This is a genomic window from Billgrantia kenyensis (assembly GCF_013697085.1).
Lineage (GTDB): Bacteria > Pseudomonadota > Gammaproteobacteria > Pseudomonadales > Halomonadaceae > Halomonas > Halomonas kenyensis.
Genome location: NZ_JACEFT010000001.1, coordinates 510,148 through 563,906 on the forward strand (window position 1 = coordinate 510,148; position 53,759 = coordinate 563,906).

General features: G+C 63.9%; 55 protein-coding genes and 1 pseudogene (1 of these 56 running past the window's edge). 31 read left to right on the plus strand and 25 right to left on the minus strand.

Annotated elements, in window-relative coordinates:
• The 3 genes from phhA to H1D44_RS02270 all read left to right on the plus strand — a co-directional run.
• On the plus strand, positions 1–332 hold the 3' portion of the coding sequence (gene phhA, locus H1D44_RS02260) for a phenylalanine 4-monooxygenase (RefSeq protein WP_181513209.1). 496 nt of this gene lie to the left of the window's left edge; only the last 332 of its 828 coding nucleotides appear in the window; its start codon lies off the left edge, out of view; it ends in the stop codon at positions 330–332.
• Positions 333–396: 64 nt separating this feature from the next.
• Positions 397–741 carry a 4a-hydroxytetrahydrobiopterin dehydratase gene (locus tag H1D44_RS02265; protein ID WP_181513210.1) on the plus strand — a complete coding sequence of 115 codons (345 nt, stop codon included), beginning with the start codon at positions 397–399 and terminating at the stop codon, positions 739–741.
• Between the two features lie 248 nt (positions 742–989).
• Positions 990–1,256, plus strand: a complete 267-nt coding sequence (locus H1D44_RS02270) for a ComEA family DNA-binding protein (RefSeq protein ID WP_181513211.1) — start codon at positions 990–992, stop codon at positions 1,254–1,256.
• Positions 1,257–1,335: 79 nt separating this feature from the next.
• Here H1D44_RS02270 and H1D44_RS02275 read toward each other — a convergent pair whose 3' ends face one another.
• Positions 1,336–2,097 carry an SDR family oxidoreductase gene (locus tag H1D44_RS02275; protein ID WP_181513212.1) on the minus strand — a complete coding sequence of 254 codons (762 nt, stop codon included), beginning with the start codon at positions 2,095–2,097 and terminating at the stop codon, positions 1,336–1,338.
• A gap of 238 nt (positions 2,098–2,335) precedes the next feature.
• Between H1D44_RS02275 and H1D44_RS02280 the strand changes: the two genes are divergently transcribed.
• The 5 genes from H1D44_RS02280 to H1D44_RS02300 all read left to right on the plus strand — a co-directional run bounded on the left by H1D44_RS02280 (position 2,336) and on the right by H1D44_RS02300 (position 7,040).
• On the plus strand, positions 2,336–2,842 hold the full coding sequence (locus H1D44_RS02280; RefSeq protein WP_181513213.1) for an FxsA family protein: 507 nt from the start codon (positions 2,336–2,338) through the stop codon (positions 2,840–2,842).
• Positions 2,843–3,066: 224 nt separating this feature from the next.
• Positions 3,067–3,360, plus strand: coding sequence for a co-chaperone GroES (locus H1D44_RS02285; protein ID WP_104204123.1), 294 nt, complete (start codon positions 3,067–3,069; stop codon positions 3,358–3,360).
• Positions 3,361–3,420: 60 nt separating this feature from the next.
• Positions 3,421–5,064 carry a chaperonin GroEL gene (groL, locus tag H1D44_RS02290; protein ID WP_181513214.1) on the plus strand — a complete coding sequence of 548 codons (1,644 nt, stop codon included), beginning with the start codon at positions 3,421–3,423 and terminating at the stop codon, positions 5,062–5,064.
• A 161-nt stretch (positions 5,065–5,225) separates the two neighbouring features.
• Positions 5,226–6,257 carry a sensor domain-containing diguanylate cyclase gene (locus tag H1D44_RS02295; RefSeq protein WP_181513215.1) on the plus strand — a complete coding sequence of 344 codons (1,032 nt, stop codon included), beginning with the start codon at positions 5,226–5,228 and terminating at the stop codon, positions 6,255–6,257.
• 48 nt (positions 6,258–6,305) lie between these two features.
• Positions 6,306–7,040: an RNA methyltransferase gene (locus H1D44_RS02300; RefSeq protein ID WP_181513216.1), complete on the plus strand. Its 735-nt coding sequence runs from the start codon at positions 6,306–6,308 to the stop codon at positions 7,038–7,040.
• Between the two features lie 237 nt (positions 7,041–7,277).
• Here the strand turns inward: H1D44_RS02300 and H1D44_RS02305 are convergent, their stop codons facing one another.
• The 9 genes from H1D44_RS02305 to H1D44_RS02345 all read right to left on the minus strand — a co-directional run bounded on the left by H1D44_RS02305 (position 7,278) and on the right by H1D44_RS02345 (position 14,474).
• Positions 7,278–8,306, minus strand: coding sequence for an Lnb N-terminal periplasmic domain-containing protein (locus tag H1D44_RS02305; RefSeq protein WP_181513217.1), 1,029 nt, complete (start codon positions 8,304–8,306; stop codon positions 7,278–7,280).
• Between the two features lie 92 nt (positions 8,307–8,398).
• Positions 8,399–9,367, minus strand: coding sequence for a branched-chain amino acid transaminase (locus H1D44_RS02310; protein ID WP_181513218.1), 969 nt, complete (start codon positions 9,365–9,367; stop codon positions 8,399–8,401).
• 27 nt (positions 9,368–9,394) lie between these two features.
• Positions 9,395–10,513 carry a class II histone deacetylase gene (locus H1D44_RS02315; RefSeq protein WP_181513219.1) on the minus strand — a complete coding sequence of 373 codons (1,119 nt, stop codon included), beginning with the start codon at positions 10,511–10,513 and terminating at the stop codon, positions 9,395–9,397.
• A complete protein-coding gene (gene lhpI, locus H1D44_RS02320; RefSeq protein WP_181513220.1) occupies positions 10,510–11,451 on the minus strand; it encodes a bifunctional Delta(1)-pyrroline-2-carboxylate/Delta(1)-piperideine-2-carboxylate reductase in 942 nt (313 codons plus the stop codon). The genes H1D44_RS02315 and lhpI overlap by 4 nt, the downstream gene beginning before the upstream one ends.
• Position 11,452: 1 nt before the next feature.
• Positions 11,453–11,809, minus strand: a complete 357-nt coding sequence (locus H1D44_RS02325; protein WP_181513221.1) for a RidA family protein — start codon at positions 11,807–11,809, stop codon at positions 11,453–11,455.
• A gap of 54 nt (positions 11,810–11,863) precedes the next feature.
• The gene (locus H1D44_RS02330) at positions 11,864–12,898 is read right to left on the minus strand and encodes a histone deacetylase family protein (RefSeq protein WP_181513222.1); all 1,035 of its coding nucleotides are present in this window, start codon (positions 12,896–12,898) and stop codon (positions 11,864–11,866) included.
• A gap of 74 nt (positions 12,899–12,972) precedes the next feature.
• Positions 12,973–13,824, minus strand: a complete 852-nt coding sequence (locus H1D44_RS02335) for a helix-turn-helix domain-containing protein (RefSeq protein ID WP_181513223.1) — start codon at positions 13,822–13,824, stop codon at positions 12,973–12,975.
• 77 nt (positions 13,825–13,901) lie between these two features.
• Positions 13,902–14,180 (minus strand): hypothetical protein, encoded by a 279-nt coding sequence (locus H1D44_RS02340; RefSeq protein ID WP_181513224.1) that lies wholly within the window; start codon positions 14,178–14,180, stop codon positions 13,902–13,904.
• A 114-nt stretch (positions 14,181–14,294) separates the two neighbouring features.
• Positions 14,295–14,474 (minus strand): hypothetical protein, encoded by a 180-nt coding sequence (locus H1D44_RS02345; RefSeq protein ID WP_181513225.1) that lies wholly within the window; start codon positions 14,472–14,474, stop codon positions 14,295–14,297.
• Between the two features lie 161 nt (positions 14,475–14,635).
• On the opposite strand from H1D44_RS02345, the gene H1D44_RS02350 reads away from it, so the two are divergent.
• Both H1D44_RS02350 and H1D44_RS21135 read left to right on the plus strand, forming a co-directional pair.
• Positions 14,636–15,844 (plus strand): MFS transporter, encoded by a 1,209-nt coding sequence (locus tag H1D44_RS02350; protein ID WP_181513226.1) that lies wholly within the window; start codon positions 14,636–14,638, stop codon positions 15,842–15,844.
• A complete protein-coding gene (locus tag H1D44_RS21135) occupies positions 15,841–15,966 on the plus strand; it encodes a hypothetical protein (protein WP_275299062.1) in 126 nt (41 codons plus the stop codon). Before H1D44_RS02350 ends, H1D44_RS21135 begins: the two co-directional genes overlap by 4 nt.
• A 41-nt stretch (positions 15,967–16,007) precedes the next feature.
• Here H1D44_RS21135 and H1D44_RS02355 read toward each other — a convergent pair whose 3' ends face one another.
• A complete protein-coding gene (locus H1D44_RS02355; RefSeq protein WP_181513227.1) occupies positions 16,008–16,955 on the minus strand; it encodes a LysR substrate-binding domain-containing protein in 948 nt (315 codons plus the stop codon).
• Positions 16,956–17,081: 126 nt separating this feature from the next.
• Between H1D44_RS02355 and H1D44_RS02360 the strand changes: the two genes are divergently transcribed.
• The 4 genes from H1D44_RS02360 (at position 17,082) to H1D44_RS02375 (ending at position 19,855) form a co-directional block, all read left to right on the plus strand.
• Positions 17,082–17,951, plus strand: a complete 870-nt coding sequence (locus H1D44_RS02360; protein ID WP_181513228.1) for a pirin family protein — start codon at positions 17,082–17,084, stop codon at positions 17,949–17,951.
• A 22-nt stretch (positions 17,952–17,973) separates the two neighbouring features.
• Complete coding sequence (locus H1D44_RS02365) at positions 17,974–18,132, plus strand: hypothetical protein (RefSeq protein ID WP_479688624.1); 159 nt, start codon at positions 17,974–17,976, stop codon at positions 18,130–18,132.
• 128 nt (positions 18,133–18,260) lie between these two features.
• Positions 18,261–19,202 carry a pirin family protein gene (locus H1D44_RS02370; RefSeq protein WP_181513229.1) on the plus strand — a complete coding sequence of 314 codons (942 nt, stop codon included), beginning with the start codon at positions 18,261–18,263 and terminating at the stop codon, positions 19,200–19,202.
• Between the two features lie 44 nt (positions 19,203–19,246).
• Positions 19,247–19,855: an NADPH-dependent FMN reductase gene (locus H1D44_RS02375; RefSeq protein ID WP_181513230.1), complete on the plus strand. Its 609-nt coding sequence runs from the start codon at positions 19,247–19,249 to the stop codon at positions 19,853–19,855.
• A gap of 205 nt (positions 19,856–20,060) precedes the next feature.
• On the opposite strand, the gene H1D44_RS02380 is transcribed toward H1D44_RS02375, so the two are convergent.
• Complete coding sequence (locus tag H1D44_RS02380; protein WP_181513231.1) at positions 20,061–20,249, minus strand: hypothetical protein; 189 nt, start codon at positions 20,247–20,249, stop codon at positions 20,061–20,063.
• A gap of 179 nt (positions 20,250–20,428) precedes the next feature.
• On the opposite strand from H1D44_RS02380, the gene H1D44_RS02385 reads away from it, so the two are divergent.
• Positions 20,429–21,493 (plus strand): patatin-like phospholipase family protein, encoded by a 1,065-nt coding sequence (locus H1D44_RS02385; RefSeq protein WP_181513232.1) that lies wholly within the window; start codon positions 20,429–20,431, stop codon positions 21,491–21,493.
• A gap of 2 nt (positions 21,494–21,495) precedes the next feature.
• Positions 21,496–22,941, plus strand: coding sequence for a GntP family permease (locus H1D44_RS02390; protein ID WP_181513233.1), 1,446 nt, complete (start codon positions 21,496–21,498; stop codon positions 22,939–22,941).
• 22 nt (positions 22,942–22,963) lie between these two features.
• Here H1D44_RS02390 and corA read toward each other — a convergent pair whose 3' ends face one another.
• Positions 22,964–24,049: a magnesium/cobalt transporter CorA gene (gene corA, locus H1D44_RS02395; protein WP_181513234.1), complete on the minus strand. Its 1,086-nt coding sequence runs from the start codon at positions 24,047–24,049 to the stop codon at positions 22,964–22,966.
• Between the two features lie 170 nt (positions 24,050–24,219).
• Between corA and H1D44_RS02400 the strand changes: the two genes are divergently transcribed.
• A complete protein-coding gene (locus tag H1D44_RS02400; protein WP_181513235.1) occupies positions 24,220–25,695 on the plus strand; it encodes a sodium/glutamate symporter in 1,476 nt (491 codons plus the stop codon).
• Here the strand turns inward: H1D44_RS02400 and H1D44_RS02405 are convergent.
• The 5 genes from H1D44_RS02405 to cysK all read right to left on the minus strand — a co-directional run bounded on the left by H1D44_RS02405 (position 25,682) and on the right by cysK (position 29,204).
• Positions 25,682–26,155 carry an RES family NAD+ phosphorylase gene (locus H1D44_RS02405; RefSeq protein WP_181513236.1) on the minus strand — a complete coding sequence of 158 codons (474 nt, stop codon included), beginning with the start codon at positions 26,153–26,155 and terminating at the stop codon, positions 25,682–25,684. The genes H1D44_RS02400 and H1D44_RS02405 overlap by 14 nt on opposite strands.
• Complete coding sequence (locus H1D44_RS02410) at positions 26,155–26,598, minus strand: antitoxin Xre/MbcA/ParS toxin-binding domain-containing protein (RefSeq protein WP_181513237.1); 444 nt, start codon at positions 26,596–26,598, stop codon at positions 26,155–26,157. Before H1D44_RS02410 ends, H1D44_RS02405 begins: the two co-directional genes overlap by 1 nt.
• Positions 26,599–26,714: 116 nt before the next feature.
• The gene (locus H1D44_RS02415) at positions 26,715–27,059 is read right to left on the minus strand and encodes a TfoX/Sxy family protein (protein ID WP_181513238.1); all 345 of its coding nucleotides are present in this window, start codon (positions 27,057–27,059) and stop codon (positions 26,715–26,717) included.
• A gap of 52 nt (positions 27,060–27,111) precedes the next feature.
• Positions 27,112–27,696 (minus strand): carboxymuconolactone decarboxylase family protein, encoded by a 585-nt coding sequence (locus H1D44_RS02420; RefSeq protein ID WP_181513239.1) that lies wholly within the window; start codon positions 27,694–27,696, stop codon positions 27,112–27,114.
• Between the two features lie 17 nt (positions 27,697–27,713).
• Positions 27,714–29,204, minus strand: a complete 1,491-nt coding sequence (gene cysK / locus H1D44_RS02425) for a cysteine synthase A (protein ID WP_181513240.1) — start codon at positions 29,202–29,204, stop codon at positions 27,714–27,716.
• A gap of 156 nt (positions 29,205–29,360) precedes the next feature.
• On the opposite strand from cysK, the gene H1D44_RS02430 reads away from it, so the two are divergent.
• From H1D44_RS02430 to H1D44_RS02455, 6 genes are all read left to right on the plus strand, one after another.
• Positions 29,361–31,616: an ATP-binding protein gene (locus H1D44_RS02430; protein ID WP_181513241.1), complete on the plus strand. Its 2,256-nt coding sequence runs from the start codon at positions 29,361–29,363 to the stop codon at positions 31,614–31,616.
• A 119-nt stretch (positions 31,617–31,735) separates the two neighbouring features.
• Positions 31,736–32,161, plus strand: coding sequence for a DUF4242 domain-containing protein (locus H1D44_RS02435; RefSeq protein WP_181513242.1), 426 nt, complete (start codon positions 31,736–31,738; stop codon positions 32,159–32,161).
• A 98-nt stretch (positions 32,162–32,259) separates the two neighbouring features.
• A complete protein-coding gene (locus H1D44_RS02440) occupies positions 32,260–32,820 on the plus strand; it encodes an OsmC family protein (RefSeq protein WP_181513243.1) in 561 nt (186 codons plus the stop codon).
• Positions 32,817–34,073, plus strand: a complete 1,257-nt coding sequence (locus H1D44_RS02445; protein WP_181513244.1) for a flavin-containing monooxygenase — start codon at positions 32,817–32,819, stop codon at positions 34,071–34,073. The genes H1D44_RS02440 and H1D44_RS02445 overlap by 4 nt, the downstream gene beginning before the upstream one ends.
• A gap of 166 nt (positions 34,074–34,239) precedes the next feature.
• Positions 34,240–34,908 carry a response regulator gene (locus H1D44_RS02450; RefSeq protein ID WP_181513245.1) on the plus strand — a complete coding sequence of 223 codons (669 nt, stop codon included), beginning with the start codon at positions 34,240–34,242 and terminating at the stop codon, positions 34,906–34,908.
• A 1-nt stretch (position 34,909) separates the two neighbouring features.
• Positions 34,910–36,280 carry a sensor histidine kinase gene (locus tag H1D44_RS02455; RefSeq protein WP_181513246.1) on the plus strand — a complete coding sequence of 457 codons (1,371 nt, stop codon included), beginning with the start codon at positions 34,910–34,912 and terminating at the stop codon, positions 36,278–36,280.
• On the opposite strand, the gene H1D44_RS02460 is transcribed toward H1D44_RS02455, so the two are convergent.
• The 5 genes from H1D44_RS02460 to H1D44_RS02480 form a co-directional block, all read right to left on the minus strand.
• Complete coding sequence (locus tag H1D44_RS02460) at positions 36,277–37,290, minus strand: AbrB family transcriptional regulator (protein ID WP_181513247.1); 1,014 nt, start codon at positions 37,288–37,290, stop codon at positions 36,277–36,279. The genes H1D44_RS02455 and H1D44_RS02460 overlap by 4 nt on opposite strands.
• A gap of 3 nt (positions 37,291–37,293) precedes the next feature.
• Complete coding sequence (locus tag H1D44_RS02465) at positions 37,294–38,802, minus strand: tripartite tricarboxylate transporter permease (protein ID WP_181513248.1); 1,509 nt, start codon at positions 38,800–38,802, stop codon at positions 37,294–37,296.
• A gap of 14 nt (positions 38,803–38,816) precedes the next feature.
• Positions 38,817–39,272: a tripartite tricarboxylate transporter TctB family protein gene (locus H1D44_RS02470; protein ID WP_181513249.1), complete on the minus strand. Its 456-nt coding sequence runs from the start codon at positions 39,270–39,272 to the stop codon at positions 38,817–38,819.
• Between the two features lie 58 nt (positions 39,273–39,330).
• Positions 39,331–40,338, minus strand: a complete 1,008-nt coding sequence (locus tag H1D44_RS02475) for a Bug family tripartite tricarboxylate transporter substrate binding protein (protein WP_181513250.1) — start codon at positions 40,336–40,338, stop codon at positions 39,331–39,333.
• Positions 40,339–40,506: 168 nt separating this feature from the next.
• Entirely contained in the window at positions 40,507–41,463 is a 957-nt protein-coding gene (locus H1D44_RS02480; protein ID WP_181513251.1) for a LysR family transcriptional regulator, read from the minus strand.
• A 143-nt stretch (positions 41,464–41,606) separates the two neighbouring features.
• Here H1D44_RS02480 and H1D44_RS02485 point away from each other — a divergent pair, with 143 nt between their 5' ends.
• From H1D44_RS02485 to H1D44_RS02520, 8 genes are all read left to right on the plus strand, one after another.
• Positions 41,607–42,545, plus strand: a complete 939-nt coding sequence (locus H1D44_RS02485; protein ID WP_181513252.1) for a sodium-dependent bicarbonate transport family permease — start codon at positions 41,607–41,609, stop codon at positions 42,543–42,545.
• A 252-nt stretch (positions 42,546–42,797) separates the two neighbouring features.
• On the plus strand, positions 42,798–43,967 hold the full coding sequence (locus H1D44_RS02490; protein ID WP_181513253.1) for an isovaleryl-CoA dehydrogenase: 1,170 nt from the start codon (positions 42,798–42,800) through the stop codon (positions 43,965–43,967).
• Between the two features lie 85 nt (positions 43,968–44,052).
• A complete protein-coding gene (locus H1D44_RS02495; RefSeq protein ID WP_181513254.1) occupies positions 44,053–45,660 on the plus strand; it encodes a carboxyl transferase domain-containing protein in 1,608 nt (535 codons plus the stop codon).
• Between the two features lie 195 nt (positions 45,661–45,855).
• A complete protein-coding gene (locus tag H1D44_RS02500) occupies positions 45,856–46,689 on the plus strand; it encodes an enoyl-CoA hydratase/isomerase family protein (protein WP_181513255.1) in 834 nt (277 codons plus the stop codon).
• A complete protein-coding gene (locus tag H1D44_RS02505) occupies positions 46,686–48,725 on the plus strand; it encodes an acetyl/propionyl/methylcrotonyl-CoA carboxylase subunit alpha (RefSeq protein WP_181513256.1) in 2,040 nt (679 codons plus the stop codon). The genes H1D44_RS02500 and H1D44_RS02505 overlap by 4 nt, the downstream gene beginning before the upstream one ends.
• Before the next feature lie 204 nt (positions 48,726–48,929).
• The gene (locus H1D44_RS02510; protein ID WP_181513257.1) at positions 48,930–49,829 is read left to right on the plus strand and encodes a hydroxymethylglutaryl-CoA lyase; all 900 of its coding nucleotides are present in this window, start codon (positions 48,930–48,932) and stop codon (positions 49,827–49,829) included.
• Positions 49,830–50,106: 277 nt separating this feature from the next.
• Positions 50,107–51,117 carry a GSU2403 family nucleotidyltransferase fold protein gene (locus tag H1D44_RS02515; RefSeq protein ID WP_181513258.1) on the plus strand — a complete coding sequence of 337 codons (1,011 nt, stop codon included), beginning with the start codon at positions 50,107–50,109 and terminating at the stop codon, positions 51,115–51,117.
• 158 nt (positions 51,118–51,275) lie between these two features.
• Positions 51,276–52,844: an AAA family ATPase gene (locus H1D44_RS02520; RefSeq protein ID WP_238984354.1), complete on the plus strand. Its 1,569-nt coding sequence runs from the start codon at positions 51,276–51,278 to the stop codon at positions 52,842–52,844.
• Positions 52,845–52,927: 83 nt separating this feature from the next.
• On the opposite strand, the pseudogene H1D44_RS02525 reads toward H1D44_RS02520, so the two are convergent.
• Positions 52,928–53,152, minus strand: a pseudogene (locus H1D44_RS02525) (transposase domain-containing protein); the annotation flags it as partial.
• 163 nt (positions 53,153–53,315) lie between these two features.
• On the minus strand, positions 53,316–53,759 hold a 444-nt coding region (locus H1D44_RS02530; RefSeq protein ID WP_181513260.1), incomplete at its 5' end, for an IS30 family transposase.

Sequence of the window (53,759 nt, forward strand, 5' to 3'; positions counted from 1 at the left end):
TCTACCTCGCACGCCTCTACTGGATGACGGTGGAGTTCGGGTTGGTGGACACCCCGGCAGGGCGACGCATCTACGGCGGCGGGATCATCTCCTCCCCCAAGGAGACCCTGCACGCGCTGTCGGACGTTCCCGAACACCTGCCGTTCGACCCCATCGAGGCCCTGCGCACACCCTACCGTATCGATATCCTGCAGCCGCTCTACTACGTGCTGGACGATCTCTCTACCCTGCACGAACTCTCGCAGCAGGACATCATGGGCATGGTGCACAAGGCCATGGAGCTGGGCCTGCATGAACCGCGCTTCGAGCCGGCCCCCAAGAAGACCGCCTAGGCGCAAGCCTTAAGCAACGACCGACACCCCGACCAACATCAATAACGCCTGACGAGGAGTGACCATGAGCCAACTTTCCGAACAGCAGTGCGAAGCGTGCAGCTGGGATGCCCCCCATGTCACCGACGACGAACTGGAGACCTACAAGCGCGATATTCCCGAATGGAGCGTGATGGAGCGCGACGGCGTCAAGCAGCTCGAGCGCGTCTTCAAGTTCCGCAACTTCAAGCAGGCGCTGGCCTTCACCAATCGGGTCGGCGAGATCGCCGAGGAAGTGGGCCACCACCCCGCCCTGCTCACGGAATGGGGCAAGGTCACCGTGACCTGGTGGTCGCATGAGATGAAGGGACTGCACAAGAACGACTTCATTCTCGCTGCACGTACCGACAAGGTTGCCGAAGAGGGCTGAGCCCGACCGCCTGACTCAGCCGTAGCAAGAGTTCGCCCGCTGCAGCATGGTTGCAGCGGGCGAAGTCCGTTTGGAGGCGCCGATAGGAAATCGCTGACTCGCCACTGGGCGATCGTCGCAACGATTTATCGGAAGCGTCTTACGTAGCAAAGGGTGAAATGCCCACTCCCTAACGCTTCGCTCTCGATTAGGTTGGAAGCCGACATCGTTACGTTGTCGCTTCATCAACCAAAAAGAAGGATCAGTAGATGAAAGGGATTATCCAAGGCATTCTGCTCGCCCTGCTTCTTGGCCTGTCCTCCGTGGCCCTGGCTCAGGAAGTTGCTCCCATCAACGTCAACACTGCCGACGCGGAACTGTTGGCCGAACTGCCGGGCGTCGGCCCGAGCCGTGCCCAGGCAATCATCGAGGAGCGTGAAGCCAACGGGAACTTCGAAAACGCCGAGGATCTGACCCGGGTAAGCGGAATCGGCCCGGCGACTGTCGAGGCGTTCCGCGACCAGGTGGATTTCTAGGCAAGGGTAGCTTGCCGGGAAAGGCGAGGCCGGCATCATGCCGGCCTCGCTGTCGTTCTGGGCAGGGGAGAATGCCGTATTACAGACGCAGGCCACCGTCGCACTCGATGACACGTCCGGTGAAGTAGTCGTTCTCCAAGATGAAGGCGACGCTCTGAGCGATGTGATCCGGATCGCCCAGGCGCCTTAGCGGTACGCCGGCGGTGAGCTTCTCGAGCATGTCCTCGCGCATCGAGGCGGTCATGTCGGTCTCGATGAAGCCGGGTGCCACCGCGCCCACACGAATCCCGTAGCGAGCCAGTTCCTTGGCCCAGGTCGTGGTCAACGCCACCGTGGCCGCCTTGGCCGCCGCATAGTTGCTCTGGCCCATGTTGCCGGCACGGGAGATGCTGGAAATGTTCACGATCACACCGTCGTGCCCAGCCTCGATCATCTGGCTGGCCGCTTCACGCCCGCAGAGAAACACGCCGGTCAGGTTGACGTCGATCACCGACTGCCACTGCTCAAGCGACATGGTCTTCTCGACCTTGCCGTCCCTGGCCTTGACCAACAGGGCATCACGCAGGATGCCGGCATTGTTGACCAGCCCGGAAACCGGGCCAAGCTGTGCCGCAATATCGCCGAAGGCGCGCTTGACCGATGCCTCGTCAGCCACATTGACCTGAAATGCCCCCGCCTCGATGCCTTCTGCATGCAGCGTGGAGACGGCCTTGTCCAGGGCTTCAGTGTCCATATCCAGCAGGGCCAGTGTTGCGCCCTGGCTACCCAGGCGACGAGCCATGGCCAAGCCAAGGCCACGCGCCCCGCCGGTAATGGCTATCACGCTCTTTTCCAGTTTCATTCGCTGTCCCTTGTTTCTGTCAGATGGATGCCTGCCGTATGCTGGCCAGACCATGCTCTCGGCCCGCCCTCACTACTCCTCTCATATTCGGCAGCAGAGAGGACGAACTTGAGCTGTTCAGCGCACTATTGTGCATTGCAGCATAGAAGAAGTGTTCCCGTTGGGGCAAGCCAGGGCGACGCTTGAAATCGTGTTATTCCGCCCTCATCAAGAGCTGAACGCCATACCCGGAGCCAACATGCCGTTACTGCTCTTCTTTACCTTCTTTACCCTACTCGATTTCGTCGTGCTGTTCTCCGTAGGTAGCCGTATCGGTCTTGTCCCCACCCTGGGCCTGGTACTCGCCACCGGTTTCGCCGGCCTCTACCTCATCCGTCAGCAGGGTGTGGCCACGCTTGCCCGTGCCCGCCAGCGCATGAGCCAGGGAGAGCTTCCTTCCAGCGAACTGCTTGCCGGCGCTGCCCTCATTTTCGGCGGCGCCCTGATGCTCGCCCCCGGCTTCCTTTCCGATGCGCTGGGCCTGCTGTGCGTCGTGCCTGGCGCACGACGCCAGCTTGCCCGGCTATTGGCACTGCTCAACCTGCGCGTGCTGGGAGCTGCCTACCGCCAGCAGCATGATCAGGCAAGCCGACCAGACGACTGGCATCAAACCGGCACCCAATCATCCGGAGATGAACAGCAGCGGCATGACAGCGGCCAACCGCTGGAGGGGGACTTCATCAGTCGGGATGAGCCACGCCGTTGAGGCCTTCTTCCCCCGCCGCTTCGATGTGAAATTTTTTTACTGCAAGGCCTTGAAAGGGGTTGGCACGACCCCATTTCTCGGTCAGCACCAGGCTACGGTGCCGAGCAGGGCTCGGTGCCTTTGACAAGGAAGGCGTCCTCGCCTCCCCTTCCAGGTTCTCTGGAAGTGAATGATGAACCGCCATGCCATGCATGGCACAACAGACCATCAGGAGAACGTGAGCAATGAACATCCGTCCCTTGCACGATCGCGTCGTCGTCCGTCGCGTTGAAGAAGAGCAGAAAACCGCTGGCGGCATCGTGCTTCCGGGCAACGCCCAGGAAAAGCCGACTCGTGGCGAAGTGCTCGCCGTCGGTAACGGCCGGATTCTCGACAACGGTGATGTTCGCCCCCTGGACGTCAAGGTCGGCGACACCGTGATCTTCAAGGAAGGCTTCGGTGTCGAGAAGCAGAAGATCGATGGCGAGGAAGTCCTGATCATGAGCGAGTCAGACATCCTCGCCGTGGTCGAAGGCTGAGCCGCTAGGCGCTACTCCGTTCCCATAAGACGTTCACGAACTCACAGGAAGTAACGAAAAATGGCAGCGAAACAAGTCAAATTCTCCGATGATGCCCGCAAGCGCATGGCCCGTGGCGTTGATGTCCTGGCCAACGCCGTGAAAGCCACCCTGGGTCCGAAAGGCCGCAACGTGGTACTGGAGAAGTCCTTCGGTGCACCCACCGTCACCAAGGACGGCGTCTCCGTGGCCAAGGAAATCGAGCTGAAAGACAAGTTCGAGAACATGGGCGCCCAGATGGTCAAGGAAGTCGCTTCCAAGACCTCCGACGTCGCCGGTGACGGCACCACCACCGCCACCGTGCTGGCCCAGTCCATCGTGACCGAAGGCATGAAGGGCGTAACCGCCGGCATGAACCCGATGGACCTGAAGCGCGGCATCGACCAGGCCGTCATCGCCGCGGTCAAGGAAATCGAAGCCCTGGCCGTGCCCTGCACCGACTCCAAGGCCATCGCCCAGGTCGGCACCATCTCCGCCAACGGCGACAAGCGCATCGGTGAAATCATCGCCGAAGCCATGGAGAAGGTCGGCAAGGAAGGCGTCATCACCGTCGACGAAGGTCGCGGCTTCGAGGACGAGTTGGAAGTCGTCGAAGGCATGCAGTTCGACCGCGGCTACCTGTCGCCCTACTTCGTGACCAACCAGGACACCATGGCGGTCGAGCTGGAAGACCCCTACCTGCTGCTGGTCGACAAGAAAATCTCCAACATCCGCGAACTGCTGCCGGTGCTGGAAGCCGTCGCCAAGTCCGGCAAGCCGCTGGCGATCATCGCCGAGGACATCGAAGGCGAGGCCCTGGCCACCCTGGTGGTCAACAACATGCGCGGTATCGTCAAGGTCGCGGCCGCCAAGGCGCCGGGCTTCGGCGACCGTCGCAAGGCCATGCTGCAGGACATCGCCATCCTGACCAACGGCACCGTGATCTCCGAGGAAGTGGGTCTGACCCTGGAGCAGGCCAACCTGGATCACCTGGGCAGCGCCAAGCGCATCACCATGTCCAAGGAGAACACTACCATCATCGACGGCGCTGGTAACGAGGGCGACATCGAAGCCCGCGTCAACCAGATTCGCGCGCAGATCGAAGAGACCTCCTCCGACTACGACCGCGAGAAGCTGCAGGAGCGCGTCGCCAAGCTGGCCGGCGGTGTTGCCGTCATCCGCGTCGGTGCTGCCACCGAAGTCGAGATGAAGGAGAAGAAGGCCCGCGTCGAAGACGCCCTGCACTCCACTCGCGCTGCGGTCGAGGAAGGCGTGGTGCCTGGCGGCGGTACCGCCCTGGTGCGCGTGCTGACCAAGATCCAGGAGCTCAAGGGCGAGAACGAGGACCAGACCCACGGTATCGCCATCGCGCTGCGCGCCATGGAGTCTCCGCTGCGTCAAATCGTCACCAACGCCGGCCAGGAAGCCTCCGTGATCCTCAACGAGGTGAAAGCGGGTGAAGGCAACTTCGGCTACAACGCCCAGACCGGCGAGTTTGGCGACCTGTTCGACATGGGCGTGCTGGACCCGGCCAAGGTGACCCGTACTGCGCTGCAGTCCGCCGGTTCCGTCGCTGGCCTCATGATCACCACCGAGTGCATGATCGCCGACGATCCGGAAGAGAAAGAAGCCGCTCCGGACATGGGCGGCATGGGTGGAATGGGTGGCATGGGCGGCATGATGTAAGCTGGCCACTCCCTAGCCCTTCGCAAGCCCCGCCATCGTGCGGGGCTTGTTGTTTTTGGGGGGTATCTCCGGGCTTTCACTCGATTTCAAAAACGTTACCATGGCAGAAACGGACGGCCACGCTGCCACCACGACCGAGCGCACGCGAGAACGAGACGAGCATGGTTGACGTACTGGACAAGTTGGCAGAGGCGGTCGCCGAAGAAGAGAGTCTTGAATCCCTGGTCAATTCTCTACTCGAGCTGCTGGAAGCCGTTACCGGGCTGGAGTCCACCTACCTCACCCACATCGACGCGCTACGTGGCGTGCAGCATGTCGTGTTTTCTCGCAACAGCAAGGATCTCGACATACCCGCCGGCTTGACCGTGCCCTGGGGAGACACACTCTGCAAACGCGCGCTGGACGAGAAGCGTCCCTTCACCGATGACGTCGAGGCCTGCTGGGGAGACTCCATCGCGGCCAAGGCTCTCGGTCTCAAGACCTACATCAGCGAACCGGTGCGCATCGGTCACGATGAACTTTATGGCACCCTGTGTGGCGCCAGCAAGAGCCAAAAAGCCGTCTCCCCCAAGTCTCGTCGTCTGCTGGTTATGTTCAGCCGCTTGATTGCAAGGCAGCTTGAAAGAGACAGGCTCCTCGAGAGACTCAAGCAGGAGCACATGACCTTCAAGGAGTACGCGCTCACCGATCCTCTGACAGGCATTCCCAACCGCCGCGCCATGGAAACCGAACTGCAGCGCGCATTGGCCAACGCCGAGCGCACGGGAAGCGTCATCCACCTCGCCTTCATCGACCTGGACGACTTCAAGCGGATCAACGATCAGCATGGACACGATGCCGGCGACAGGTTCCTCATCGAGATCGCCAAGACATTAAAGGCCGGCATTCGGGAAGGTGACGTCGTCGCTCGTATCGGTGGCGACGAGTTCGTCGTATTCGGCAATACCGGCACTGCGGACTCCGCTATGGCACGCGAGGTGATTGCACATCGGCTGACGGGCTTGACCCGCGGAACGTTCGACTTGGGCGTCATCCAGCTCGAATATGGCGGGGCCAGCGTTGGTGTTGCCACCTCGCTAATGGGGGAACGCGATATCGACGCCCTGATGGGCCGGGCAGACGAAGCCATGTATCTCGCCAAGCAGACCCGACGCACCACCAGCCCGGCGCCGTCTACTCGCCATTCCAATTGAGCCGCTTTGCGCTACCATCGTCTCTTTCCCCAGACAGCAAGCCGACCCATGCTCGCCAATATCCGTATCGTCCTTGTCCAGACCTATCATCCCGGCAATATCGGCGCCTCGGCCCGTGCCATGAAAACCATGGGCCTGAACGACCTGGTGCTGGTCAATCCGCGCTGCTTCCCCGATGCCGAAGCCGCGCGCCTGGCCGCAGGCGCGGAAGACGTGATCGACGCTGCCCGCGTCGTCGATTCACTGGAACTGGCCGTTGCCGATTGCGTTCAGGTAGTGGGCGCCAGCGCTCGGCTACGCAGCCTGCCACTGCCCCACTATGACGAGCCCGAACAGATGGCGCACGACCTCGTGGGGCATGCCATGGCAGACCCGGTGGCCCTGGTGTTCGGCCGCGAGCGATTCGGCCTGACCAATGATGAAATTCGGCTCTGCAGTCATCAGGTCAGCATTCCAGCCAACCCCGACTATGGCATCCTCAACCTGGCTCAGGCAGTGCAGGTCCTCGCCTACGAGGTCTACAAGACCTGGCGCCAACGTCCCCACAGCGACTATGACAACCCACGCCCCGCCGAAGAGCGCCAGCCGACCCGCGAGCAGCTCGGCCACTTCCATGCACACCTTGGCCGCGTGATGCACACCAGCGGCTTTTTGACCCAACCCCATGCCCGTACCGAAGAGCAACTCCACGCCCTGTTCGCCAGGGCCCAGCCCAGCCGTAAAGAGCTGTCGCTGCTGCGTGGCCTGCTCAGCTCACTGGAGAAATCGGTCTCTGGCGACTAGGCTTGACTATGCCCTTATCCGTTATTTCACCCTGCCGTCATGGCAATGTCACCGTTGAATGGGATAAAGGTCCTGCCCTCAAGGGGTAACAGACAAGGGACACTGTCGACCCTCGACACGGATGCGATCTGGCTGGAAGCCAGTGCTGGAGAGTCGGCATGATGGATCATGCCCAGGGAGACATGCGCCACGTGGCATCCGCCTCGTGGCGCTCTTTATTTCACTTTGGCACTTTCTTCAACGCTGCTTTCCTTCGGCAAGTGCGCTCGCCTCCAGGCTCTCCCAGCCGGGAACGCCGCGCCGGATACGCTGGGAAAAGTCGGAAGCCCGATGGGCTGCCCTCGCCTGCGGGTCAATGCGCCCCCTGGCTTCCAGCTCGGACAAGCTGTAGCCGGGCCATAGCCCACCGACCTTGAAGGCATAACTCGGTAGCCTGTCGGTAACCAGCCAGCGGTAGTCGAATGGCAGGCGAGCACCGATGCTGCGTGCCATGTCTATGATCAGCGTGGTGCAGTTGGCACTGACGGTGTTGTAGAAGCGCGGCGATTCAGCCAGGGCATTGGCTTCCTCGACATAGGCCAGTAGCAGCGAACGTATGGCGTGACGCGGCATATTCAGCCGGAAGAGCGAGATCCGCTCCCTCCTCACCTTGGCTCTCAATCCCACCGCATCGCGCTCCTCCGTTGCCACGATGGCAAGCTCGTACTGGCGGAAGAAGCCACCTATCTCGGAAAAACGCTCCCCCTTCAGGCGCCGCACTTCCACCGAGAAGAGCACGAAGCGCTCGGCCTCGAAACCGAATGAGATCATCACGTGGGCGACGCCCGGCCTGCCCCAGCTGGAAACGATCATGTCGACCGAGTCGAGGCGATCGAGGTCGTAGCTGCGCGGCTGCCATTGCTCCGTGGCCTCGTCGCGGGTGCGCCAGTCGAAATCGCGAACATGATGCAGACACAATCGGTCATGCCGAACTTCGCCAGTGGCCAGGTAGGCCACGTCTCCGGACCAGGGGCGATCGTGCGCCGGCTTGAGCTGGAACCACCAGATCAGCAGCACCATCATCAGCACCAGCTGGACGCCATGGGCCAGCCACAGGCCCTGCACTCCCAGCGTCACCAGTACCAAGCCTGCCAAGCCCCAGCCGGCCACGGCAAAACGCCGCATGAGAGGTGAGCCAGGCAGGCGGTACCACAGCGCGGCGGCCCCCCACACCATGGCCAGTGCCAGCGCTGAACCGATGATAAAACCTACGAATGCCTGAGCCATCTCATTCCACGTCGTCGAAAGTCCGCTCATATTAGCAGCCTCGACAGGACGACGCGCACTCCCAGGCGGGATGGCTCGAAAGGATCAATCGATCATACGGGGGTCAGCCACTTGGCGTACTCATTCGGCCCTACGACCGACTCCCCACGCGTGACTTGCCGATAGAGGCGCTGCAGCCGGGCGGTGACCGAGTCCTCGGCGATCGCATCTCCCGGTGCGGGAGCACCGCTACGGCCGCCGATATGGCGCCCATCGAGCTCACGCAGGGGCAGGATCTCGGCGGCGGTACCGGTAACGAATGCCTCGTCGGCGGTATACAGCTCGTCACGGGTGATACGCCGCTCGCGCACTTCGATGCCCAGCACCTCGCGTGCCAGGTGAATCACACTGTCGCGGGTAATGCCCTGCAGGCAGGAAGTCACCTCAGGGGTATGCAGCACGCCGTCGCGCAGCAGGAAGACATTGGCCGCGGAGGCTTCCGCCACGTAGCCCTCGGGGTCGAGCATGATCGTCTCGTCGTACCCGGCCTTGATGGCGGTGTTGAGCGCCAGGATGGAATTGACATAGTGTCCGTTGGTCTTGGCCCGGCACAGGCTGATATTGACGTGATGCCGCGCCCAGGAGGAGGTCAGGGCGCGCAGGCCGATCCGGGTCGCTTCGGTAGAGATATACTCGCCCAGATCCCAGGCGGCGACCATGACATGGACCGAGAGCCCCTTGGCCCGCAGCCCAAGCCCCTCCGCACCGAAGAAAATCGTGGGCTTGAGGTAGGCATTGCTCAATTCGTTGCGAACCAGGCACTGGCGCTGTACCTCGATCAGCGTCGACTCATCGAAACCGACCGGCATGTCCAACGCATGGGCGCTGTCGAGCAGGCGCCGGGTATGCTCGGCCACCCGGAACAGATGCGTGCCCTTCGCACCGGCATAGGCCCTGACCCCCTCAAAGCAGCCCATGCCATAGTGCAAGGTGTGTGTCAGCAGGTGGGTCTGCGCCTCACGCCAGGGCAGCCACTCGCCGTCCAGCCAGATCCAGCCGTCACGATCATAAAGCGGAGTCATAGCATCCTCGAACTTCCATCTCGACTTTTATAAAGGCGCCACGCGCAGCCACCCTTCCCGCCAACCATCGATCAGGGCGCGTTGATGCGGCTGCAGCGACTGGTAGGCCCAGGCGGCGATCTCGTCGTTCTGCGGATCGGGCACGGCGATACGGCTGCCCGCCAGGTTCTGGATGACGGCATGGCCACACAGCGGCACGTAGCCTTCGGAGTAGCCGCCTTCGTGGATCATGACCAGCTTGCCATCACTGATACGCTCAGCCAGGGCCTTCAGCTGCTGGGTCATGGCGGCAAAGGCCGCGCTGTTGAGCATCATCTTGCCCAACGGATCCTTGCCACAGGCGTCGTAGCCGCAGGCCACCACGATCAAGTCCGGTGCAAAGCCGCCGATGGCGGGCAGCACCAGCTCCTGCATGGCATAGCGGTACGCGCCGATGCCGCACCCAGGCGGCATCGGCAGATTGAGATTGGCGCCGTGCCCCGCCCCTTCACCGAACTCCTCGAAGTCGCCGGTCTCCAGTGGATAATTGCCGGCCTGGTGAATCGATACGGTGAAGACATCGGGATCGTCGTAGAACGCCGACTGTTGGCCGTTGCCGTGGTGCACGTCCCAGTCGATGATAGCCACACGCTTGACCTGGCCCAGCGCCCTGGCCCGCATCACCGCCACCGGAATATTGCCCAGCAGGCAGAAGCCCCGGCCACGGTCGGCTTCGGCATGATGGCCGGGAGGGCGACACAGGGCATAGGCATTGGGCAGTTCCCCGGTCGCCACCGCCTCCACCGCGGCGATGGCCAGACCAGCGGATTGCCTGGCGGCTGCCAGGCTGCCCGGCGTGTAGGGAGCGCACTCCCCGGCATCACCACCGCGGGTCAAGGCGCCCTCCTCCAGCTCATCGAGGTAGCGGCCGGTATGAAAGCGGGCGAGATCCTCACGCGTGGCCGGCGACGCCTTGCGTACATCGAGTTCGTCGATCAGCCCCGAGACCTCCAGCAGGTTCTTCAACCGCCGCTTGCTCTCAGGGCTCTCCGAGGCCGGCTGGGGTTGAAGGTACTCTCCCGCTGATGAAAACACACCGATGGCCCCCGGGTCGTGCCAGAAACAGCGCTCGTGCCAGAAGAAACCCGTCTTGTGACTCTCCTTCATCCACGCTTCTCCCACTGCTCCCAGACCTCGATGGCGGCAGCCAGGTCTTCCAGCGAAGCCCCCACTGACTTGAACACGGTGATCGCCTTGTCCGAGCTGCGGCCGGACCTTTCACCCCGCATCAACTCCGCCAGCTCGGCGCCGATCTCATCGAAGGAAAAAGCGCCCTCATCCACGGCCTGAAGGATGTCTCCCGCCTCGCCGCGGGCGCCGGCGTAGGTATCGACGAACACTTCGCCACGTCGCAGGCACTCGGCGTCGCACTCACGCATGGTCGGACGAAACGCACCGATCAGGTCGAGGTGGGCACCGGGCTTGAGCCACTCGCCGCGAATCAGCGGTTCGCTGGAGAGCGTCACGCAGCTGATCACATCGGCCTCACGAGCAGCGACGGCAAGATCCTCCACCGCCTCACAGTCGAAGCGATCGGCATACTCCGCCGCCAGTCGACTCGCCTTCTCCGGATTGCGCCCCCAGATCCGCACTTGCCTGATCGGTCGCACCGCGGCATGGGCCTCGATCACCATCGGCGCCAGCTTGCCGGTGCCCACCACCAGCAGGGATTCGGCGTCCTGCCTGGCCAACTCCCGCGCCGCCAGCGCAGAGGCTGCCGCCGTGCGCCGACGGGTCAGTTCGCTGCCGTCCAGGCACGCCAGCGGACGGCCGTGAGCCCCTTCGCTGAGCAGGTAGACGCCCGAGATGGCCGGCAGCCCATGATCGGCATTCTGCGGGAAGACATTGACCATCTTCACGCCGATATAGCCGGCCCGCTCCCACGCCGGCATCAGCAGCATGGTGGCTTCGCCATCCGGCCGATGCATGGCGTGATGATGACGCGGGGGTGACTCCACGCCGTCCCGGAAGGTCTGGCCCAGGCGATCGACCAGCGCGGGCCACGGCAACGCCGCGGCAACCTCGTCGGCAGAAAGTATGCGCATCTCAGGCCCCCGGCAGGGCTGCAACCACCATGATCTCGACCTTCCACTCAGGCTTGGCCAGCTTGGCCTCGATGGCCGCACGGACGGGCGGTCGCCCGGGCACGACCCAGGCATCCCATGCCAGGTTCATCTGATCGAACTCCACCATGGACGACACCCAGATCTGGGCCGACAGCAGGTTCTCCTTGGAGGTGCCGGCCTGGGCCAGCAGCTGGTCGATTCGTGCCAGCACCTGCTCGGTCTGGCCACGCATGTCAGCACTGGCATCGGCCGGTACCTGGCCTGCCAGGTAGACCGTGCCATTATGAATGGTGACCTGGCTCATGCGAGTATTGCTGTCCTGGTACTGAATTGTCATGCCTTGTTCTCCTGTTGGTGTTCGTTATCTTGCTCGGCTTATCTCAGCCCAGCTTCAGTCGCCAACATAGCCGCCCATGAAGGCGGCCAGGTTGCGGCTGAGGTGTTCTGTCGGATAGCCGCCCTCCTGGACCAGCACGGCTGGCAGGCCAAGCTGACCCAGGCGGCGGCCTACCGCGGTGAAGTCCGCAGTCTCGAGGTTCATGCCAGCCAATGGATCATCACGGTGGGCATCGAGACCCAGCGCCACGACCACGGCTTCGGGGCGGAAGGCGTCCATTTGCGCGATCAGGACTTCCAGCGCCTCGAGGAAGACCTTGCCATCGCTCCCTAGTGGCAGCGGCAGGTTGGCGTTGGCGCACAGGCCTTCCCCCATGCCCTCCTCGTTGGCTCCGCCCCAGAAGAAGGGATAGAAGTTGCTCGGATCGGCATGCAGCGAGCCGGTCCAGACATCGCCGCGATAGTAGAAGATGTCCTGGGTGCCGTTGCCGTGGTGCAGGTCGACATCGAGGATAGCCACACGAGAGAAATTCTCCCGCAGTACCGTGGCGGCCAGCGCCGAGTTGTTGAGGAAGCAGAAGCCACCAGCACGGTCGGGGCCGGCATGGTGGCCCGGCGGCCGACACAGCGCATAGGTGGTGCCATGCCCCCCAATCAGCGCCTCAGCTGCCGCCTGGGCGGTGGCCGCACTGGCCAGAATTCCCCGGAAGCTCTCGGCACCCAGGGGACAGGCCATGTCATGCATGTGCCAGCCGGCCTGACCGACAGGATGATCCGGGTAGTGATGCCCGCCGCCACAAGGATGAACGTTGGGCATGACCAGCTCGGAAGCCCCCGGCATCTCGCGCCAGCGCCCATGGATGGATTCGAGAAACTGCAGATAGCGCGATGTATGGATCTGCGCCAGGCGGTTGCGCAGCCGTGGGGTATCGAGGTCGTCGGGTTCACGGAGGCTGAAACCGGCAGCAGCCACACCCTGGGCCAGCAGCTCGGCACGCACAGGCCCTTCGGGAGAAGACGTCAGTTGCCCGCGAACGAGAAAAGAGCCGGGAGCGTGGTACTCCTGGTCAGGATGGTAGAAAAACTTCATCGCGGTTCCTTGGCAAAGCAGCGTCGAGTGACGAGGCAGGCGTCACCCACCTGACGTTCGTTCATGCTTGCTTGTCAGGTTAGAACGCGAGACAAGGATACGCTTGCCTTCGAATCAGGAGCATTTGCCCCAGACTCGGCAATTGCCTGAAGCTGGCGTCTTTCACTGGACGGCGCAACGGCGAAGTGACGGCGGTAGGCGCGACTGAAGCTGCCCTGGTCGCGAAAGCCCACCAGCGATGCCACATGCCCGAGACTCAGCTCGCTGTGGCACACCAGCATCCGCGCGTGTTCCAGCCGTCGACGCTGCACGTGCGACAGCGGTGTCATACCGGTCAATTCGCGAAACAAGGCATGGAAATGGCCGGGACTCAGCGCACACAGCGCGGCCAGCTGTTCGACCCGGATATCATCGGCCAGGTGACGGTCGATCCAGGCATTGAGGCGCTCGAGCTCGATGCGCTCCCGAGGCCGTCGCACCGGCTCTCCAGAATGCGTCCCCCACAGCCGCTCTTCTCTGAGCTGGAGATACAGCGCACGTAGCAGCAGCGCGGCGATTTCGCTGTGGAGCTCCGGAAACTGGTCGAGCTGAGCCATCAAGCTGCCGGCCAGGTGGTGGAGCCGGCTGGACACCGGAAAGAAACAGGGGCGCTCGAACAGCCGTTCCAGCTCCTCGCCTTCGCGCATCTCCCCCAGCGCAGCCAGGGACACGTCCAGCACTAGGGTACGATTGTGCCCATCCCCCTCGTACTCATGGTGCGACGCGCAGGGGATCAGACAGCCACGTGCGTCGGTGACGAGATTCCCTCGCCCCTCGATTTCAAGCTCCGTGCTGCCGCAGGTGGCCAGTATCAGCTGATGATGCGTGTGGGCGTGAGCGATATGCTCGTGCCCCAGGTTGAGAACACGCAGGTCGAGAAGAGACATGGCGATGAAGGATCTTCCGCTCGGTCAGGGTGACTTCTACACTACCCTGCCGAGCGGCATCGCGAAACCAAGGTACCTCAACAACGCCCCTGCATGCGCAATCCCGGAGGACAGAAGCGCCCCCCTCGTCGGTCACGGTAGCGGCGATCATGATAACGGTCTTCGTAATAGTAGTGCCGCTCCACGTAACGATCCCGGTGGCGATGGCGATGCTTGTCGCCGCGATAGTATCGGTCGGAGCCATCGACCACGACCAGGGGCTCGGGAGTGACACGAGCCGGCGAGTAGCTGCAACCGGCCAGAATGAGCATGAGCGGAAGCAAGGCCAGGGTGAACAAGCGCGTGGGCAGTTTCATGACTTCAACCTCATTGGCAAAGCGGAAGATGCCCCTTAGGTCCTGCGCGGAGTCGTCTTGATGTCGGTTCGCGTGCGACTCTCGAGGTAATAAACTTATGGGTGATGCGGGACTTCAGCAGCGCCCCTTCTTGGCCTGACCCGGCGGGCAGAAACGGCCGCCATGATGACCACCGCGATTGTCGTCGATGACGATGAGCGGTTCGGACTTGATACGTGCAGGCTGGTAGCTGCATCCAGCCACCAGCATGGCGGCAAGCGCGATAAGAATGGGGAACAGCAGACGCCGTGACATGACGAATCTCCAGTTAAGCGAACACTGTTCATGATAGCGAAGTATCGCGCCGTTACACATGTGGCACAGCGGCTACAAGCAAGTCGCCAAATAGCGACATTGCCAGCTTGCCGATAAAGCGCGATAGTGCATGCTTGTTAGCCTGCAAACGGGATCAAGCCATGGACGCCCTCCGCCGCCACACCTTGCTGCTGATACTGCTCGGCAGCCTGGTCCTCTCGCTGGCCATGGGGCTGCGCCATGGGTTCGGCCTGTTCCTTGAGCCCATGAGCAGCGACCTGGGCTGGGGGCGCGAGGTGTTCGCCTTCGCCCTGGCGCTGCAAAATCTGATCTGGGGCTTCGCCCAGCCCTTCACCGGTGCGCTGGCCGATCGCTTCGGCGCCGCTCGCGTGGTGGTCGTCGGCGGTGCGCTCTACGCCTTGGGCCTGCTGTTCATGGGAATTTCCGAGTCGGCGCTGGGCATGTCGCTCTCCGCCGGGCTGCTGATCGGCCTGGGACTTTCGGGCACCACCTTCTCGGTGATTCTCGGTGCCGTGGGCCGTGCGGTGGCCCCGGAGAAGCGCAGCATGGCCATGGGGATCGTCAGCGCGGCTGGGTCGTTCGGCCAGTTCGCCATGCTGCCGGGCACCCTCGGCCTGCTCGGCTGGCTGGGCTGGTCCGCGGCCCTGCTGGCCATGGGTGCCCTGGCGGCCATGATGGTGCCGCTTGGCGCCATGCTCAAGGACCGCCCCTCGGCCCGCCTGGCGACCGATCTCTCGCTACGCGGGGCACTGGATGAGGCCGCCGGACACCGAGGATTCTGGCTGCTCTGCCTGGGGTTCTTCGTGTGCGGCTTTCAGGTAGTGTTCATCGGCGTGCACCTGCCTGGCTACCTGTTCGACAACGGCCTCGCCGTGCATGTCGGCAGCACGGTGCTGGCCCTGGTGGGCCTGTTCAACATATTCGGCACCTATGCCGCCGGCTGGCTGGGCGGCATCTATTCCAAGCCGCGCCTGCTCAGCTGGCTCTACCTGACTCGCGGCGCGGTCATCGCTATTTTCATCCTCCTGCCGCTGAGCCCGGCCAGCGCGTACTTGTTCGGCATCGCCATCGGCCTGCTGTGGCTCTCCACCGTGCCGCTGACCAACGGTATCGTGGCCTCGGTATTCGGCGTGCGACATCTCTCCATGCTCGGCGGCATCGTCTTCCTGTTTCATCAGGTCGGCTCGTTCACCGGCGTGTGGCTCGGCGGCATGCTGTACGACCTGCACGGAGACTATGATGTGGTATGGAAGCTGGCGATTATGCTCTCGGTGATCGCTGCACTGCTGCACTGGTTCATCAGTGAAGCACCGCTCAAGCGCCCCATTTCACAGGAGGCCCAGGTGTGATGCGTTACCCACTGCTCAAGCTTGCCGCCCTGCTGGTCCTGACCGGTGCCCTGGCGTTGGTATGGTGGGGCTGGCAGACCGCCGATGCCTCGATGCTGCTGCTCGGCGTGCGGCTTTGCTGACCTCGCCAAGGCCGCTTGCCCCTCCCCTTCACGAAACATGTTTACGCACCGCTTGTCCCCTGCGGCAATTCCCAGGCGGTATCGCTGATGAAATCGATCTCCTCGATATTCTCGGCCAGGTAGTCGAGCAGCGCCCGTACGGCAGGTAGCAGGCCCCGCCGCGTGGGGAAGACGGCGTGCAGGATACCGCCCCTCGGCTCCCAGCCGGGCATCACATCGATCAGACGACCCGCCTTCACATCGCTGCCGGCGACCAGCAAGGCCAGCTTGACCACTCCCAGCCCGGCCAGCGCTGCCTGATGCAGCGTCTCCGCATTATCGGTAACCAACCTGGGGTGGTGTCGAACCTGGGCAGTGACACCGTCGGGGCCGTCGAGCACCCAGTCGTGCTGCCTGCCCACCTGATCGAAGTCGAGGCTCGGCAGCCCGGCCAGATCGCCCGGCGCGCGCGGCAGCGACCATTCATCGAACAGTGTCGGCGCGGCCACCAGCCGCTGGGGACTGCGTGACAGCACTTTCATCGAGAGATCGCTGTCCTCGAGCGGCGGAAAGCGCACGCGAATGGCCATGTCCAAGCCTTCCTTGATCACGTCCACCCGGCGGCTGGTGGCCTCCACCTGAACCTCCACGTCAGGGCACTGGGCCATGAAGCTAACCAGCAGAGGCGTTATCAGGTAGTGCAGCAGGCTCGGCGGGCAGCTGAGGCGAACCGTGCCACGCGGTAGTGCCAGGTTGCGCTGAATCAGCTCCTCGGCGGCCTCCGCCTCTACCAGCATCGCTGCGCAGTGGCGGTAATACGCCTGACCCAACTCGGTAACCGAAAGCTGGCGCGTCGAGCGCTGAATCAGCCGGGCGCCGAGGCGCTCTTCCAACTGGGCAATGCGGCGGCTCAGCTTCGACTTGGGAATGCCCAGCGCACGGCCAGCCGGGGCAAACCCACCGTGGTCCACCACCTGCACGAAGTAGTAGAGGTCGTTGAGGTCCTGCATATCGTTCCGCCCTTATTGTCCTATTCATGGAACGCAGAGTGTGAATTATACCCTCTACTGCCGCTTCCGTTCTCCTCATAAGCTTCCTGTATCGGGCAACCGCCCAATCCATGCAGGAGCCAGACCATGAAAAAGATCCAAGGCATCTATGGCGCCCCCCGCGGCCACTGGGTCGGCGACGGCTTTCCCGTGCGTTCGCTGTTCAGCTATGACCGCCTCGGCGCCGACCACCTCAGCCCCTTTCTGCTGCTCGACCATGCCGGTCCGCATGATTTCAAGCCGGCAAGCCGGCCGCGCGGCGTCGGCGCTCACCCGCACCGCGGCTTCGAGACCGTCACCCTGGTCTACAAGGGCGAGCTGGAGCATCGCGACTCCACCGGCAGCGGCGGTCGTATCGGCGAGGGTGACGTCCAGTGGATGACCGCCGGGGCCGGCATCGTCCACCAGGAGTTCCATTCCGGCGACTTCACCGCGCAGGGCGGCATCCTGGAAATGGTGCAGCTATGGGTCAACCTGCCGGCCGAACACAAGTCGGCCCCCGCGGCCTACCAGACGCTGCTCGACGCCGATATCCCCCGCGTGACGTTGCCTGGGCGCGCCGGCGAGTTGCGGGTCATTGCCGGCAGGTACCGCGGCCATGAAGGGCCGGCCCAGACCTTCACACCGATCGAGGTGTGGGATCTGCGGCTGGAGGCGGGCGGCGAAACGACCCTGAGAATCCCCGAGGGCCACACCACGCTACTGGTGGTACTCGAGGGCACGGTTCAGGTCAACGGTGACGCCGTGGTGCGTGACGAAGCCGTGGTGACCTTCACACGAGACGGCGACGAGATAGGCCTCGAGGCCAACAACGACGCCAAGCTGCTGCTGCTCGCCGGGGCGCCCCTGGGGGAGCCGGTAGCGGGGTACGGCCCCTTCGTGATGAACAGCGACGCCGAGATCCATCAGGCCTTCGCCGATTTCCAGGCCGGCAAGTTCGGCCGCCTGGAAGGCTAGCGGCCCCGCCGCCTGGGACTGCATGTCTCAGGCTGGCGTCCAGCTGACGACCTGGTTTGGCGTCGGCTGCGAGCTGCATAGAGACTGGCGCAACGACATCGAGGGCTTCGGCGGCCTGCTGGCCGGCCACCTGCCCGCCTACGCCAACCTGATCCAGAGCTACACCGCCCAGAAGGGCTGATGGGCGAGGGCCCGGCACTGCCCGGGTCCTTCCCTGATTGCGTCCCACAGGCAGGGTAATCGTCCAAAGCCTATGCTGAACAAGCGCTCTCCACTCTGCTCCCTTTGATCTTTCCGGGAATTACGACAATGAGTAATCTCGTCAACGAAGCCGACCTCTCCTCCTCCCTGGATTGCCCCATCGTCGACGGCAAGCGCCAGGTGCAGCATGTCGCACCGCGCAGCGCCGACGTGGGCGGCATCCCCGTCAACCGTGTACTGCCTTCGCGCCATCGACGCCTGATCGGCGCCTGGTGCTTCCTCGACCATGCCGGCCCGGCGGTGTTCAAGGGCGACTCTCGCGGCCTCCGCGTCGGCCCCCATCCGCACATCGGCCTGCAGACCTTCACCTGGATGATCGAAGGCGAAGTGCTGCACCGTGACAGCCTGGGCAACGAGCAGGTGATTCGCCCCGGCCAGGTCAACCTCATGACCGCGGGTCGCGGCATCAGCCATACCGAAGAGTCGGTGCCAGGCGAGTCGCAGCTGCATGCCGCCCAGCTGTGGATCGCCCTGCCGGAGGCCCATCGCCGCACCGACCCGCGCTTCGACCACTACCCGACGCTACCCCAGTGGCGCGAAGGAGAGGTCGAGATGACCCTGCTCACAGGCGAGTTCGCCGGCCATCGTGCGCCGACACTGGCATTTTCACCGCTGGTGGGCCTGGACCTGGCAGCCTCATCCGGGGGCAAGCTGGAGCTGCCGCTGCACGAGGATTTCGAGTACGGCCTGCTGCCGCTGGAAGGTGAACTCGAAATCGAGGGCGAACGCTTTGCCGCCAACGAGCTGGCCTATCTGGGCCGTGGGCGCAGCCAGGTCACACTCGAGCTGCCGGCAGGTGGGCGCGCCATTCTGGTGGGCGGCGAGCCGCTGGGCGAGGAGATACTGATCTGGTGGAACTTCGTCGGTCACAGCAAGGCCGAGATCATCGACGCCCAGCGCGACTGGGAAGCCGGCAGCGAGCGCTTCGGCAGCATTCCCCAGTTCGACGGCAAACGCCTGGAGCCGCCGCCTCTGCCCTGGAAGGCGTGAACGCCACCAGCCGACCGCACCGCCACCTGAAGGGAGAGACGTCCATGACCACCTATTCGGCACCGCGCATTCTGGTCTTCGCCGGCAGCGCCAGAGAGCAATCCTACAACAAGCGCCTCGCCCGCCTGGCGGCCGAGCGGGTCGAACAGGCCGGTGGTCTGGCCACCTTCATCGACCTGCGCGACTACCCCCTGCCGCTCTACGACGGCGACCTGGAGAATCACGAAGGTCTCCCCGCCAATGCGCGAAGCCTACAGGCGCTGCTCGCCGAGCATCAGGGGCTGCTGCTCGCCTCCCCGGAATACAACGGCTTCATCACGCCGTTGATGAAGAACACGCTCGACTGGATGTCTCGGTCGGACGGGAAGCAGAGTGGACTTGCCCTGTTCGCCGATCGCGTCGCGGCAGTGGTTTCCACCTCGCCGGGGGCCTTCGGCGGCATGCGCAGCCTCGCCCTACTCCGCCAACTGCTGGGCAATCTCGGCGTCACCGTACTGCCCAATCCGCTGGCGATTCCCCGCGCCGCCCAGGCCTTCAGTGAAGCCGGTGAACTCGAGGACGAGAGCCAGCGCGATCGCCTCGACGCACTCTGCCGACGCCTGGTGACGATACTGGCCAAGCTTCACGCTGCCGAGCCCAGCAACGGACGGTGAGAACAGCACCCGGCCCCCCGCCGATGCGCGGATGGCGTCGATCTTGAGTCATGTGAAAGCCACACGCCTCGACAGAGCGTCGAAACTGAATGCCTGGCCAACGTCTTCGATTCACCAGAAGACAAAACGCCCATGCCGGCAAGGCATGGGCGTTTCGTTATTGTCCATCACTGGACGGCGTGACCATTCTGCAACGCAGTGGCTACTAGATATAGAACTTCGTCAGCTTGCGCGAAGCACGCTTGGAAGCAGGCTCATCGCGACGTGGGTTGGGATTGTCCCATATGGTCAGAAAGCGCTCGGTGATGGGCGCCGTGCCGGGCTGTTCAGGGGCAGCATCCCGCCGGCTGACCAGGGGGAGATCCCAAATGGTGTGGAACTGTAGTGTCGTCATGGTTTGATACGGTTTCGATGAAACCGCCTCCGTCAGTTTGTGGAAGCATTTTTCACATTATGGACTTTGTTAGACTTTAGTTCAAGCGAAGTCCATACGAGCGCCCCTCTCCCACGTTGAAGACAGCAAGCGCCAGGAAACCTATACTGCAATGCAACATGCACAAGACAGGAGGCTCCATGCCCAGGAAGGAACGCAAGCATATCGATCTCGCCCTGCAGGGCGGCGGCTCCCACGGGGCGCTGACCTGGGGGGTGCTCGACCGGTTACTCGAAGAGGAGCGACTGGAGATCGATGGCGTCAGCGGCACCAGTGCCGGAGCCATGAATGCCGTGGTGCTCGCCGATGGCCTGCATCGGGGCGGACGCGAAGGAGCCAGGGAGCGGCTAAGTGAGTTCTGGCGCGGCGTCAGTCGTGCAGCTCGCTTCTCGCCCATTCAGCCGACGCCCTGGGACTGGCTAGCGGGTACCGGCAGCCTGGATTATTCCCCCAGCTACATGATGTTCGAGAGCCTGACCCAGCTCGTCGCCCCGGACAGGCTAAATCCGTTCAAGATCAACCCGCTGCGAGACCTGGTCTGCGAACTGGTCGACTTCGGACGCGTCAACGCCTGTCGCAAGACCCAGGTCTATATCACGGCAACCAATGTGCGAACCGGGCGCGCCAAGGTCTTCCAGCAGCCAGAGATCTCGGTAGACACCGTGATGGCTTCAGCCTGTCTGCCGTTCATGTTCCCGGCCGTGGAGATCGACGGCGAGGCCTACTGGGACGGAGGCTACAGCGGCAACCCCGCGCTGTTTCCGCTTGTCGACAACCTCGACTGCCAGGACCTGGTGGTGGTGCAAGTCAACCCTCTGGTCAGGCAGGGTCTACCGGACAGCGCACGAGACATCATCAACCGCATCAACGAGATCACCTTCAATACCAGCCTGATCAAGGAGCTACGCAGCATTCAGCTCCTCCAGCAACTGATCGACGCCGAAAATCTCGAGGTGGAGCGCTACCGTTCCATGCGCCTGCACCTGATCCATGCCGAGCAGGAGGTGGAACAGCTCTCCGCCTCGAGCAAGCTCAACGCTCAATGGGATTTCGTCTCGCGCCTGTATCGCCAGGGCCGAGGCTGGGCCGACCTATGGCTGAAGGAGAATTTCGACAAGCTGGGGCAGTGCTCGACCTTCGATATCAACGCCGTGTTCAGTGACACCTTCCGCCCGGTCTCCCTTCCAGCCAAGAAGGAGGACTAGACATGACCGGCATCCTGGCGATCGTCGTTGCGCTGTGCCTGTTGATGTACCTGGCCTACCGCGGCCTGAGCCTGCTGATCCTCGCCCCCGCGCTAGCCGCCCTGGTGGCACTGGTATCGGTGGATACGCCGCTGCTGGCCAGCTATACCCAGGTGTTCATGGGCTCGGCGGGTAGCTTCATCGTGCAGTACTTCCCGCTGTTCCTGCTCGGTGCGATCTTTGGCAAGCTGATGGAGGATTCCGGCAGCGCCGAGGTACTGGCCGGCGCCATCGTCGAACGCCTGGGCGAGAGCCAGGCCATTCTCGCCGTGGTGCTCTCCTGCGCGGTGATGACCTACGGCGGCGTGTCGCTGTTCGTGGTGGCTTTCGCCGTATTTCCCATTGCCGCGGCGCTGTTTCGCAAGGCCGACCTGCCCAAGCGGCTGATCCCCGGCACCATTGCGCTGGGTGCCTTCACCTTCACCATGACCGCCCTGCCCGGCACGCCGGCGATCCAGAATGCCATCCCGATGCCCTTCTTTGGCACCTCGCCCTTCGCCGCCCCGGGGCTCGGCATCATGACCGGATTGATCATGCTGGGCCTGGGCCAGGCCTGGCTCACCTACCGCGCCAGGCAGGCCCAAGCGGCCGGCGAAGGCTACGGCCAGCATGACAGCGAGCCCACCCCGCCCGACCACCTGCGCGAACGCGCTGCCGGCGAAGGGTTCGACCTAGCCGAAGTCCAGCCTCAGCCACGCAGCGGACTGCCCAGCCTGCCTCTGGCACTGCTGCCCATCGTGCTGGTGATCGCGCTGAACCTCATGTTCACCGCGGTAATCATCCCGGCCATGGATACCGGCTACCTGTCAGATCCAGTCTACGGTGCCACCAGCATCGAATCGGTGCGCGGCGTGTGGTCGGTCATCGCCGCCCTGGTGCTCTCCATCCTGCTGTTGATCGCCCTGAACTGGCACCGTCTCGAGGCACTGACCTCTACATTGGACAGCGGCGCCAACGCCTCACTGCTGCCGATCTTCAATACCGCAAGCCTGGTCGGCTTCGGCTCGGTGATCGCCTCGCTGGCGGCCTTCGATGCCATCAGCGCCTGGGTGACTACCGCCGGCGGCGACAACCCGCTCATTTCGCTGGCCATCGCCGTGAACCTGCTGGCGGGCATGACGGGCTCTGCCTCCGGTGGGATGAGCATTGCACTCTCCACCTTGGGCGACACCTACCTGGCCATGGGCCAGGCGGCCGGCATCTCGCCGGAACTGCTGCACCGAGTCACCGCGGTGGCCACCGGCGGGCTGGACGCCCTGCCCCACAACGGGGCGGTGATCACCCTGCTCTCGATCTGCGGTCTGACTCACCGCCAGGCCTACCTGGACATCGCAGCCGTGGCCGTGGTGGGACCGATCATCTCGCTGATCGTACTGATCCTGGTGGGTTCGCTAGTGGGCTCGTTTTGAGGCATGAGCACAAGCGCTGGTATCAGAACCAGCGCTTGCGCTTGAACCAGATCACCATAGCGATTGCCGTGGCGATCATCGCTCCCCAGACCAGCGGATACCCCCAGTACCAGCCGAGCTCGGGCATGGCGAAGGGGCTGGTGGGGTGGGCGAAATTCATGCCGTAAACGCCAACAATGAAGGTCAGAGGCATGAATACCGTGGCGATGATCGTCAGCGTACGCATGCTCTCGTTCAGCCGGTGGCTCATGCTGGACAGATAGACGTCCAGCAGGCTCGCGATCATGTCGCGATAGCTCTCCACCAAATCCATCACCTGTACGGTGTGGTCGTAGACATCGCGCATCCACATCAGGGTATCCGGTGTGAACAGGTCGTCATGGTCGCGCAGCAGTTGGTTGATCACTTCCCTGGTAGGCCAGAGATACCGGCGCAGCATGATCAGCTCGCGCTTCAATCCATGCAGCCGCTCCAGCGTCGAGCTGTCGGGGCGGTCGAGGATTTCCACCTCGAGCTCCTCGATTTGCTCGCCGAGGCTGTCCAGTACCGGGAAGGCGTGGTCCACTGCGGCATCGAGCAGGCCATACAGCAAGTCGTCAGGCTCACCCAACATCCGCCCGCCACGCTCTTCCAGGCGCCGCCGCACCTCAACGAAAGGATCCAGGGAGTTGGCCATCAAGCTCACGACGACGTTGGTCCCCATGAGAAGCGTCAGCTGGTAAAGGTGAAGCGTCCCTTCAGCATCGAATTCGGGAATGCCCAGAATAATGACCAGCGACTCATCGAAGCGCTCCACCTTGGGTCTTTGACCGCCATTGAGAACGTCCTCCTGGGCCAGAGGATGCAACCCGACACGCGAGCCGAGCAGCACGAGATCCTCTGCGGTGGGCATGCCCTGCACATGCACCCAGCAAAGCGGTCCACCCGAGCTGACCTCGGGTATCTCAGCCGGGTTGATTTCTCGCACTTCCCCCCAGCGGCCCGCATCGCGCCGGACCAGTGTGTACCTGGCTGGGCCCAGTCGCTGCGCCTGCTCCAGGCTCAGCTCGCGCAAGGTCCCCGGCGCCGTGCCGGCCGGGTGGTAGTGCTTCTTGAACAGTCGGGTCATCGGGGTGTCGATCCTCGGCGATTCGGCCCTACCCATATTGACATGCTTTGGCGCCACCACGAATCCAGGACGGTCAGTGCCCGCCGGCTTGCTCAGCAAAGCAAGAAAATTCAGCTAATCTGTAACATGGCATGCGGTACAAGGAAGCCGGCCCAAGGAGGGAGAACGACATGACCATGACGGTGGGCGAGCTTTTCATCGCCCTGGTACTCATCTCGCTGGTGTTGCTGGTCAGCAACGCCATTCGCAACGTTTCTCCCTGGCTGCGCCGCCTGTTCCTGCCGAGTTCGGTCATTGGCGGTGCTATCCTGCTGCTTCTCGGTCCCGAAGTCATCGGCCGCGGAGTGACGGGCCCGTTCGAGGAAGCCGCCGGACTGTTCCCGGAATACGTCTACGAAAGCTGGGCCGCCCTGCCCGGCCTGTTGATCAACGTCGTGTTCGCCGCGCTCTTCATCGGCCGCCCGATTCCCGGGCTGCGCACCATCTGGATGCGTGCCGGACCACAGGTCGTGGTAGGCCAGACCATGGCCTGGGGCCAGTATGTCGTCGGTCTGACCCTGGCCTTACTCATCCTGGCCCCCGTGTTCGGCATGAATCCCATGGCCGGCGCCCTGATCGAGATCGGTTTCGAAGGGGGCCACGGCACCGCCGCCGGCATGGCAGATACCTTCACCGAGCTCGGCTTCGAGGAGGGCGCCGACCTGGCACTGGGCTTGGCCACCGTGGGCATCGTCTCGGGCGTGCTGATCGGTACACTGATGATCAACATCGCGGCCCGGCGCGGCGTCATCAGCCTGGACAAGACGCGCAAGACCTCCGATGCGCTGGACGAAGCCCAGGCCATGTCCCAGGGAGAGGAAAACGAGCTGCCCCCGACCGAGGAGTACAGCGAGTTCAAGAAGGACCTGGCTCAGGAGGAGGAAACGGCGGACCCACTCAGCCTGCACATCGGCCTGGTCGGTATCGCCATCGTCATCGGCTGGCTGATCCTCACTGGCCTGCAGTGGATCGAACAGCAGACATGGGCGCGCAACGATGGCCTCGAGATACTCGCTCACGTACCGCTGTTTCCCATCGCCATGATCGGCGGCGTGATCGTGCAGCTGTGCGTGACCCGCTTCGGCCTCGAGCCTCACGTCTCCAGCCGCACCATGGCGCGCATTGCCGGCACCGCGCTCGACTTCACCATCGTCGCGGCGCTGGCCACGCTTTCGCTCACCGCCCTGGGCGAGCACTTCATCCCGTTCCTGCTGCTGGCTCTCGCGGGCATCGGCTGGTCGTTGTTCGTACTGATCGTGATCGCCCCGCGGGTGATCCCCGAGAACTGGTTCGAGCGCGGCATCGGCGACTTCGGCCAGTCCATGGGCGTGACCGTCACCGGTCTGCTGCTGATGCGCATGGCCGACCCCAAGAACCGCTCCGGCGCCTTCGAAAGCTTCGGCTACAAGCAGCTGATGTTCGAACCGGTGGTCGGCGGCGGGCTGTTCACGGCGGCGTCACTGCCACTCATCGCCCAATTCGGCGCGCCCACCATACTTGGCTTCACGCTGATACTCACCGTAGCCTGGCTGGTCTTCGGGCTGCTCTATTTCGGGCGCATGGTACCCGAGCGAGGGCGCGGCAGGTGGGGAGTCAAATCCCCTTGAACATCCTTTCGTTGTAGATGGTGGTGTGCTTTTCAACCAGCCGTAGCTTTGCCAGGTCGGGATGGAGAGGATTGACCACCGCGATGTTCTCCATCCCACCCGCCACGGCGCAGCTCGGCACCAGCAATATCAACCGTTTTCGGAGTTGGAGCCACTGCGTGCCCATCTGCTGGGTGGCAATGGGATAGGGAAACTCGGCCCAATCGTCCGGCAGTCGATCGACTGGCCAGGTTTCCACGGAGTCGTCCGGCGCCTCGAAGACCGCCAGTCGGTAGCTATCGGGCAGGTCGCGCGGCGAAGGGATATAGTTGCCAAGTTCCAGCATGGCCACGCTCGGTGTCGTGCCGAAATAGAGAACGGGCACACCTGCCGTATTCCACCTGGCGCCGTCCCGATAGCTGGCGCCCATGCCGCTCATGTTCTCGATGTACTGGTCGGGCCCGATACGGAACAGCCTCATCAGCTGAATTCCCCGAACTCGACCTTGCGCAGCACTTCGCGAACCAGGCAGCGCCCCTCGAAGGTGTCGAACAGATCGAGAGGCTTCTCGCCGGACAGGGCGGGAATGGGCGTATTGAGCCAGCGCAGCGCCTTGTCGCCGTCACCGAACACCTGGCGGGTATGATAGAAGACCCGCAGCACGTCCAGGACTTCCTCGCTATCGGCACGACTCAATGCCTTGCGCTTGTAAAAGCGATGCAGATTGCCCGGCGTGGTCTCCAGCAGCCTTACGAACAGCTCCCGGTTGTCGCCCAAGGCATGGATGGCCTGCTTGACGACGCTGCCCGAGATTCCCTCGCGCACCGTCTGGATGAAGGCGACCTTGTCGCGATACACCGCAGGCGGCACCTTGACCCCGCGGATACCCTCTTCGCTATCACCGTCTCTCTTCAGCGCTTCCATGACCAAGCCCTCGCTCTGGTTGATCGATTCACTCCTCTATGCTCACTGTCATTCTACATCATTTTGATGTTCATAGATCATCAAAACGCAGAACCAACGACCAAGAGCACCGGGCGTCAGGATTTGGTCTTGCGCTTGCCCTTCTGAGCACGCAAGGCGGCCTCGAAGGAGCGGTGCGCCCAGGCTGCAGCCAGCTCGCGGTCTTCGAACAGCTCCTCCGGCGCCTGGTAATAGGACATCTGCACTAGCTTGCCGCCCTTGTCATACTCGAACGGCTCGAGTCCCTCGCGCTCGAAGTTATCGAGGTTGTGCGCATCGACCTTGAGATAGAGCGTCTCGTCGGCCACCAGCGCGAACATCAGGCCATCGTGATAGATACCGTGACCGCCGAACATGCGCCGCGCGGTGATGGGGCCGAACAGCTCGAACACGTCGCCCAGCGAATCCGTGTACTCGCTCACGGCATCTCCTCCATGCCTATGGGGGTGTTCGTCATTCTGGCTCACGACCAGCTCAGCTCAAAGCCATCGGCCTGCCCACGCAGAGCGCCGCAGTCAGTTGGGGGGGCAGCTCACGGTAGGCGACATCGGGCTCGGCCCCCAGACCATCGAGAATGCGTGTAAAGAAGGCGCGCCCGGCAACCACCGCAACGATGTCGAATATTTCGTCGTCGGCAAGCCCATGGGCTCGCAGTGCTTCGATATCCTCGGCGCCGACCTCCTGCGCGCGGGTTGCCACCTTGGCGGCAAAGGCCATGATGTCACCCTCAGCCTCATCGAGCGCAACCTGGCCCTCAGTCAGCATGGCTTCGACGGCCTCCATGCCCACCAGCTCCGCGAGGAACTTGGCATGGGCCAACGAGCAGTAGGAGTTGCCAAGGGCCAAGGCGGCGGCAACGGTCACCAGTTCGTAGCGGCGCGGCTCCATGGGGCAGCGGACGGTCGCGATCAGCGACGCCCAGGCCTTCATCACTTCGGGGCGATGACAGAACACCCGCGCATAGTTGGGCAGGTAGCCGAAGTGGGACTGCTGGCGTTGGTACATCGCCAGGACCTCGCCTTCGGCTTGCTCAGGGGGAATTGTCTCGATGAAACTCATGTCATTGTCTCCCGGCTTCAAGCGGTGGTGGAACGCGGGTGCAACCAGGCCGGCAGCAGCAGCTCGGTGTCGATCTCCGCGCCGCTATCGAATACGACCCCGCACTCTGCAAGGCAATGGCCCAAGCTGCCGTCCTGCCATGCCGCGAACAGTTCGCTGCAGCCGCCGACTGGCTTACCGCCGATGAAAATCTGCGGGATGGTCGGCGCCCCGCAACGCCGCGCCAGCACGGGACGCAGGCGTACCCCCATGTCGCCGGCCTGATAGTCGGGCGAATCGAGATCCACGCTCAGGTAGTCGACCCCCAACCGGTCCAACAGCTTGCGTGCCGCCCAGCAGAACTCGCACCAGGCGAGGGAGATCATCACCACCGGTGCCTGCGCAAGGCACTTCTCCAGGCATCGCTCAGCCTCGACATCCCACGCCGTATCCGCAGGCTGTATGGCCCGCGGTGCGGCAACCGCGGCCGGACGTGGCGCGGGAAGATCGAAGCGGAAGCCGGGCGTGGAGCGCGAGAGTGCCAGCTCCTCCTCGTTCATCTCATCCTCGATGCCCTCGAACAGCGGCGTGGACTGATAGCGCTCACCGGTGTCGGGCAGCATGCAGACGATATGGCTGCCGGGCGGCGCTCGCCGCGCCACCTGCAGCGCCGCGGCCAGGGTCGCGCCAGCGGAGATGCCGACGAAGATGCCCTCCTTGCGCGCCAGCTCGCGGGCCAGGCGCAGCGCCTCCTCGCCGGCCACCGGCACGATCTCGTCCACCATGCCGGCGGCCAGTGCCTGCTGGGTGAGCGGCGAGATGAAATCCGGGCTCCAGCCCTGCATCAGGTGGGGGCGAAAGCGTGGGTGGCTGGCTGCCGCCGGCTGTGCCTCGCCACTGCCCAGCAGCGGGGCGTTATCGGGCTCGGCGACGACAATCCGCGTACATGGGTCGGCCGCCTTCAGCACCCGGGAGACGCCCTTGAGCGTACCACCAGTGCCGAAGCCGCTGACCCAGGCATGAATCGGCTCACCTGCGAAGTCGTCGAGGATCTCCTGCGCCGTGGTGCGACTGTGCACCTCGGCGTTGGCCTCGTTCTCGAACTGACGACACAGGAAGTAGCCGTGCTTCTCTGCCAGCTCGATTGCCTTGGCCAGCATGCCGCTGCCCTTCTCGGCAGCCGGCGTGAGCACGACGCGGGCACCGAGGAAACGCAGCAGGCGACGCCGCTCCAGGCTGAAGCTTTCGGCCATGGTTACCACCAGCGGATAACCCTTGCTTGCGCATACCATGGCCAGGCCGATGCCGGTATTGCCGCTGGTGGCCTCGATCACGGTCTGCCCACGGCGCAGCGCGCCGCTGTGCTCGGCGGCCTCGATCACGGCCAGGGCCATGCGGTCCTTCACCGACCCCATGGGATTGAAGGCTTCCACCTTCACGTGCAAGTTGACGTCCGGCGGCGCGAGCCGGGCGAGTCGCACCAGCGGGGTGTCGCCGATGGTTTCCAGAATGCTGGCATAGCGTGTCATGACGCCTCTCCTCAAGAAATAATGGAACAAGGCCAATCTCCCTTCGCGACGAGGAAGCCAGCGTGGTAGCCAGCGTGGTTTTTGCTGTTGATCGTGCGCCATCCTGGCCATCGGCTCAGGAGCTATACTGCAAGAGATACCTCACCGGCCCCTGCAATGAACGCGCTGACCCTAAACTTGCTCGGCGAACTCGAATTGATTCGAGACGGGCAACCTTTAGCGCTTCCTCCCTCCCGCAAAACCCGTGCCCTGCTCGCTTACCTGGCACTGCACACCCGTGCGCTGAGCCGCGAACACCTTTGCGAGCTGCTATGGGAGATGCCCGATGATCCTCGCGGCTCGTTGAGATGGAGCCTGTCCAAGCTGCGCCGCCTGCTGGATACGCCAGGGCGCATCCGAGTGCGAGCCGATCGTACCGGCGTGGCGCTGGATACCAGCGATATCGACATCGACGTGGTCGACCTGCATGGACGACTTGCCGCCGACCGAATGGAGGCGACCGACATCGAGGCGCTCGAACGCGCCGCGAATCGCTACCGGGGACCCTTCCTGGAGGGACTGGAGCTAGACCGTTTCGCAGACTTTCACTCCTGGTGCCTGGCCGAGCGCCAGGCAGCCCTGCGCGCACAGACGTCCCTGCTTGCCGCCCTCGTCGAGCGCCTGATGCATGCACCCGAACGTGCACTGGACCACGCCCATACCTGGGTACGAGTCGCTCCCTTCGATGAAACGGCACGCGCACGGCTGGTACGCCTGCTGCTGACTCTGCATCGCCCCCGCGAGGCCGAGCAGCAGCTAAAGCTGGGGGTGCGGCTCATTCGTGAAGCGGGTCTGCCACTCAACGGTCAGTTGCTGCGTGCCTGGCACGAGACTCGACAGGCAGCCACGATCATCCCTGCCGGTAGCACCCCGGCAGGATTGGCGATCCACCCGGTCGGCGAGCCGATACCGCCGGAAGGCGATGTGCTGGAAGTGATGCGCTGGGCGGCACTGCTCGCGCCGAATCCCAGCCCGGCCAGCTTGAGCCAGGTATCGGGACTGGATACGAATCGTACCGGTGCAGCACTGGAAGTCGCCGAGCGCCAGGGCTGGCTGAATATCGATGCCGGCATGCTGCGTTTCACCAACAGCGAAATGGCGGTGAAGCTGTATGCTGCGATTTCGCCGGCACGCCTGCCCGTCATGCATCGGCGTGTTGCCGAATGGCTGGTCGAAACCCCAGTTACCGACCTGGACCAGGCACAGGCCCTGGTCCACCACGCCCTGGCCAGCGGCGATCCGGAACTGGCCATTCGGGCGACGATCGAGGCTGCACGCTTCAGCCTGAGGATCTGCGCCAACGCACAGGCGCAGAACTTTGCCCAGCAAGGCCTGGCGCTCGCCGAAGGCATGCTCGGTACGCGGCGCATCTGCCTCGCCCTCGAACTCCACGACCTCCTGTACCGTGCGGCCCCCTTGGCGGATTGGGAAGCCGGCGTTGGTGAAGTCGTGGCGCTCGCCGAACAGGCCCTGGAGCACGGCGCCCTCGCCCATGCCCGGCTCGGATACCAGCTGGCCAGCCATATTCGCTGGGCTCACGGCCAGTGGAGCGATGCCCATGAGCAGACTCTCCAGGCGGAACGTGCGACCCGCTGCGGCGAATCCCGCGACCAGGTCATCGCCATGGCGGAAACCGCGCGCTGTCTGGCCATGCTGGAGCGAGACCTGAACCAGGCGGCCGAGCTGCTCGAACAGGCCTGCGAACTGGCCACGCGTCAGCACATCGGTCATCCCGCCATTCCTCTGGCCCAGGGCCTGCTCAGCCTGCACGCGGATCACTTCGACAAGGCGGAATGCCACTTCCGGGAGGCACGCACCCTGTGCAAGGCCATGGGCGACCGACTGGGCGAGTTCCAGGCTCAGGAATCGCTGCTGCTGATCGACCTGGAGCGGGACGATTATGCCCAGGCCCGCGAGCGTTGCACGCAGCTGCAGGAACTCGGCAAACGCCTGCGCGACGGCAGCGAGGCGCCTTACGCTGACGCCGCCGCGGCCCTGTGTGCGTATGCCCTGGAGGACGACTCCGCGCCCTTCGGTGTTGCACTCGTCACTCTGCGCCACGCCGATGCCCGCCATCGCCTGGCCACCCTGTTGCTGCAGGCGGCACGGCTCGATCTCGCTCGCGCTCGCACCGAAACGGCCAGGCAGCGTGCCGGCGAGGCCCTGGAGCATGCCCGCGTTCTCGAACGTCGCAGCGAGCAACTACTGGCCCACGCCCTGCTGGCTGAATGCACCCGCCGCCTTGGCGAAGAAGATGCCTGGCGATATCATGCCCGGGCCGCCCAAGGTCTGCTGCAAGAGCCCGTCGCGGGCTGGGCCATGCGCCGCTGTCATGCGCTGCTGGCGCAGCCTGCCGCCGAGGATGAAGCATGATCGACGTGTTTCTGGAGCATCGCCTCCCGCGTCCTCTCGGATCGAAGCTGGTGCGTGCGCTGACCCTAGAGTCACAGCCATGCTTCGATTTACATCGGATCCAATGGCAGGAAAGCCTGTTGGCACGAGACGGGCAACGTTTGATCTGTCACTTTCAGGCACCCGATGTGGAATCGGCGCGGGTCGGCCTGCGCCAAGCAGGCGCCGACGTCAGCACACTGTGGGGAGGCACCGTGCATGTCGCACCGGACCTGGCCGCCTCGGACCTGGCCCAGGGCAACGTACTGGTGGAGCGCCACTTCGCGGTGCCCGTCTCCTTCGAGGCGATCCAGACCCTGGAGCAAGCCGGCGGCGACTGCCTGTCCCATCATCGCGTTCGCTTCCTGCGCACCCACTTCTCCCTCGACCAGCGGCGCATGCACTGCCTGTACCAAGCGCCCGATGCCGAATCCGTACGCCTGGCCCAGCACCAGGCCGGCATGCCGGTCAGCCGCATCTGGGCCTTTCAACGTATCTCACCGGGCGATACCACGGCGCCGCCCTGAAAAACCACGCCCTCTCCCACGCTGGATCCCACGTGCCTCCCCGAATCTCTTGACTGACCGCTGACGGTCACCCTACGACGTGAAAACAGGAGAGCTCCATGCACACCGCCACTCAACAGATCGACAACGGCGTCAACGTCACCGCCCTGCTGGGCGCCCGCGAAGCGCTGGCCCAGGCACCGCAAGCCGCCCGCTTCACCTGGCGCGCTCACTGCGAGTGGATTCGCGGCACTCACAGCCAGATCGCCGTCGAGGACTTCCACGGCCTCGGCGAAGCCCAGCAGCATCGCTCACGCTTCACCTACCAGGCGGACCACCCCGAAGTGTTCGCCGCCGAAGACCACGGCCCCACTCCGGTGGAGTACGTACTCGTCGGGCTGGCCGCCTGTCTCACTGCCGGTGTCGCTGCCGTGGCCCAGCATCGCGGTATTCAGCTGCGCTCGGTCAAGGCCATGGTGGAGGGCGACATGGACATCCAGGGTATCCTCGGCATGGACCCGGAGGTGCGCAACGGCTTCGACGACATCCGCGTCATGTTCGAGATCGACGCCGATGCCAGCCGTGCGGATATCGAAGCGTTGATCGCACAATCTCAGAAGCGCTCGGCCGTCTACGACCTGCTCACCAACCCCACCCACGTGAAGGTCGAGCTGAAATGAAGGCCGTTACCGCCGTGGTCATCGGCGCCGGGCACGCCGGGCTCGCCATGAGTCATCACCTGGCCCGGCGCGGTATCGACCACGTGATTCTGGAGCGCGGCGAAGTGGCCCATGCCTGGCGACACGAGCGCTGGGAGTCGCTACGCCTGCTCACGCCCAACTGGCAGTGCCGCCTCCCCGGGCACGCCTACGTCGGGCCGGAACAGGAAGGCTTCATGAGCATGCCGGAGCTGATCGCCTTTCTCGATGACTATGCACGGGGCCTTTCGGCCCCGCTGCATACCGCGACCGAAGTGCTTGCGCTGCGCCAGGTGGAGGGCGGCTACCGGGTCATCACCAACCGCGGGGAGTGGCGCTGCCGTGCGGCGATCATCTCCACCGGTGCATGCCAGCTTCCAGCCGTGCCGGCCATGGCAGCGGCCCTGCCGCCAGGGATCGTGAGCCTGACACCCCATGCCTACCGTCACCCGGGGCAGCTGCCAGAAGGCGGCGTGCTGGTGGTAGGTGCTTCGGCCAGCGGCGTACAGCTGGCCGACGAGCTTCAGCGCAGCGGCCACCCCGTGACCCTGGCCGTGGGGCAGCACCTGCGTCTGCCGCGACGCTATCGCGGCCGTGACATTCAATGGTGGCTGGAACACGCCGGCTTGCTCGACCAGCGCTTCGACGAGGTGGAAGATCTCGCCCGCGCCCGGCGTCAGCCTTCGCCGCAGTTGCTGGGCAGCACCGTGCCCAGGAATCTGGATCTCAACTCTCTGAGGGAGCGTGGCGTGCGCCTGGTGGGGCGTTTGGCCGGCCTTGTCGGCACCCGCCTGCAGTTCTCCGGCTCGCTGGCCGTGCACTGCACCGCGGCGGATCTCAAGCTGGCTCGGCTGCTCGACAACCTGGACGCCTGGGCCATCGCCCATGGCTGGCACGCCGCCCTGCCCGCCCCGGAGCGCCCGGCGCCCACCCGGGTGCCGCCGCGGCCCTGCCTGGGCCTCGACCTGGCTGCCGGTGAGATCAAGACGGTGCTGTGGGCCACCGGCTTTCGTCCCGACTTCCGCTGGCTGCAGGTACCGGTATTCGACGCCCGTGGGCGTCTGCAACACCATGGCGGCGTGGTGGCCCCTGGCCTCTATGCCATGGGCCTGCCCTTCATGCGACGCCGCAAGTCGGGCACCATCCACGGCGCCGATGACGACGCTGCCGAACTCAGCGCTCACCTGGCCGCCTGGCTGGCCAGGGCGAAAACGCAGCACGGCAGCTTGGCCTGAGCCCCGCAATCACCCAGACCCAGCCGCTCAATGCAAGCGGCTGGGTCTTCTGTCTGACCCCATACCCTATCGAGCACCGCAGCAGCATCGACCACGCACTCGCAACAGCACTGAGACCCAGGATCCTTTATCATGAGGCATCTGATGCAACGACACGGGATGCCGCGTGAAAGCCCTGGTCATCGAAGACAACCCGAACCTGGCTACCTCCATCGCCACTTTCCTCGGCGAGACGGGATTCCAGGTGGAAACCTGCGGCGACGGTCGCAGCGCCGAGCATCTGCTGCAGACGCTCTCCTTCGACTTGATCCTACTCGACCTGGGCCTTCCCGAGCTGGACGGCATTCATCTGCTGCGTCGCCTGCGCAGCCGCAACGACAGGACGCCGGTACTGATCATCTCGGCGCGGGACGCCCTGGACCAGCGCGTACTGGGCCTGGAGGAAGGGGCCGACGACTACCTGGCCAAGCCCTTCTCGCTGGTGGAGGTGGCGGCCAGGGCGAAGGCACTGGTGCGCCGGGCGAAGCAGTTCGGCGAGAATAGCCTGCAGTGCGGTGACATCGAGCTGCCTTCCGGCAGTCCCGTCGCGCTGGTCGCAGGCAAGCCCGTCACGCTACACCGTCGCGAGCGTGAAGTGCTCGAGTACCTGCTGATCAACCAGGGACGCCTGGTGAGCAAGGCACAGCTGATCGACCGGCTTTCAGACCTGGACGACACCGTCTCCCCCAGCGCCATCGAGACCTATATCTCGCGCCTGCGCAAGAAGCTCGGCGATGGCATCCAGCTGCGCACCGTGCGCGGCCTCGGCTACCTGCTCGACACCAAGTCAAATTGACATGACCTCGATTCGCTCCCGCCTGCTGCTTTGGATCGGCCTGCCCTTCACCCTGGTCGGCCTGCTGACCCTCGCCACCAGCTACTACGTGCTCTCCAACCAGATCACCGAGACCTTCGACGACATGCTGCTCAACGCCGCGGAGCGTCTGGAGCGGCGGATCTATTCAGTGGATGGCGAGCTGCGCATCAACATGCATTACTTCAGCATCAGCACCCTGGGCAGCCGCGGCGACGGCAAGATCTTCTACCGGATACGCGATGCCGAGGGCAACATGCTGGCGGGCTTCGACGGCCTCGAGGACCCGCCGGACGACCTCGACCAGCCGCTGTTCTACGACACTCGCTACGCCGGCAACTCGCTGCGTGCCGTGGCCACCACCTTCCCCGTGGTCCGCTCGACCCACAGCGGGCAGATCGAGGTGATCGTGGCCGAGTCGACCGAGGCCAGGCAGACCATGATCAACGAGTTTCTGCTCACGCTTTCGGTGCTCATCACCATCGGCGGCCTGCTCGCCGTGACCATCGCCCTGCTGGCCATTCATCGCGGCCTGGCCCCGCTGCGCTCGATCAGCCGCTCGCTGCGCCGCCGTTCGCAGTACGACCTCGAGCCGATCGAAGCCGAGGTGCCGAGGGAAGTCTCGACCCTGGTTGCCAGTATCAACGGGCTGATGATGCGCATGCGCCAGAGCATTCACAATACCCAGCAGTTCAATGCCGACGTCTCCCATCAGCTGCGCACGCCGATTTCGGAAATTCGCGCCCTGGCGGAGCTCTCCTCCCGGCAGAGCACCGACCCGACGGCCCGGCGCAGTCTGGATGAAATCGGCCGCATCGCCGAAAGCGCTGGCTACACGGTGCAGCAGCTACTCACCCTGGCCAAGGCGCGCCATGAGCTGGTGGATACTTCCGCCATGGCCATTGCCGACCTCGCCGAGCTGTGCCGGGAAGCATGCGCCGAGTCGATTTCCCGGGTCTACCAGCGCGGCCAGGAGCTCGAGTTCGAGGAGCGTGAAAGCGGCTGCCGGGTCATGGCGGATGGCGTGATGGTGCGCTGGCTGATCCAGAACCTGATCGAGAACGCCAGCCAGCATGCCGGCGGCGCCCAGCCCTATCGCGGCACCATCTACGTCTCGGTTGCCCGCAGCCAAGGGAGCGTGCAGCTGCAGGTCAGTGACGACGGTATCGGCGTGAGCCCAGAGCATCAGGCCCGGCTGACCGAGCGCTTTTTCCGCGCCAGCCCCGAGACGCCTGGCAGCGGACTTGGCCTGGCCATCGTCGACGAGATCGCCCGCGCCCACGGCGCCACGCTGGAGCTCGACAGCCCGGCGGGGCAGGGGCTAACGGTGACGGTGACCTTTCCCTCAGCTTAGGTTTTGCTCACCAGCCTCCGGCTGAGAGAAATGACCACCGGCGTGGCCAGGATCAGCAGCAGCAAGCGCAGCACGTGGTGAGACACCACGTAGAGCGGATCGACGTCCAACGCCACCGCGATCACCGCCATCTCCCCCACGCCGCCGGGCAGCAACGCGAGCAGTGCCGCCACGAAGGAGTGTGCGGTAAAGGTCGCCAGCAGCCAAGCGGTGGCCACCGCCATCACCACGGCATAGAGCCCGAACAGCAGCCCGAAGCGCCCTACCTGAACGACCCGCTGCCACGGGGTACCCGCGAAGCGAGCCCCCACCGAGCTGCCCAGCACCAGAAAGGTCGCCACCAGCAGCAGGTCGGGCAGCGCGACCCCGTGGCCCAGTGTCGCCAGTACCGCCCCCACCGCCATCGGGCCAAGGAACTCCGGCAGGGGGATGCGCAGCAGCCGGCCCAGCCACCAGGCAGCAGGCGCCAGCAGCAGCAGGGAGATCGCCTCCCAGCCAATGCCATTGCCCTCCCCCAACGCAATGCCGCCGGCCAGGGAGCTGGCCAGGAAGGCCGCCGATGCCACCACGATGACCAGGCGCATGGCGTGGGTGATGGCAATCCAGCGGATGTCCACGCCCAGCCGCTCGGCGAGGATCACCGTGGCATTCATGCTACCGGGAAATGAGCAGAACACGGCGCTGAGCCGACCCATCCCGCTGGCGGAGAAGAGCCAGGCCCCGCCGGCCAGCATCAGGCCCATGTAGACCAGCATGGCCAGCACGCTGGGATACCACTCCAGCAACTGCGTCAACTCGCCAAGCTCGATGCGGTTGCCGATGAACAGCCCCAGCATGGCGATGGAGCTACGATGCAGACGCTTGTCGATACCTGCCCGCATGCCGGCCAGCGAAGCGATCAATACCGCGAAGAGCGGCCCCAGCATCCAGGCCAGCGGCAGTGAGACGAGGGTGGCGACAGCGCCACCCACGGTCCCTATCAACAAGGTCGCCAGGGTACGCCGCAGCATCGATCAGGCGTCGAGCGGCTGGCGGCGCCGGCGGAACCAGTTCATCAGGCGCTGGCCGAACAGCGACACCAGCAGCAGCGCGAAGATGATCAGGGTGACCGGGCGCTCCAGCACGTAGGCCAGGTTGCCACCGCTGATCTGGTAGGAGTGCAGCAGCGACTTCTCGGCCATGGCCCCGAGCAGCATGCCGATCACCGCGGCGGGCACCGAATAGCCATAGTGACGGAACAGCCAGCCGATCACCGCGAAGATCAGCACCGTGGCAGGGCCTGTCATGTTGCCGGTCAGGCCGAAGGAGCCCATCACCGCCAGCACCAGCACCGAGGGGATCAGGTAGCGCATCGGCACCTTGACGATGTTGGCCAGCAGCGGGATGAAGAGCAGCCCGATGATCACCAGCAGGAAGACCTGGGCGAAGTTGGCGAAGATGATGGCGTAGACCACATCGGTCTGTTCGCGGATGAACTGCGGGCCGCCGGTGATGTTGTGCATGGCGAAGGCCGCCAGCATTACCGCCGTGGCTCCGCCGCCCGGGATGCCCAGCGCCAGCAGCGTGGCCATCGACCCCGCCTCGGAGGTGCTGTTGGCAGATTCCGAAGCCACCACGCCCTTGGGGTTGCCCTTGCCGAAAGAGGATGGATCCTCGTCGCGGCGCTGGGTCTCCACATAGGAGAGCAGGTTCGAGACCGACGACCCCACGCCCGGCACGGCACCGACGAATACCCCCAGCAGGCCGCCACGCAGCATTACCTTGGGATAGCGCAGGGCAAGGCGGAAACCGCGGAAGATCTCGCCGATACGCACCTTGCGCGAGGCTTCCGATTCGACGATGTAGCCCTTGTTGGCCAGCTTGAACAGCTCCGAGGCGGCGAACATGCCCATCATGGCGGGAATCACCGGCACCCCGTCGAGCAGGAAGGTCTGGCCCATGGTGCCCCGTGCCATGCCCAGCTCGTTGAAACCGATGGTGCCCACCAGCAGGCCGACGAAGCCCGCAATCAGGCCCTTGAGCACCTGCTCGCCCTTGAGGCTAGCGATCAGCGTCATGCCCCACAGGATCACCACGAACATCTCGGACGGACCCAGCCTGAGGACCATCATCGAGAGCGGCTGAATCATCACGAAGAGGATGAGATAGCCCATCAGTACGCCGATCACCGACGACACCAGGGCCACGCCCAGCGCCTCGTTGTGCCGTCCCTGGCGCGCCATGGGATAGCCGTCGAAGGCGGTGGCAATGGCCGACGAGGTGCCGGGAATATTCATCAGGATCGCCGGGATACCGCTGCCGAAGGAGCCACCGGTGAAGATGGCCGTCAGGAACAGCATCGCCTGCACGAAATCCATGTAGAGGGTCATGGGCAGGAAGATCGCCATGGCCATGGAGATCTGCAGCCCCGGTGTGGCACCGAAGATCAGGCCGATGATGATCCCCGGAATCACCACCATCCAGGGACTGAAATTGGTGAAGAGCAGGGAGAGCGCCTGCTCGACCGCAGCGAAATCGATCATGGGGTCTCCTCCGGTCAGCCTTCGAGCAGCAGCATGGGCATGGGATAAGGCAGCATGTAGGCGAAGAAGAACGCCGTGCCGAAGCCGAACGCCAGGCTAAAGCCGATCAGCAGCAGCCAGTTGCGCTCCCCTTTCATGAGCAGGAACAGGGCGATGAACAGCACGGTGGCGACATCGAAGCCCAGGGTTTCCAGTGAAATCACATAGGCGGCAAACAGCCCCACGACCGGCAGCGTGCGGTGCAGCGGTTCCGCCTCGTCGCCCGGCCGAGTGAGCAAGGTGCCCTGCTTCAGGCGCAGGACCACCTCCAGCAGCACGATGCCGAGCACCAGCAGGGACAAGGGCAGGATCAACAGCAGATTCTGAATGGCCGATGAGACCCTTATGGCATCCATCAGGTACCACAGGGTAAAGCCGGCCAGGGCCATGAGGACCAGCAGGTCCCCATAGTCGCGTTTTTTGGCGTACATGGGACGACTCCAGGCGGCCCCGGCCATGGCTGGCCGGGGCCGCATCACGCGGCAGGGATCACTTCAGCAGGTGGGCGTACTGCTCGAACACATCGTAGTTGGCCCGCATCAGCTCGTTGGAGCGCTCGGGGCCAACCCAGACACCGCCAATGTCTTGGTCTTCAAGATAGTCTTGAAGCTCCTTGCGGGATAACGTATTTTGTACTGCATTAGCTAACGCATCAAAACGTTCAGGGTATTGACGCTCAAACTCTGCAGAAACCGCTAGGCCACGCATAGAGCCTTGAAAAACTGGAACCTCTAGATTGAGTTTCTCAAGAGCCTCATTGAGCGATGGAGCATCCCATTGTGAGACTCGCTCATCATTGACAATGGCCAATGGATTTAGGAACTCTCTGATTCCTTCACTGCCTTGGGCGCTAATCGCAATGAAGTCCACTTGGCCACCTGCAACAGCAGATCGTGCCTCACCACCATTTTGGTAAGTCACTAAATTGAGATTTTCTTGTGGAATCCCCATTTCATCTAACAACATTCTTGTTGTCAGATGTCCAGCAGACCCCTGAATTACAGCGCCTCTCACCCGACCAGGCCTATTCTTGATATCTTCTAACAGAGCAGCCAGATTCTCGTACCCTGAATTTCGATTAGCTGCGATGATATCCATATCAAACCACTGAATATTAATGAATGAGAAATCCTCAATGGAAAAGTCGGCGCCATTGGCAACAATTGCGTTGGGGAGGTATGGTGCGAAAGTGGAGGCGAGGACACTATAGCCATTGTCCTCGGCACTAAGGATATAACTAGCAGCTAGCTGGCCTCCGGCCCCGGGGCGGTTGGTCACGCGTACCGGCACCTCGAGCTCTTCGGACAGGAAGGTGGACATGGCGCGCGCCATGCGGTCGGCGCTGCCACCGGTGCCAAAGCCTACCACCAGGTCGACGGGGCGATCCGGATAGTCGTCGGCCGCGACGGGGGCCGTCATCGCGAATGAAGCCAGCACGGCTGCCACGGTGCCGGTCATGAACACTTTGCGACCGACGCTTGAAATACCTTGGAACATGGCGTGTACATCCTCGTTGTTGGTTTCTTGCGGGGTCTCGCCACCGCGGATCCAACTCTAATCGGCCAACCTGTCACCAAGCTTGCATACTCCGAACATTCGACCAATGTCTAGGTTCCATTGGCTCACGCCCCCCATGGTGGACTGAGCCGAGCGGGCATACCCCACTCACGACAGCTCGAGGCCCGCCAGCAGCCTTGTCAGCTCATTGGCCAGGAAGCGCGGTTCGACGCATTCACCCAGATGACCGGAGGCGAAGCGCAGGAAGCCCCGCGCGGCATGGGGCAGACGTCGGTCGCGGCGCACGATGAACTGCCAGTGGCTCTCGATGGGAAAATCGGTGACCGGCAGGATCGCGATATCCGGGTGTTCCGGCGGCAGCACGTGCTCGGAGAGCACGGCCAGGCCCATCCCGGCGGCCACGCCTACGCGGATGGCCTCGTTACTCGCCATCTGCAGCGTTGGCCCCAGCGACAGGCCATGCTCCTGCAGCCAGCTCTCGAACATCATGCGCGTGGCCGAACCCGGCTCGCGCAGCAAGAAGCGCTCCTCCAGCAGCTCGGCCATGGGAATACGCTCACCAGCCGCCAGGCGATGGCCTTGCGGCGCCACCACCACCAGTGGATTACGCAGGAATCGGCCGGCCAGAGCGTGAGCCAGGGATGGCGGATGGCTGAAGATATAGAGATCGTCGTCCTGGCGCTCGAAGCGGGTCAACATCTGACGGCGGTTGCCAATGTGCAGCGTCACGTCAACGTCCGGGAAGGCCTGGCTGTAGGGGCCAAGCAGGCGCGGCAGCACGTACTGGGCGGTGTTGACCAGGGCAATGCTGAAACGCCCCCGCTCGCCGCCGCGCAATGCCTCCAGGTAATCCTGGTAATCGTCGAAGCGCCCCAGCACCTCGCGACTGGCACGATAGAGCTCCCGCCCTGCTTCGGTAGGCGCCAGGCGCCCCTGCCGCGTCGTCAGCAATGGCTCGCCCACCGCCTCAGCCAGGCGCTTGAGCTGCTGCGACACGGTGGGTTGTGTCAGGTGCAGCTGCCGGGCCGCCTCGCTGACGGAGCCACTGCGTACAACCACGACATAGACCTGAAGCAGGCGAAACGTCAGGTGACGGATGTTCATGCGAAGCCCATTCGATCAGAGATATAGATGATTGACTATGGTATGAGGAGATAGATTCTATTGGAATCAATACCACGCAGTCCTCAAAATCCGCGGCTAGCCTGTTTACGCCAGCAACGAATTTTTCATCGAGAAGAGAGCCCATGCCTGACATCGTCGTGATGTTCTTTCTGCTTGGCCTGCTTGCCGGCATCGTCAAGTCCGACCTGAATATCCCCAAGGCGGCCTACGACACCTTGAGCCTGCTGTTGATGCTGACCATCGGCCTGAAGGGCGGCATGGCGCTCTATGGCAACCTGAGCTGGTCGCTGATTCCCGAACTGCTCTCTGTCGCGGCGCTTGGCGCCCTGATTCCGCTGGCCTTGATGCCGGTGCTACGCCGCTTCGTCCGTCTCTCCCCCGCCGACAGCGCCAGTATCGCCGCGCACTATGGTTCGGTGAGTGCAGGCACCTTCGCCGTGGCACTGGCCTTTGCCGAGAGCCGTGCCCTGCCCATCGGCGCCGAAGTCACCCTCTACCTGGTGATGATGGAGCTGCCGGCAATCATGATCGCCATCGCCCTCTATCGTCGCCATGCCGGCAAGGAGGCAGGCGAGGCACTCCAGGGCATCTGGCACGAGACCCTGACCAACCGCGGCGTCATCCTGCTGGCGGGTGGCGCGGTGATCGGCGCCATGTACGGCCCCCGGGAGGGCGCCGCCGTCACCGAACTGTTCACCGGGGCCTTCCACGCGGTGCTCGCCCTGTTCCTGCTGCAGATGGGCCTGACCGCAGCGGAAACCCTGCGCCCCATCCCCTGGTACCACTGGCGCCTGCTCACCTTCGCCCTGGTGGCCCCGTTCTTCCTGGCGCTGTCAGGCCTGGCCGTGGGCCTGATGCTCGGCCTGCCCATGGGCTCGCTGATGATACTCACGGCGCTGGCCGCCAGCGCCTCCTACATTGCCGCGCCGGCGGCCATGCGCACGGCGATACCCCAGGCCAACATTGGGCTGGCGATGCTGGCGGCACTCGGCTTCACCTTCCCGCTCAACGTCATCGTGGGCATACCCATCTACTATCAGCTGGCTCTCTGGCTCAGCTGAGCACATGCGCCACCGGCCTGGGTCGGTGGCGCCTCTCCTTGTCTTCTGCCAGTCTCATCCTCTATGGCCCGACTTGGCTCCCATTTTCAACAGCACGCCTTCGACATTCGTATGACGGCCGAAAGCTGCACTTTACGTTAACGTCAACCTCGCCTAGTCTTGTAGCATTCACAAATAGCGCCGCGAGCCGCGACGTCGCGTCTTGCCCCCTCTGACAGCGATACAAGCCATATACACAAAGGGAGTTTCGCCATGCTCACCGCCTACAAGCCCCTCGATTTCGGCCTCGACGACGAGCTGAACATGCTGCGCGATCAGGTCAACGCCTTCGCTCGCGACGAGATCGCCCCGCGTGCCGCCGAGATCGACGAGAAGAACGAATTTCCCAACGATCTGTGGCAGAAGTTCGGTGACATGGGCCTGCTCGGCATCACCGTGCCGGAAGAGGATGGCGGCACCGGCATGGGCTACCTGGCGCACTGCATCGCCATGGAAGAGATCTCCCGCGCCAGCGCCTCGGTGGGCCTCTCCTACGGCGCCCACTCCAACCTGTGCGTGAACCAGCTCAAGATCAACGCCAATGCCGAGCAGAAGGCCAAGTACCTGCCCAAGCTGATCAGCGGCGAGCACGTCGGCGCCCTGGCCATGTCCGAGCCGGGTGCCGGCTCCGACGTGGTTTCCATGAAGCTGCGCGCGCGCCAGGAGGGTGACAAGTACGTCCTCAACGGTAACAAGATGTGGATCACCAACGGCCCCGACGCCGACGTGCTGGTCGTCTACGCCAAGACCGACCCCGACGCCGGCTCCAAGGGCATCACCGCCTTCATCATCGAGAAGGGCATGGCCGGCTTCTCCACCGCCCAGAAGCTCGACAAGCTAGGCATGCGCGGCTCCAACACCTGCGAGCTGGTGTTCCAGGACTGCGAAGTCCCCGCCGAGAACGTGCTGGGCGAAGTGGGCAAGGGCGTACGCGTGCTGATGAGCGGCCTGGACTACGAGCGCACCGTGCTCGCCGCCGGCCCCATCGGCATCATGCAGGCGGCCATGGACATCGTGGTGCCCTACGTTCACGAGCGTAAGCAGTTCAACCAGTCGATCGGCGAGTTCCAGCTGGTGCAGGGCAAGATCGCCGACATGTACACCACGCTGAACGCCTGCCGCGCCTATCTCTACGCCGTGGCGGCCGGCTGCGACCGTGGCCAGACCTCGCGGAAGGACGCCGCCGGCGTGATCCTCTACTGCGCCGAGAAGGCCACCCAGGTAGCGCTCGGCGCCATCCAGCTGCTGGGCGGCAACGGCTACATCAACGAGTACCCCACCGGACGCCTGCTGCGCGACGCCAAGCTCTACGAGATCGGCGCCGGAACCAGCGAGATTCGTCGGATGCTTATCGGCCGCGAACTCTTCAACGAGTCCAAATGAAAATAGCTGCGCTCATTCATACTCTCCTCCCAGGGTCTGAATATCGCTCGCTTATTTTCATACTTGAAGAGAAAAAGAGACTCCTATGGCTACCTTAACGACACAAATCAATCCGCGCAGCGACGGCTTCCAGGCCAACGACAAGGCCATGCGCCACGAGGTGATGAAGCTGCGCGAGCTGACCGCAGCGATCAGCCAGGGCGGCGGCGAGAAGGCCCGCACCCGTCACGAATCACGCGGCAAGCTGTTCGTGCGCGACCGCATCGACAACCTGATCGACGAGGGCTCGCCGTTCCTCGAGTTCTCGGCGCTGGCCGCCCATGAGGTCTACGAGAGCGACGTGCCCGCCGCCGGCGTGGTCACCGGCATCGGCCGCGTCTCCGGCGTGGAGTGCGTGATCGTCGCCAACGACGCCACCGTCAAGGGCGGCACCTACTACCCGCTGACGGTGAAGAAGCACATTCGCGCCCAGGAGATCGCCCGCAAGCATCGCCTGCCGTGCATCTACCTGGTCGACTCCGGCGGCGCCTTCCTGCCCCGCCAGGATGAAGTGTTCCCCGACCGCGAGCACTTCGGGCGCATCTTCTACAACCAGGCCACCCTCTCCGCCGAAGGCATCCCGCAGATCGCCGTGGTGATGGGCTCCTGTACCGCCGGCGGCGCCTACGTGCCGGCCATGGCCGACGAGTCGATCATCGTCAAGCAGCAGGGCACCATCTTCCTCGGTGGCCCGCCGCTGGTGAAGGCCGCCACCGGCGAGAGCATCAGCGCCGAGGACCTGGGCGGCGCCGACGTGCACGCCAAGCTCAGCGGCGTGGCCGACCACTACGCCGAGAACGATGCCCACGCCCTGCAGCTGGCCCGCGCCTGCGTGTCACGGCTCAACTGGCAGAAGCGCGGCCAGCTCAAGATGCAGGAGCCCAAGCCGCCCAAGCTCGACCCGAGCGAGATCTACGGCATCGTCGGCACCGACCTCAAGAAGCCGTTCGACGTGCGCGAGGTGATCGGCCGCATCGTCGACGACTCCGACTTCGACGAGTTCAAGCGCTACTACGGCGACACCCTGGTCACCGGCTTCGCTCACATTCACGGCTACCCGGTGGGCATCGTCGCCAACAACGGCGTGCTGTTCTCCGAATCCGCGGTCAAGGGTGCCCACTTCATCGAGCTGTGCGCCCAGCGCAAGATCCCGCTGGTGTTCCTGCAGAACATCACCGGCTTCATGGTCGGCTCCAAGTACGAGCACGAAGGCATCGCCAAGCACGGCGCCAAGCTCGTCACCGCCGTGGCCTGCGCCAAGGTGCCCAAGTTCACCGTGCTGATCGGCGGTAGCTTCGGCGCCGGCAACTACGGCATGTGCGGCCGCGCCTACGACCCCAACCTGCTGTTCATGTGGCCCAACGCCCGTATCTCGGTGATGGGCGGCGAACAGGCTGCCGGCGTGCTGGCCCAGGTCAAGCGCGAACAGTACGAGCGCGAGGGCCGCGAGTGGAGTGCCGAAGAGGAAGAAGCCTTCAAGCAGCCCACCCGCGAGCAGTACGAGCACCAGGGTCACCCCTATTACGCCAGCGCGCGGCTTTGGGACGATGGCGTGATCGACCCGGCCCAGACCCGCGACGTGCTGGGGCTCTCGCTCTCCGCCGCGATGAACGCGGAAGTGCAAGAGACCCGGTTCGGCGTCTTCCGGATGTGAGTCGTAAAGTGTCTGCGCTCGCCCATACTGCGTTAAAAAACGGCTCAAGATGCTCATTTAGGGCTCCTAAACTCCGCTCTTTCGCCGTTTTTTGCCTTGCGACCCACAGGGATGTGGGAAGTGCGTTGGCCCGTCGGGAACGGGCCTAGCCCTGGCCTTCGCTCGAATACTTTACGAATATGGGAGCCACGAAAAATGACCGATACAAATAGCTTTTCTCAGCTAAGCATCGACGAGCGCGGCGTCGCCTGGCTGACGCTGAACCGGCCCGAGGTGCACAACGCCTTCGACGACAGCCTGATCGCCGAGCTCAACGAGCACCTCGCCAAGCTGCACGACGCCGCCCGCCACGGCGAGGTGCGCGTGGTGGTGCTGGGCTCCGAGGGCAAGAGCTTCTCCGCCGGTGCTGACCTGAACTGGATGAAGCGCATGGTGGAGTACGACTTCGAGGGCAACCTGGCCGACTCGCGCAAGCTGTCGCAGCTGATGCACGGTCTGGACACCCTGCCCTGCCCCACCGTGTGCCGCGTGCAGGGTGCCGCCTTCGGCGGTGCCGTGGGCCTGGCCGCCTGCTGCGACATCGTGATTGCCAGCGAGAAGGCCAAGTTCTGCCTCTCCGAGGTAAAGATCGGCCTCTCGCCGGCAGTGATCAGCCCCTACGTACAGCGTGCCCTGGGCTCGCGTCAGATGCGCCGCTACGCGCTCACCGCCGAGGTGATCGACGCCGACAAGGCGCTGGAGCTGGGCCTGGCCCACCAGATCGTCGGCCACGACCACATCGACGAAGCGGTCAACGCGATGCTCGAAACCCTGCTGGCCGGCTCGCCCCAGGCCCAGCGCGCCACCAAGGCCCTGCTGGCCGAAGTGGCCCGCGACTCCGACAGCAAGGCCACCCGCGAGCACACCTGCCGCGTGATCAGCGAGCTGCGGGTCAGCGCCGAAGGTCAGGAAGGCCTGGCCAGCTTCTTCGAGAAGCGCCGCCCCGCCTGGACCGACGACAACACGAACTCCTCGGAGCGCCGCTCATGAGCCAGACCGATTCCCGCACCACGCCCTTCGACACCCTGCTGGTGGCCAACCGCGGCGAGATCGCCTGCCGCGTGATGCGCACCGCCCGCGCCATGGGCCTGCGCACCGTGGCCGTCTACTCCGACGCCGACGCCAACGCCCGCCACGTGCGCGAAGCCGATGAAGCCGTGCGCCTGGGCCCAGCCGCCGCCCGCGAGAGCTACCTGAAGGTGGAAGCGGTGGTGGAAGCTGCCAAGCGCACCGGTGCCGGTGCCATTCACCCCGGCTACGGCTTCCTCTCCGAGAACGGCGCCTTCGTTCAAGCGCTGGACGCCGCCGGTATCACCTTCGTCGGCCCGCCCGCCTCGGCGATTGCCGCCATGGGCGACAAGTCCGCCGCCAAGGCGCGCATGGCCAACGCCGGCGTACCGCTGGTGCCGGGCTACCACGGCGGCGACCAGGACGACGCCCTGCTCAAGTCCGAGGCCGACAAGATCGGCTACCCGGTGCTGCTCAAGGCCAGCGCCGGCGGCGGCGGCAAGGGCATGCGCGTGGTGGAGAGCGGCGAGCAGTTCCAGGCCGCGCTGGACGGCTGCCGCCGCGAGTCCCAGGCCGCCTTCGGCGACACCCGCATGCTGATCGAGAAGTACCTGACCCAGCCGCGCCACGTCGAGGTTCAGGTGTTCTGCGACAGCCACGGCAACGGTGTCTACCTGTTCGAGCGCGACTGCTCGGTGCAGCGTCGCCACCAGAAGGTCCTCGAGGAAGCCCCCGCTCCCGGCATGAGCGCCGAGCTGCGCCGCGAGATGGGCGAAGCCGCCGTGCGCGCCGCCAAGGAGATCGGCTACGTGGGCGCCGGCACCGTCGAGTTCTTATTGGACAAAGATGGCTCCTTCTACTTCATGGAGATGAACACCCGCCTGCAGGTGGAGCACCCCGTCACCGAGATGATCACAGGCCAGGACCTGGTCGAGTGGCAGCTGCGTGTGGCCATGGGCGAAGCCCTTCCGCTCCGGCAGGAAGCGCTGACCATCACCGGCCACAGCTTCGAGGCGCGCCTCTACGCCGAAGACCCGGAGCAGGACTTCCTGCCCGCCACCGGGAAGCTCGAGCGCTTCGCCATGGACCTCAAGGGCGCCGGGCTCGACCCTGAACGGGTGCGCCTGGATAGCGGCGTGGAAACCGGCGACGTGGTCTCCATGCACTACGACCCCATGCTCGCCAAGCTGATCGTCCACGGCGACGACCGCGAGCAGGCGCTTTCCACCCTCAACCGCGCGCTGGCCGCGCTGGACGTGCAGGGTGTGGTGACCAACCGCGCCTTCCTGCAGCGCCTGGCCACCCACCCGGCATTCCGCAACGTGGAGCTGGACACCCGCTTCATCGAGAAGAACGAAGCCACCCTCTTCGCACCCAAGCAGTACAGCATCGAAGAGTACGCCGGCGCCGCGCTGATCGGCCTCAACCAGCTCGCCCGCGAGTGTGAGAGCGACTCGCCGTGGGACCGCCACGACGGCTTCCGCCTCAACGCCCCACATACCATCCGCATCTCGCTGTGCGACCCTGCCCACGTGCAGGACGAAGAGAACGTGGTGGTCGTGGAAGGCACCCGTGAGACCGACGCCGACCCGTGGCACCTCACCATCGGCAGCGAGACCCTCACCGCCCGCCTGCAGCACCTGGAAGGTGACGCCGTGGCCGTGACCCTTAATGGCCACCGCCGCCGCCTCCAGGCCCGCCGCGACGGCAACGTCGTCGTCATGGTCGACCCGCGCGGTGAAACCCGCCTGTTCTGGCGCCGAATCGATGCCATCGACCACGGCCACCACGAAGCCGAATCGACCCTCACCGCGCCGATGCACGGCACCGTGGTCGCGCTGCTGGTGGAAGCCGGTCAGAAGGTGGAGAAAGGCATGCCGCTGATGGTCATGGAGGCCATGAAGATGGAACACACCATGACCGCCCCCGCCGACGGCCATGTAGAAAGCTTCCACTTCAACGCCGGCGATACGGTGGGCCAGGGAGACGTGCTGCTCGAGTTTGCGCCGGTCGAGTAAGATTGGAGCGGCACCAAGAGCGTCAAGGCAAGTGCGCCGAGAGTAGCGGCGCCGGGAGCTGACGTGAGCGAAGCTCATTTTTCATGGATGAAAAATGGAGCGCCCAGGGAGGGGTTCACAGCGATCTTCGCGAAAGGCAGCACCCGGATCAGCCGCGGGCAAGGCCACCGGTCACGTGCCGTGTACAGGATAGGAGAAAATCGAATGGCATTTCCCAAGCGCGTGCGCCTGGTCGAGGTCGGCCCCCGCGACGGGCTGCAGAACGAACCCAACCCGATCGACACAGCCACCAAGCTGGAACTGATCGACCGCCTGGGCGCCGCCGGCATCGGCTACATCGAAGCCGCCAGCTTCGTCTCGCCCAAGTGGGTGCCGCAGATGGCCGACCATCGTGAAGTGATGACCGGCCTTACGCGCCGCCAGGGCGTCACCTACGCCGCTCTCACCCCCAACCTCAAGGGGCTGGAAGCGGCGCTGGAGTGCGGCGTGGAGGAAGTGGCGGTATTCGGCGCGGCCAGTGAAGCCTTCTCGCAGAAGAACATCAACTGCTCCGTCGCCGAATCCCTGGAGCGCTTCGCCCCCGTGCTGGAGCGAGCCAGAGAGGCCAAGGTGCGCGTGCGCGGCTACGTCTCCTGCGTGCTCGGCTGCCCCTACGAAGGCGAGATCGCCCCGGCCAAGGTGGCCGAGGTAAGCAAGGCGCTGTTCGATATGGGCTGCTACGAAGTCTCGCTCGGCGACACCATCGGCGTCGGCACCCCGCTCGCCGCCAAGCGCATGATCGAAGCCGTGAGCCGCGACATCCCCATGGAAAAGCTCGCCGCCCACTTCCACGACACCTACGGCCAGGCGCTGGCCAACCTCTACGCCGTGCTGGAAGAAGGCATCAGCGTGGTAGACAGCTCCGTCGCTGGCCTCGGCGGCTGCCCCTACGCCAAGGGCGCCTCCGGCAACGTGGCCAGTGAAGATGTCGTCTACCTGCTCAATGGCCTGGGTATCGATACCGGCATCGACCTCGACAAGCTCGCCGAAACCGGCACCTGGATCACCCAGACCATCGGCCGACCTAACCGCTCCAAGGTGGGCGTGGCGCTGGCGGCGAAGTGACTTCGCGCTGACAATCCCCGCCCACTGCGCTTCGCGCTTTGGGCGAGGGTTCTAAGATCACCCCCAGAACCTTCCTGCTTCGACACGCCTTCACCAGGCAGCGGCTACGCCGCTGCCCTCGATTTAGTCACTCCACAGGCTAACCCCGCCAGCCCGGCATGCTCGAGCGCGCCCTGGCATAGCGCCATTGACAGCCAAGATATAGTTCAAATGGACTTTAACTAATCAATGATCATAAACTATAAAAAATTAGTTAAAGCCCGCCCAGGGGGGCTCGATGTCCTACCAACGCCTGCAGTCCGAAGCGTCTCGTGTTGCCGTCAACGCCATCCAGCTCTTCGAGGCGCTGGAGCAGCATCGTGCTCGAGCACGCCAAGTAAAGGGTTCGATGCACTGGAAGCACATCAATGGGCGAGAGTACCTTTACCGCGCCTACACTGGCGGCAAAAACCACTCTCTCGGCCCGCGCTCCCCCGATACCGAAGCCATACAGCAAGCGTTCGAGGCGCAGAAAGCGGAATATCATGCCCGCGAACATTCGCTCAAGGAACAGCTTCAGCTGCATGCCGCCTATGTCCGGGCCAATCGGCTTAACCGTTTCCCGCTAGCCGGTGCCAGGGCGATAAGGGCACTTCAACGCAAGGAGATTCCTTTCAGGGTAATCGGCACCAACGCCCTGTATGCCTATGAAGCCCGCGCCGGCGTTCTCATTGAACCCGAGCATCTCGCAACCGCCGATAACGATGTGCTGATGGACGCACGGCAAGGCTTGAGAATCATTACTGCTCTCGCCGGGGAAACGCTGCTATCGGTGATACGTGCCAGCGACCGCTCTTTCCAGCCCCTCACCCAAGCGCCCTTCGAGTTTCGTGCTGCCAACGCCAAGGGCTACATGATCGATTTCATTACTCAAGCTGCTGATCCTATGAAGATGAGCGACTTCGAGCGCTATCTGGAAGCCGGGGATCTGAAACCGGTAGGGATCGACTCGCTGAAGTGGGCCATTGCCTCGCCGCGCTTCGAAGCCGTCGTCTTCGACGAGAAAGGCATGCCGTTGAGGCTCGTTACCGTGGACCCGCGAGCCTTCGTCCTTCACAAGTGGCATGTCAGCCAGCAGCCAGACCGGGAGCCCCTGAAGCGTCATCGCGATGAGGCCCAGGCCCGCCTCGTCGCCACGCTGCTACGCGACGAACTACGCGAGCTCTCGGCAACGCAGGCAGTAGAGCGCGCCTTTCCGCATCTCCTCAGGCAGCAGGCCAGCAGCCGGCTTGATGAATACGACCTGTAGATCCCCTGCTGCGCAGAAAAAAGGCCTGCCCCCCGCCGGCCCGGCATGCTCGAGCGCGCCCTGGCATAGCGCAAGCAGCATCAACGTGTTCCCCACCATTCCAGGGCCGCCCGCGTGGTATGCTCCCATCACTATGTTTCCAGCGCAGGAGCATCGCCGTGTCTGCCCCGTCTCGTCGCAAGCTGCCCATCGGCATTCAGACCTTTTCCGACATCATCGAAGGCGGCTACTACTACGTCGACAAGACACCTCAAATCCACCGCCTGATCGAGCAAGGCAAGTACTACTTCCTCTCGCGCCCGCGCCGCTTCGGCAAGAGCCTGCTGGTGGACACCCTGCGCTGCCTGTTCGAAGGCCAAGAGCGGCTGTTCCAAGGGCTCTACATTCACGACAAGTGGGACTGGCAAAAGCAGCATCCGGTCATCCACCTGAGCTTCGCCGACGGCAACCTGCAGGATCGGTCAGCGCTGGACAGCCACATCCGACACCAACTGCAACAGCACCGACAGCGTCTCGGTATCACGAGCCCGCCCCCGGAGCTGATTTCCAGCGAGTTCTCGGATCTGATCCGCCGGACGCACGAGCAGCATGGTCAGCGCGTCGTCGTGCTGATCGACGAGTACGACAAGCCGATTCTCGATAACCTCACCGAGCCGGAGCACGCCCGCGAGCTACGCGATGGCCTGCGCAACCTCTACAGCGTGCTCAAGGAAGCAGACCGCCACCTGCAGTTCTGCCTGCTCACCGGGGTTTCCAAGTTCAGCAAAGTCAGCCTGTTCTCGGGGCTCAACAACCTCAACGACATCACGCTGGACAACGCTCACGCCACCATCTGCGGCTATACCGATGAGGACATCGATACGGTATTCGCGCCTGAGCTACCCGGCCTGAACCGCCAGCAGATTCGCCACTGGTACAACGGCTACCGTTGGGGTGGTGAAGCCGTGCCCTCGGTTTACAACCCGTTCGACGTGCTGCTGCTGTTGCAGAAGCGAGAGTTTCGCCCCTACTGGTTCGAGACCGCCACGCCCTCGTTTTTGATCGAAGTGCTCAAGGAGCGTGGCGTCTTCACGCCCCGTCTCGACCGAGTGCAGGCCAAGGCGCAGCTACTGGGGCGCTTCGATGTCGATGACATGACCACCGAAGGGCTGCTGTTCCAGACCGGCTATCTCACCATCAAGAAATGGGAAGAGCCGATCCTGGGCTACCATCTCTACACCCTGGGCTTCCCCAACCAGGAAGTCGAGACCAGCCTCAACGAGTTGCTGCTGCCAGCGCTTGGCATACCGGACTCGACCATGCAGGAGACCCAGCTGGGATTGCTGGACGTACTCAAAGCCCACGACCTGGCAGCACTGGAAACCCACCTCAAGGCGCTCTACGCCGGCCTGCCCCACGATTGGTACCGCAACAATCCCATCGCCAAGTACGAAGGCCACTATGCCAGCGTGTTCTACAGCCACTTCGCCGCGCTCGGCGTGAGCGTCACGGTGGAAGACGCCAGCCACACCGGCAAGGTCGACATGACCGTCGATTTCGACGGCCACCTCTACCTGTTCGAATTCAAGGTGGTCGAGCAGGTACCCAAGGGCAAGGCGCTGCAGCAGCTTCAGGAGAAGGGCTACGCCGACAAGTACCGCGGCCAGGGCAAGCCCATCCACCTGATCGGCGTCGAATTCTCCCGCGAGCGACGCCAGATCGTCGCCTTCGATATCGCGGCGGCTTGAATGGCAGCCTGCAGCAACACGCCGTTGGCCTGCTGAGCGAAGCCTACGAGCGTAAGCGCCCGGCCATCGCCCTTTGCGAGTGATCAGTCGACCGGTTTCCAGTGCTGAGGTAGGAGTTCGTGGATCTGGCTGGCCTTCTGCGTGGGCAGCCGAGTCAGTACGTCTTTCAGGTAGGCATGCGATTCATGGCCGTTCAACTTAGCGGACTGGATCAGGCTCATGATGTTGGCTGCGCGCTGGCCGCTGCGCAGTGAGCCGGCAAATAGCCAGTTGCTGCGTCCCAGCGCCCAGGGGCGAATCAGATTGTCGGGTAGTCGGATGCGGTTACCCGCATCCAACCCCCTAAGAACCGTGCATGCGAGTTTCCCAGCACACGGCTCAAGCCTCTACAAAGGCGCAGTTAAGCACCCGGCTGCACTTTCTTGACAAAGGGACTCTTTTTATCGGCGGTCTCAAGTCCCAAGCGCAACACTATTGAAGGGTGTCCGGTCCAGCGACTGATTTCTTGAGCACCTCGGAATAGACTTCCAGAGGCGTTCGCCAGTCCAATGTCTTGCGCGGTCGTGTGTTCAATGAATCCGCAATGGCATCGAGCTCTTCCTGGCTATAGACCGACAGGTCCGTGCCCTTCGGCAGGTACTGCCGCAACAAACCGTTGGTATTTTCGTTAGAGCCTCGTTGCCACGGGCTATGAGGATCGGCGAAATAGATGGCCGTCCCGGTCCGTTGTGTGATCTCGGCATGCTGCATCATCTCCCTGCCCTGGTCGTAGGTCATGGAGAGCCGCAAGGCGCGTGGGACCTCGTTCAGCTTGTCGCTGAACCCGATGGCAGCGGCGGTGGCCGTCGTGCCGTCCAGTTTGGCCAGTATCACCAGGCGCGTGGTGCGCTCCACCAGCGTGCCGACAGCGGATCG

Excerpts from the sequence above, each read along its gene's own strand:
- H1D44_RS02295 (WP_181513215.1), top strand. The coding sequence starts at position 5,226 with ATGGTTGACGTACTGGACAAGTTGGCAGAGGCGGTCGCCGAAGAAGAG.
- H1D44_RS02515 (WP_181513258.1), top strand. The coding sequence starts at position 50,107 with ATGTCCTACCAACGCCTGCAGTCCGAAGCGTCTCGTGTTGCCGTCAAC.
- H1D44_RS02315 (WP_181513219.1), bottom strand. The coding sequence starts at position 10,513 with ATGAAGGAGAGTCACAAGACGGGTTTCTTCTGGCACGAGCGCTGTTTC.
- corA (WP_181513234.1), bottom strand. The coding sequence starts at position 24,049 with ATGACCCGACTGTTCAAGAAGCACTACCACCCGGCCGGCACGGCGCCG.
- H1D44_RS02500 (WP_181513255.1), top strand. The coding sequence starts at position 45,856 with ATGACCGATACAAATAGCTTTTCTCAGCTAAGCATCGACGAGCGCGGC.
- H1D44_RS02390 (WP_181513233.1), top strand. The coding sequence starts at position 21,496 with ATGACCGGCATCCTGGCGATCGTCGTTGCGCTGTGCCTGTTGATGTAC.
- H1D44_RS02375 (WP_181513230.1), top strand. The coding sequence starts at position 19,247 with ATGACCACCTATTCGGCACCGCGCATTCTGGTCTTCGCCGGCAGCGCC.
- H1D44_RS02340 (WP_181513224.1), bottom strand. The coding sequence starts at position 14,180 with ATGAAACTGCCCACGCGCTTGTTCACCCTGGCCTTGCTTCCGCTCATG.
- H1D44_RS02410 (WP_181513237.1), bottom strand. The coding sequence starts at position 26,598 with ATGGAAGCGCTGAAGAGAGACGGTGATAGCGAAGAGGGTATCCGCGGG.
- H1D44_RS02480 (WP_181513251.1), bottom strand. The coding sequence starts at position 41,463 with ATGAACATCCGTCACCTGACGTTTCGCCTGCTTCAGGTCTATGTCGTG.
- H1D44_RS02330 (WP_181513222.1), bottom strand. The coding sequence starts at position 12,898 with ATGAAGTTTTTCTACCATCCTGACCAGGAGTACCACGCTCCCGGCTCT.
- H1D44_RS02310 (WP_181513218.1), bottom strand. The coding sequence starts at position 9,367 with ATGACTCCGCTTTATGATCGTGACGGCTGGATCTGGCTGGACGGCGAG.
- lhpI (WP_181513220.1), bottom strand. The coding sequence starts at position 11,451 with ATGCGCATACTTTCTGCCGACGAGGTTGCCGCGGCGTTGCCGTGGCCC.
- H1D44_RS02265 (WP_181513210.1), top strand. The coding sequence starts at position 397 with ATGAGCCAACTTTCCGAACAGCAGTGCGAAGCGTGCAGCTGGGATGCC.
- groL (WP_181513214.1), top strand. The coding sequence starts at position 3,421 with ATGGCAGCGAAACAAGTCAAATTCTCCGATGATGCCCGCAAGCGCATG.
- H1D44_RS02485 (WP_181513252.1), top strand. The coding sequence starts at position 41,607 with ATGCCTGACATCGTCGTGATGTTCTTTCTGCTTGGCCTGCTTGCCGGC.
- H1D44_RS02370 (WP_181513229.1), top strand. The coding sequence starts at position 18,261 with ATGAGTAATCTCGTCAACGAAGCCGACCTCTCCTCCTCCCTGGATTGC.
- H1D44_RS02510 (WP_181513257.1), top strand. The coding sequence starts at position 48,930 with ATGGCATTTCCCAAGCGCGTGCGCCTGGTCGAGGTCGGCCCCCGCGAC.
- H1D44_RS02305 (WP_181513217.1), bottom strand. The coding sequence starts at position 8,306 with ATGGCTCAGGCATTCGTAGGTTTTATCATCGGTTCAGCGCTGGCACTG.
- H1D44_RS02280 (WP_181513213.1), top strand. The coding sequence starts at position 2,336 with ATGCCGTTACTGCTCTTCTTTACCTTCTTTACCCTACTCGATTTCGTC.
- H1D44_RS02460 (WP_181513247.1), bottom strand. The coding sequence starts at position 37,290 with ATGCTGCGGCGTACCCTGGCGACCTTGTTGATAGGGACCGTGGGTGGC.
- H1D44_RS02345 (WP_181513225.1), bottom strand. The coding sequence starts at position 14,474 with ATGTCACGGCGTCTGCTGTTCCCCATTCTTATCGCGCTTGCCGCCATG.
- H1D44_RS02275 (WP_181513212.1), bottom strand. The coding sequence starts at position 2,097 with ATGAAACTGGAAAAGAGCGTGATAGCCATTACCGGCGGGGCGCGTGGC.
- H1D44_RS02335 (WP_181513223.1), bottom strand. The coding sequence starts at position 13,824 with ATGTCTCTTCTCGACCTGCGTGTTCTCAACCTGGGGCACGAGCATATC.
- H1D44_RS02400 (WP_181513235.1), top strand. The coding sequence starts at position 24,220 with ATGACCATGACGGTGGGCGAGCTTTTCATCGCCCTGGTACTCATCTCG.
- H1D44_RS02455 (WP_181513246.1), top strand. The coding sequence starts at position 34,910 with ATGACCTCGATTCGCTCCCGCCTGCTGCTTTGGATCGGCCTGCCCTTC.
- H1D44_RS02490 (WP_181513253.1), top strand. The coding sequence starts at position 42,798 with ATGCTCACCGCCTACAAGCCCCTCGATTTCGGCCTCGACGACGAGCTG.
- H1D44_RS02365 (WP_479688624.1), top strand. The coding sequence starts at position 17,974 with ATGTCTCAGGCTGGCGTCCAGCTGACGACCTGGTTTGGCGTCGGCTGC.
- H1D44_RS02300 (WP_181513216.1), top strand. The coding sequence starts at position 6,306 with ATGCTCGCCAATATCCGTATCGTCCTTGTCCAGACCTATCATCCCGGC.
- H1D44_RS02350 (WP_181513226.1), top strand. The coding sequence starts at position 14,636 with ATGGACGCCCTCCGCCGCCACACCTTGCTGCTGATACTGCTCGGCAGC.
- cysK (WP_181513240.1), bottom strand. The coding sequence starts at position 29,204 with ATGACACGCTATGCCAGCATTCTGGAAACCATCGGCGACACCCCGCTG.
- H1D44_RS02420 (WP_181513239.1), bottom strand. The coding sequence starts at position 27,696 with ATGAGTTTCATCGAGACAATTCCCCCTGAGCAAGCCGAAGGCGAGGTC.
- H1D44_RS02430 (WP_181513241.1), top strand. The coding sequence starts at position 29,361 with ATGAACGCGCTGACCCTAAACTTGCTCGGCGAACTCGAATTGATTCGA.
- H1D44_RS02505 (WP_181513256.1), top strand. The coding sequence starts at position 46,686 with ATGAGCCAGACCGATTCCCGCACCACGCCCTTCGACACCCTGCTGGTG.
- H1D44_RS02440 (WP_181513243.1), top strand. The coding sequence starts at position 32,260 with ATGCACACCGCCACTCAACAGATCGACAACGGCGTCAACGTCACCGCC.
- H1D44_RS02360 (WP_181513228.1), top strand. The coding sequence starts at position 17,082 with ATGAAAAAGATCCAAGGCATCTATGGCGCCCCCCGCGGCCACTGGGTC.
- H1D44_RS02445 (WP_181513244.1), top strand. The coding sequence starts at position 32,817 with ATGAAGGCCGTTACCGCCGTGGTCATCGGCGCCGGGCACGCCGGGCTC.
- H1D44_RS02465 (WP_181513248.1), bottom strand. The coding sequence starts at position 38,802 with ATGATCGATTTCGCTGCGGTCGAGCAGGCGCTCTCCCTGCTCTTCACC.
- H1D44_RS02385 (WP_181513232.1), top strand. The coding sequence starts at position 20,429 with ATGCCCAGGAAGGAACGCAAGCATATCGATCTCGCCCTGCAGGGCGGC.
- H1D44_RS02470 (WP_181513249.1), bottom strand. The coding sequence starts at position 39,272 with ATGTACGCCAAAAAACGCGACTATGGGGACCTGCTGGTCCTCATGGCC.
- H1D44_RS02495 (WP_181513254.1), top strand. The coding sequence starts at position 44,053 with ATGGCTACCTTAACGACACAAATCAATCCGCGCAGCGACGGCTTCCAG.
- H1D44_RS02380 (WP_181513231.1), bottom strand. The coding sequence starts at position 20,249 with ATGACGACACTACAGTTCCACACCATTTGGGATCTCCCCCTGGTCAGC.
- H1D44_RS02285 (WP_104204123.1), top strand. The coding sequence starts at position 3,067 with ATGAACATCCGTCCCTTGCACGATCGCGTCGTCGTCCGTCGCGTTGAA.
- H1D44_RS02355 (WP_181513227.1), bottom strand. The coding sequence starts at position 16,955 with ATGCAGGACCTCAACGACCTCTACTACTTCGTGCAGGTGGTGGACCAC.
- H1D44_RS02475 (WP_181513250.1), bottom strand. The coding sequence starts at position 40,338 with ATGTTCCAAGGTATTTCAAGCGTCGGTCGCAAAGTGTTCATGACCGGC.
- H1D44_RS02405 (WP_181513236.1), bottom strand. The coding sequence starts at position 26,155 with ATGAGGCTGTTCCGTATCGGGCCCGACCAGTACATCGAGAACATGAGC.
- H1D44_RS02270 (WP_181513211.1), top strand. The coding sequence starts at position 990 with ATGAAAGGGATTATCCAAGGCATTCTGCTCGCCCTGCTTCTTGGCCTG.
- H1D44_RS02325 (WP_181513221.1), bottom strand. The coding sequence starts at position 11,809 with ATGACAATTCAGTACCAGGACAGCAATACTCGCATGAGCCAGGTCACC.